Here is a 57,671-nt window from a genome sequence, read left to right as displayed (position 1 = left end):
TTGTTAAATAATAACTTTAATTAAATAAACAATCAATTATTAATTTTAATTAATGTGATGTTTATTATCAAAATTACATAATAAAATATTATTCTAGAAAAAATAGGTACCATATTGATTTTAACTTAATCTTCTGGGAAGAAATTATTAATTAGCATTTCTGTCTCACGTTTCATCTCAGCTATACCCTCCCTAAAATCATAGCGGCTATCTTCTTTTATTTCATTAATATTAAATAACATCTGAAAAATCATTTGAATACATTGACGTGTTTTAGTTGAATCTTCTAACATTTGTTTTTTATAGAGATCTTCCCATGTCATTCCGTCATCATCTGTTTCATCCGCCTTCTTTTTTAAATTCATCGTGACACGAACGCCAATATCCAGCATTTCAGAACAGACGCTCGACATATTTGCATCAGCATGACTTGCACCATCCGCTCGCCGTTCATCAACAATCTCTCTAATTGCATCATAAACTTTTTGTGACATATATACGTTTTGTCTTGCCATTTATTTAACCTATTTATTTGAGTGCTAATTGAGTGTCTATTAAAATCGATAGTATCATATTCTTAGTGCTTTAGAAGTGCTAATCTTAACTTTTTTAAGCACTCTATTAGTGCTAAAATCTAGGCACTAATAGAGCACTGCAATTTTCAATTTATTGTTTTAACTTAATTAGCCACAAGATAGCCACAAAACAGCACTAACTTAGCCACATCTCAGCACTCTTTTAGCACTTAACACAAAGATTTTTAAAATTTTTACCCATTTATTTTTAATTAACACCCTGATTTAATGATAAATTCATGCAAAATGAAATTTTGCGTAGTGTGTGAGTTCTTTCTTTCAGAGGAGCATATTTATTGCTCCTCCTTTCTTTTGGCTTGCATTTAAATAGTGCTTTATTTTTTATTAAAATGGGCGATTCTGAGCTAAGAGAACTTATTATTAAATGGAGTTTTATATGCGAATGATCTGTATTCTCATTGCGTTATTTTTTTCGCCTTTTTCATTTTCGTTTGATTGCTATGATAAAGCAGGAAATGATTATCAAATTGACCCTGATTTATTACGCGCAGTTGCCTTTCGTGAAAGCTCATTCCAACCAAATGCGATTAACCAAGCTTCACCGACGCGATACGCTATTGGCTTAATGCAAATTCATTCGCAAAACTTTAACGAATTAGCACAGCATGGCATTACCGAAAATCAATTAAGGTTAGATCCGTGTATGAATATTTATACGGGCGCGTTTTATCTCGCTAAATTTATTCGTATACAAGGGGATATCTGGAAAGGCGTAGGGGCTTATAATGCAGGGTTGAAAAAATCCGAGGCTCAAGAACAAAAAAGAAATCAATATGCGCTTGAGGTCTATCATATTTATCTTAACATTAAAAAAAATAACTAAACTTACTCCTTTTACTTTCTATTTTTAACGCTATAATCACGTTTAATATTAAGTAATGCATGTGGCTTAGTATTAAAACGAGAAACGCGCCTTTATGGCGCGTTTTCTTTAATAACTGGTTTTTCTTAATTCTCGACCAATTTCCCCACCTATCCCATCATTTCCAATAATTTGTTCTCGTCCAATTTTGTATAACTTACCTTGATGATAATTTTCAACGCTCATTAACGTCGTATCAAACTCATAAGACTCGCCATATTTATCAATAAGTGATTTGATTGCCAACGCGATTATTTCATCACTGTAATGACGATTTGTAAAAACATAATCAGCACCACCATAAACCATATTAAATGGTGAGCTTTCATTGTAAGAGTAATCAGTATAGCAATCGAAGCGTGACGTTTTATATTTTTTGACAATCGAGTCGACTTCATCCACTGTCGGGCCATCTGTCCATGATACATAATAAGAACTGTAATATTGTTTACGAACTGAAAATTTAGTTTTTGGAAAATGTTTTTTTAACTCTGCACGAATATTTTTACCCACTATTTTTACTTTATTGTCTGAATTAGCGGTTATCTGGGTTAAGTGTGAATATTGATTATTATTTTTTTGAAATTCGACACCTTGATTAAATTCGATTTGTTTTTTTTCTTCCTCAGATTTTTCCGTTTGTTCGAATTCTTCTGATTGTTTAATTAATGATTCAATTGTTTCATTATCAACAATTTCATTTTTAACTTCCCACTGAATCCCCCCCCTTAAAACAGATTCTGGTAAGCGATTTGATTTATCACCATTGTAAAATACAATATCAAATTCTGCGTTGCCTCCACTTACAATGACATTACATAGATTCGTCACTGTATCTGGTTTTTGTTCTCCATGGATTTGAGTGATCACTCCCAAGCCATGATTATATAAATTTGTATAAACAACCTGACCAACCGATAATAATGTTTGCTGTTCCATAATTTTTTCTCTCTTTAATTAATGAAGTTTGATTAAGCGCAAGCCCGAGACTTGCGCAGGATTTAATTAATCAATGGCATTCAATATCTTTGTTTGTGATTCAGGGGGTAATGTGAAAATAAAATCCCGTAGTTGATGAAAATAAGCAGAAATACGCTCACATTCTTCTGTGTGCCCTTTTTCATCAGTGACGAATGAGAAATGACTTAACATCATTAAGGTCACAATGATCCCCGCTTCTTGGGCGCTAACATCGTCCATAAAGCCGTTTGGTGAGGTGAGCATATAGCCTTTTGTCGGTTGCAAATAAAAACCGTTATTCGACAACGTATAAAAATCCCAATACCCGCCGTTATAGGCTACAGCATTCCGAGTCATCCAGTTATAGATTGCATTTTCAAATGCAATGCAATACCGCCCTAATTTTGAAGGTAAAAATTTTAAACGGGCTCGCTCGTTCTTCACCTCAATAGCAGTGATTACAGTTTCGTCTTTTCCATTTCTTTCGTTAGATTCTTGAGCTGCAAGGCTTTGTTGTTGAGTCATTTTAGTGTCTCCTTTGGGTTAATGATTTCTTTCGTTGAGTTCCTTCGCTGCAAAGGGCGTACATAGACGAAATGAGGAAGGAAGCAAGGGCGGAGGCAAAATTGTTGGAAAGCGCAGCGACAAGAATTTTGCTGGAGTGCACTTTACGCTTGCTGGATGACGAATTGAGTCTATGTTTAAGCCCGAGCGGAGGGGCTTGGCGAAAGATTAACAACACAGTGGCTGAAAATGACGCAACCCGACTTGCGGCGAGAGAATCGAACCGCAAGGCGTCCTTTGAGCTTAACAACGTTAAGCGGTTTATCAGGGGCGGCTCCCTTAGGGAGCTTGCACCCCTGTCCTTTGCGCCACGCGTCAGCGTTAAAAGGCGCAGGGGTTGTCTTTGTCGGATTGAGCCTGGCTCGATGCCAGGATTAAGCCGATGCGCAAATAGGGGAATAAATCCCCTTGAAAATAACGTGAATTAGGCTGTAAGAAAGGATTTAAAGCGGAATGAGTTTAACATTAACATCGGGGTATACAGTGTTTGGCGAACTTCCAAGGTCAAGCTGTTGCCGATATTCACAATCGCAGGTATCCCCAATAATGCCAGTTGGACGTAACACATTCGGGCGGCAACTTCATCAATATCCGTACACACCGCAATCATTTGCGTTTGTGAGTTATAGCCTTGTTGTAAAACAGAATTTGCACAGGCAATCACCATTCCGCCCGCCCCGCACGTAGGCTCGCACACACTGATATAGCCATTTTTTTCAATTATCTTGCTGCAATCACCAATGATAAAATTTGCCATTAGCTGGCTGATATGAAATGGGGTGAAAAACTGCCCCCATGCCCCTTCGCCAAGTTCTAATGACATAAAGAGTTCCCCTAAAAAATCAGTCGCTTGACTGTCTAAGGCATTAACACAAATTGCCATTAATTTGGCGAATACATCTAAATCGGCTCTTTCATAACGCGCAATCACGTTAAAGTAAGTTTGTTCCAACTCAGGACACTGTTTTACGCTGTTTTCTAATGAAATCGCGGCAACATGAATAAAATCTCGAAATACGTCTAAGCGACTGTGATAACGTGCCGTTTGATTAAATAATTGAATAAATTCCTTGTGAAAATCGCGCTTTGATTTGGCGTTAACCGTGGTTAGGTTTGCTTTCTCGACTATTTTGTCTGTCTTTGTGTCTATCTTACTGGGCAAACCTGAGATAATAGGGCTGGCTCCTTTCGCGGGTTGGCTTAAATCCACATCAAAAAAACTCAATTGTGACATATCGACGCTCCAGAACTGCCCCTGAAACAAAAACAGGGGCAGTGATTTAACTTAAATCCACGATTTACGCAGTTCTAAACAACGCAAAAGTTGCCCCAAACACTGGTTATTCATTGCAGGGATGCGAACGGGCTGTTTTCGTTTAAGTTGTTTGTCGATATGCCGCGCCATTGACCGATAACACGGCTCAATTTTACTTATTGTCATATCGTGACGCACGACCCGACGTTTTGACAGGGCGGGCATTTGGGGCTTTACAGGGTTGGCAGCGTATGCCATGATTGTTGAGTTCATAGGAGCTACTCCTTTGAGTGAGTTGATGCCTTGAGTTCCTCGCTAAAGTCATTCAAGGCACGGATTAAGCAGGCGCAAGCCTGCTTTTTTCATTGTTGTGCCAGCAATCCAGCACAACGCACACGCGAAATAATTTGCGCATGAGATAACGTTAATACATCCCGAAACGTAAAATAACGTTCGTCCACTTTGACAAAAATGTCAGTCACGTTCCCTAAAACCATCTCTTGCAATTTAAAGGACTCCGTATTGTTATTGCCTTGCCAATCCAGCGGGGGCATAACGGATAACGCATCCATAAATTGCATTAAGGTAATCTCTGTCGGGGCAGTTTTAGCCGCTTGTTCACGTCCTATCCAATACATCAATTCCGCGCTTTGGGTTTCTGAGTAACTGTCTGTTTCGTACTGCTCTAATGCGTGATACATACTCTTTCTCCTTTTATGATTTAGTGGTGGGTCAATATCGAACTGGCTCGATATTGAATAGCGCGTTACGATTTCGCGCTATTCAATAGGTCGCTTTAACGGTATTGGCGAACCTGTTTTTTAAACGGTTTAAGGTGGTTGGCGTTTTCAATTTCGCAGTAAGTTAAATCGGTGTTTTTTGTTCCATCGGTTAAGGCATATTGGTAATTCATGTTCATTTTTTCCGCGAATTTCGTTTTTTTCAGAAAAGTGAAGAATTCCGCAATGGAATTGAAGTGATAAACGTCATCCGTTTGCCCTGTCACATTTTTCTTATGGGTTTCCGCAATAAAAATTTGATAATTCATGTTGATACTCCTTGTTTTTGGCTTTTAACTCATCTTTCTGGAGGTTTTGGCGTGGCGGTGTTGACGTTCACCGATGGCCTCGTAGTTCTCTTTGAAAGTGTTAATTCATCTTACTGTCAGTTCAGTCGCGGCAAGGGCGTGCATAGCTGAGACGAGGAAGGAAGCAAGGGCGGAAGCAAAATTGTTGGAAAGCGCAGCGACAAGAATTTTGCTGGAGTGCACTTTACGCTTGCTGGATGACGAGTTGAGGCTATGTTTAAGCCCTAGCGAATGGGCTGATAGTAAGAAAATAACCGTCGGGTGAGGAGGCAATCGGCCGACACGCAACGCGTGGCGTCTTTAACGGCCGTGCGAAGCACGAAATGCCGTGCAGTTAGGTTTCGCTTGCTATCCGAAGGACAGAGACGCTTGCGGCTCTGCGGAAACCCATTCCTAAAACGAATGGAGTTGGAGTGTAGGCGACAGCTCGATAACGTCGAGCTGCCGTAGGAACCCATAAGGGGTTATTTTATGTTTATGATAAAAATTTCTTAACTCATTGTTATTAAAATTAAAGCTGTAACTTACTTAATCACTCGCTCAGTAAAACTCAATCTCTTTTTAACCGTATAGACTGGTTTTACACCGAAATACTGACTTTCTTTTGCTAACCAGATCTTAAGCTCAACAAGAAAATGTTCGGGTGTATACCGAACATTTTCTTGCAATGCGCGGTATAATTCGACATTCATTGGGGTATATTGATGTAATAAATGCATTAAGTTTCCATTCACTATTTAAAATGAGAAATAACTTTAATTTAATGAAAAGAGTGATACTCAAGCACCAATAGACCAGTACTACGGGAACAACTAAGCCCACAATCGGTAAATTCGCCAAGATCAGCCATACAGACCCGACAGTTAACGTCAAAAACCAAACGAAAAGTCCCATTTTTTCAGCGAAATAGCGTGTTCTTACGCCGTGTTTTATTTTGCATAAATCCTGATAGGCAAACTCAAACCGCTGCTGTTCGGTGATTTCAGTAACATCATTTTCGATATTTTTCACTTATCTCATCCTTAAAATAGCACAAGACTGGTTGCCAAAAATGCGCCTTTAACGTCCTGACTCGAGGGGTAATAATAGGTCACATGCCCTTCTCTAGGCACTGCCTTGTAATAACCCACATTGATATCTTCACAGGCTAACCACGTTTCTCGATCACTCTGTGAAATTTCATTCGCGGCAATTGCTGAGTTAATGACCGTTTCTTTTGTGTGCTCACCGCGCATCATTAGCACCAAACTGTCTTCAGTTTCGAGTAAAACCACATTCCATTCATTCATGGTCAACGCCCTTTTTACCGATTAATTTATTAGGAATGGTATAATTATCCAGTAATTGCTCACCGTATGATCGGGTATCGATATCCTCATTGAAATCCAAGAGAGCCGACCACAACGGGGCAAAATCAAGGTATTTTCGCAAGTTTAAATTGTTAAATCGCGTCGTCCAGTTTACAAGCAATTCAATCAAATCATACTCTTCAATCCCATCATGATTAAACCGGTTGTACCACGATTTAAACTCACTGGGGGTAATAAAGGCTAACTCAATTTCGGCTTGGGCTAATCGATTTTGATACTGTTGCTGCGCTTTAATTTGGGCTTTTTGTCGGGCACGGCTCACTACCTGTACTTGAGAATGAATTTTTCGCCCCTGCCGTTCACGGTCGCGGTAATCCAGCTCAGGAAAAAAATCACGCACATGATGATCGCATAACGGCAATGGACAAATATAACCACGGGACTGAATAAACGTATCTAGAGCCGAAAGATAGCGATTTTTTGACGGCATTTCACGTTTATCATCAAAAGATAACACCAACGTAGAGTGCAAATCTTTTGCGGTTATTGCCCCTTTATTCCCTGTAAAAAATCGAATTAACGCACTCGCATAGGGATAGCTTTTTTGGTATTGCCCTTTTTGCATTTTATCTTCGACAAAAAGGATGGCTTTTGCTGCGGCATATTGACGGTCATTAAACGGCACAAGGGCTAAATGGTTTGGAATCGTTGTCATGATTATTCACACTGCCCTTTCGGGCAGTGTCTCCAGTCTGATTATTGCGCGTTATCGGTGTGGTGAGTGTCAGCGTTTACATTCAGAAAACAGCTCGGCAACCAATGGGTATCTTTGAGGGTATTTTCAGCCAACTCCGCAGCATCCCCTTTCTTCATTTTGACAGCTTCAAGGGCTTTATCTGCTGCCCCTGCATCCACTAAACAATCGCTGATTTGGTCTTTACTGATACGCCCAAAGAAATTGGCTTTTGTTGGCTGCCACCACTGACGAAAATCAAAGGCAATTGCCTGTTCAATTGGGCGCAGGGCTTCGGCTAACGTGTTATCGTGCGGAGCATAATGATTGACTTCACTCAACGTTTGCGCAGAGCAAAACGCCAGTAACGCGACTAAATCCGCTTGCTCCCATGACAACAACCAAGAAAAATCGGCTTGCCATGCGTCAGGGAGACGCGCTGACCACGACTCAAATTGCGTATTGAGTAATTGCAATGCTTCACTGTCTTGGGCGGTCGGGGCATTTTTGAGTAACTCTTCCTGAGAAAGCGAAAACTTAATGTTAAATGCAGTTTTGGCATACGGTGAACCAAACACTTGAATGCATGCATCATGAACCAAAATCGCCAGTGCCACGTTTGGATGTTGTGTTAATGCCGCTTGAACCGCTAATGTGCGCTCCGAAGAAAGACTTTTGCACAAGGCTGCGCTGTAGGTAGAAACCGTCTCAACTTGAGTCGTTGATTGCTCACTTTCACTACTTTCCGTTTCGCTTTCCGCTTCACTGCACGGTGACTCTTGCTGTGCTAAGTCAATGACGCCACGGATGACACACGGTTCTCCATCACGGTCAAGGTAGACAACAACGCCTTTTGTGGCTTTTCCATCGGCTGTCCACGCTTGATTTTTAGTCCGACTTTCAATGCCCTCGATTTGATTTTCGCAATCATTCACGGCTTGCCAAAGGTCGATTTGTTCATGATATTCCTCTGCATTTAATGCTTGTTCCCGTAAATCCGCTTCACGAGCACGCAATTCAGCCAGTAAATCCGCAAATTCAGGGGGAATGACCGCCTCGGGCGCATGACTGAGAGACAAGGTTTCCCCACCATTACCGTAAAAGCTCGGACGCTCTAAACGGGCAGTACCGAACTGCCAACCCTCAATATCCGCTAACAGTTCCGCACACGCACTGAGTTTATCTAGTGCCATTTTTTCTAATAGCGGGGCGTTTTCAATAAATCCTGCTTCGGTAAATAGGTCAATTTCAAGGGTTCCCCCTGCTTGCTCGTAGGCATCCAACCCCACAAACTTCACCAGTCGATTATTTTCGACGGGGGTTTTGGTTTCTTCAATCGCTTCACGTAAGTAAGGTGGCTCTTTTTTCCAACCCATTGCATTGTTCCACACCATCACTTGACGCTCATGGTCAGGGGTTCCGGCTAACGCTTGCAGTTGGTCTAGGGTAATATTATCCGCATCCAATTCGGCTAACAGCTCAGGCGCCATGTTTGCTAAACGCAGACATTTTTTAACGTGATGAGTGCTGAACCCTAATAAGTCACCGATTTCAGCCGCATTTTTGCCTGTTTTTTGTAGCTCGATAAAAGCATGAAGTTGGTCGGCTGGGTGCATAGCTTCACGTTGGCTATTTTCCGTCAGGGAAATAATCAGCGCATCGGACTCTGAAACCACTTTGACAGGCACAGGGAAACTCGACGCTAAATGCCCTTTTGTCACCAATTGTTGTAACGCCAGTAAACGACGTTGACCCGCAGCAACCCCGTAGACGTCATTGTCCATCGGGTAAACCACCAAGTTTTGTAATACCCCGACCGCTTGAATACTGTCTGCCAGTTCGGACAAGACTTTTTCGTCGATTGGACGTTTACGGACATTGAATTCACTCTGTACCAATGCCGATAACGGCAATACATGCGCTTCCATACTGTCCAATGCCTGATAAATCGCGTCGGTTTGTGCGGATTTTGTGCCTTTTTTTGCTTTACGTTGTTTTGGGTTAATGATAGTTTCTAATGTAGACATAATTGATACCTCTATTGTTTTTAATGTGTCTTTGCTAAGAGAGTGACAAGGCTCTCTTAGCACCTAAGATGCCTGAATCAGTTCAGGACGCAGATAGAACATGTTGTTTAAATTGTCACTAAAGCCAATCGGATAACCGTCTTTCATAAAAATACTGTTGGAATCGTATGCATCACTGTGCAGCGTGATTTCTTCGTCGTACAACTCAGGTGAGATATCCCCCTCGAATAAATCCAATAACCGTGTTAATGGCGCAATGTAATGCAATAAATCGGCTTTCTGACTATCCGTCAGTGGGTTTTTAACCCTTCTTTCGTTAGATTCTGGAGCTGCAAGGTTTTGATGTGATGACATTTTTGAATCCTCCACCGTGTTAATGATTTCTTTCGTTGAGTTCCTCCGCTGCAAAGGCCGTACATAGCCGAGACGAGGAAAGAAGCAAGGGCGGAGACAAAATTGTTGGAAAGCGCAGCGACAAGAATTTTGGTGGAGTGCACTTTACGCTTGCTGTATGACGAGATGAGGCAATGTTTTAGGCCAAGCGGAGGTGCTCGATGAAAGATTAATCACACAGGTGATGAAAATGACAGCACCCGACTTGCAGCGAGAGAAGCGAACGGTAAGTCGCCATTAACGCTTAGCGTAGCTAAGCAGTGAACCAGGGGCGGTCCCGCAGGGAGCTGCACCCCTGCCCTTTACGCCACGTTGAAAACGGAAAAAGGCGCAGCGGTTGACCTTTCAAGCCGGTTGTCCCCATTTTCCACATTTGGCGAGCCAGTGAACGCGCCCCAAACAGGCGCGTGAACGGAAGTGTACGGGGAATCTGCGCCAACTGTGTGTAAATGGGGTCAATCCGGCGTTCGGCTTAAGCCTGGCTCAATGCCAGCATGAAGCCGTTGCCCCGAAACGCAAAAAAAGCGTATCCACAAAATCAGTGGATAACTTGAAATAGCCCTGTTAATAAAAAGGTTAATAGCCTGATTAATGAATGAACATCAACACTGCTCAAAAAATCACCGCCCAATGATTAGCATTTTACGATAGGAATATCCGAGAATTGCGTTGTCCAGCGAGGCGAGAGAAATTGCTGCTTCATTTTCCATAAAGCTGATTGCGATTGAACACCCTGACCTGCAAACCAGATAGCCCCTTTTCCGCGATTAATCTGGTCAATCGTCTGCATCAGTTCACCACTTTTGCGAAAAGCATGGCCACTTTCAAACAAATTCAGCTGCACTTGCCCTGAAGGGGAAAATTCACTGAGTAATATGCCACTTTTGCTGTATTTCACATTCGGAAGCCAAAGTCTGTCAAATAACCCCACGGCTGCCTGAATAATCTCGCGTGTATCTTGGGTCGGATAAATGAGCGCTTGGGTTTCTTGTCGATAATAGTGCGGCTCATGATGAGAAAAATGGCTACTCTGCACCCACAATGTGACTAATCGACAATACTGTTTTTCTTCACGCAATTTTTCTGCTGCACGTTCAGCAAAGGCACACACCGATTGGCGAACTAACTCATAATCCATCACTTTATGGCCGAATGAACGGGAGCAAATAATTTGCTGCTTAGCGGGCGCAATTTCTTCCAGCTGAAGACACGATTCACCGTTCAGTTCGCGCACGGTTCGCTCTAATACCACTGAGTACATTTGGCGTGCCTGGGTCGTTGACAACCGACTTAAATCCAAGGCAGTTTCAATTCCGCTTTGATTCAGGCGTTTTGCCAGTTTACGCCCTATTCCCCAAATGTCCCCAACCGGGACGAGTGCCATGAGTTTTTTCTGACGATTGGGTGAACTTAAATCGACGACACCACCTGTTTTCTTCCACGTTTTGGCGGCGTGGTTCGCTAGCTTAGCTAACGTTTTGGTACTGGAAATTCCCACGCCGACAGGCAAATGTGCACACCGGAATACATCCTCTTTTAATTTATGGCCAAGTTCATGCCATGAATACAATGTATTCATGCCCGTCAGGTTACAAAAGCTCTCGTCAATACTGTAAACCTCAATTTGAGGCACGATTTGAGCAACCACCGCCATAAATCGATTACTGAAATCGGCATACAATGGATAATTTGAAGAAAATACAGCCACTTGCCTTTGTTTGATTATCTGCTTAATTTCAAAATAAGGGGCTCCCATACGGATATAGGGCTTCGCCTCCGCCGAACGCGCAATCACACAGCCATCATTATTCGAAAGGCAAATAATCGGCTTTCCTTTTAAATCGGGGCGGAAAACGGATTCACAGGAGGTATACATAGAATTGACATCGATGAGCGCAAACATGTTATTTACCGACAGGTATGCACGGCATAACGAACAACGCCGAAAATTTTCACGTCCGTATCGTCATTGATGGGGATAGCGGGAAATTGACTGTTAGCAGGAATAAGCGCTTTAGTCGGTGTGATTTGCAGGTACTTGCAGGTGAATTCGCCATCGTATTCAGCAACCACTATTTCCCCATGACGGGCAGTCAGGTGACTTTCAACGACTAATAAGTCACCGTCAAAAATCCCCGCATCCTTCATCGAATCGCCAGAGGCGCGAAGAAAATAGGTACTTTCAGGATAACGAATAAGTTCGGCATCAAGCGATAAACGACGCTCAACGTGGTCTTGAGCTGGACTGGGAAAACCACAGGCAATTAGACTTTCGAAAATGGGAATTTGCATAGCGCACCAATACTGTATAAATACACAGCATAAGTATACTTTACTCCATTTTAAAAAACAAACATGTGAATTTATAACTCACATCTACTATTTCGCATGCGAAATGGTTTTCTAATTCCTTCTATACAAACGTAATACATCAGATGTTAATTTATAATGTTGCTTACCCCACCGTCCAAAAATGTTCTCCTCAATATAATCTCGATTATTTTTGTCACCTTGATCTCTATAGTAGTATATTAAAATGATTCCTTTATCTTTTAGATAGTTTGCAACTTGAGTTATATTTGTCCTTACATAACCAGTATTTGATTGGAACAAATCCAGATCAATACCATCTAATCCGTTATCAAAAGCATCAAGTAAATATGCTAGCAAGGATGATGATATTGAACGACGTCCTGAAGATGTAATTATTTTTTCTAGTCCCGAAAAAGTCATTTTCTTTTTTTATGCCTTCTAAAATTTGCATCTTCCTCTATGGCTGCAGTAACCCAGCCTGCTGCAATATCTTGATTTATATGTTTAGGTAGATAACTTAACATCTCAGCTATACTATTTTTCTTATATAACCGTTGCAATAGCGATGCCATTCCGCACCATTCTACATGTGTGCTTGGTTTCCATTCATTAGCAAATAATAATAGAAGAGCGCTTTGTGCAGCCCAAAGTGGCGTGTTTGTCGGTGTTGTTTTTGTCCATTGGATTAATGCAGAACCTGGAATTGATTTAGACCTTTCAGTAAGACCGAGCTCAATTGCTGTTTGACATAATATTTTTGATTTTTCTGTTGCTGTACCAGATATTTGCAATAACCATGTTTTAATAATCTGGCCACGAAACTCTGTGGCCATAGTTGAAAATGGCGTACCTATCATTTGATCTGTACTAACCCTTTTACTATTAATTTATCAACATTGACAGAGTTGATGCTATTTTCAAGCTTTACCCATACAACCCCGTCACTTTCAGGCTTTTTATCCGTGAGAATAATACCTATCTTGTTATCAAACTCCACCTGAACATGCCACACATCATTTGTATTAACTTGAGATTTTGAATGAGAAACTTGTTTTGATTTCGCATGCGAAATTTTTTCTTTATCTCTATTTTTTATTTTACTTAATTCATCTTTTGCTTCATTACGAGAAACACCATTTTTTCTTGCTTTTTCAACAAGTTTTTCAGCAATTTTGGGGTTAATTTCATTTATCTGAGTAAGTGTATATGCTAAGTCTACATCTAAAGTTACTTTATCTTTTAGTAATGTGGTAACACTTTCAGGAGCACTTATTAATTTTAAATGTTTACTCACAAATGATGTAGGTTTACCTACAGTTTTTGCTATTTCTTCTCCAGTCATTCCATGAACTGTTTTAAGCTCATTAAATGCTATTGCTGTTGCTAAAGGTTTAAGGCCGGATTGTTGTAGGTTTTCTATCAACTGACCAATAATTCGAAATTTATCGTTTTTGGGTGGAGAACCGACATAAATATCAATAAAGGTATCTCCTCTTTTTTTTGCTGTTCGCCAACGAGTTTCACCCATCCAAATTCTATAACCAGTCCTATCTTTTGGATAACAACGCGGTGGTGTTAATATCCCTACAGTGTTAAACGTATCAGCCATTCCCTCTATTATGGAGTCATCAAAATCTTCCTCTGGACGAACTTGACTCTCTGCATAAACTTCATCTATTGAAACTCTAATTATTTGCCCTTCCGTTTCTAATTCAGGGCGGGCAATATCAGTCATAATTTGGTGAGCAGCAATATCTCTGATTTCCTCATTAGGTGACTTAGTTTCAATAACTTTGTTAATTGCTTCGGTTGCCGATTTACGATTTTGATCACGTAGTCGACTCAAAAATTGTTTTTTAGCCATTTAATTTATCCTACCTGTTTCACAATTCGTTTTGCTAATTCTTCATATTGAATTGCTGGTTTAGATTTAGGCTCATATTCTTTAAATGTCATACCTAATTCTATAGCTTCTTTTGCTGTTGCTTGAGCAAACGAAATATAAGCTAAGATATAATCTTGGGTATAACCTTTATCTTCAAGTATTTCGACTAGCATATTAAGGTTATGAGTATCCACAGCCCCCAAATAACCATCAAAAAGTGGTTTTGAATAGTTCGCAACTGTAGCTTGAGTCACATAGGTTCCCAAAAATTGTAACGATGGATTATAGTTTTTCTTTATTTTTTGCATGTAAGTTAATTGTTTAGCTACAGCATTCCTTGATTGTTTTTCTAGTAAGGTTGGAATTAATAAATAATCAGCAGCCATATGACTTGCTACCATTACATTAGAATATGAAGGGGCTGAGTCTATAAAAATAAAATCATATTTTTCCTTCAATTCTAATATACGATCTCGGAAATCAAACATACAATCAGAGTGTCTATAGTTAACCTCATTAAGTTCACTCGTTGTGCCTATGAAGTCACGTCCATCATCTAGAGTTATCGGTTTAATGTCAGTATTAGAAAAAAACAATTGATAGGTATTAGCCTCACCAGGGGTGAACTCATGCTTTAATGGTTCTTTTTCAATTTCCAATGGAAGTTCATTCGGAAAGGTGCGTTCTGTTAACCCTGTAGTCCAATCCGCATCAATTTCTAGAACTGAATACCCCATTTTTTGCAAGTTGAAAGATATTTCATTAGTAGATTGAGACTTAACTACACCACCTTTCTGGCTGCACACTACTATTAGCTTGCCAAGTTTTTTTCCTGTTTTGAGTTCCATATTAGAATCCTTAGTATTTCGCATGCGAAATGTTGAGAAAGGTGTGGTGTGACAAGAATATACTTATATTAATATCAATTTTCATATCCACTCCTATGAGTCAGGCGTTTCGCCTAAAAAGACACAACTTCATGTATCTTTGAAAGCTATGAATCTAAATTCATATCTTGAGGGGATTATATCATAAATTCATTGCATATCAATATTGATATGCAATGAATTTCGCATGCGAAATTTTCTAAAAGATTATCTTATTCTTACATTAAGAACCTTCAACATACCATTTAAGTATAACTATATAATAAGTATATTTTAGTTATCAATTTTCATATCATTGGAGTTATATTTTTGATTTAAACGATACACTGTCATTTAAATCACAATGGAAGGTTCTTGAATGGAGTGGCGAATGGAGTTTGGCGCGATTAAATATTTATCTCGTAGATTATAATCAACACTGATAGTCAGCTTTGAGCAAAAAGATGAAGCAAAGCATAGATCGCACAATAATGATCAGCAATATTCTGAAAAAGATACAGTTTAAACCTTAAAATGAATTAACATTGATGAAAACTTAAGCTTAATTTAGTCAAAAATGCAAAGGGATATTTATGATTCCAACGTTCACTAAAGCAAAATTTTGGAAATGTGCACTTCAAGTTAATCCCTCGAACTACATTAGTTATAGAGGGAAACAACAAGGGTTGACTGGGGATGAATACAACCAAAAACTTCTAGAAGTTTGCCTTGAAGAAAACATCAAAGTTGTTGGCCTTGCAGACCACGGAAATGTTGGCTAAGTAAACAAAATTCGAGCCTTAATGTCCAAGCATGGCATTGTTGTTTTTCCAGGGTTTGAAATTGCGTCGAGTGAAAAGGTGCATTTAGTTTGTCTTTTTCATGAAGACGAAACAGTTAAAAATCTTGAGCACTATCTTTACGAACTAAATATTGATCCTAACCAAGGCACATTGCCTTCACCACATAGTGCAGACTATATTTTAAATAAAGTGCGTGATAAAGGAGGATTCATATATGCAGCCCATTGCACAGACGACAATGGGGTACTCAAACAAAAACTGAACAATATTTGGAAAAATGAGTTATTAGTTGCAGCTCAAATCCCGACAACACTTCAAGCAATAAAAGAACAAGGTGACCAAGCAAACTTTCAAATTCTGACAAACAAAGACATGGCGTATCATCGAAATGTTCCTATGGCGTTAATTAACGCAAAGGATATTGAAGAGCCTGAAACTTTAAGGAAAGACAACGCGTCGTGTTTAATCAAAATGACAATACCCAGTTTTTCAGCATTTAAGCAAGCATTTAATGATCCAGAATCAAGGGTCAGATTAAACTCAGACATCAGCGAACAGTATTACTCTAGGTTGGAGTCTGTTGTTTTTATTGGCGGGTACTTAGGCGGCGTCGAAATAGACTTTTCCGAACACCTAAATACCGTTATTGGAGGTAGAGGTACGGGTTTGAATGTATTCGTTACGCGCTCGATATTACTCCAATCGGCAAGCAAGCCAGTGAACAACACGAGAAAATAGTCAAATCGAACTTAAGCACTGGACAAATCAAACTTTCGATAAAGTCGACAACTAAGCATGGTAATAACTATCAGATTACAAGGAGGTATGGACAATCTCCTATTATTACAGAAATGTCAGGGCAAATATCAAGCTTCGTACCTAGTGATTTATTGCCAGAAATCGAAATATTTGGACAGAATGAAATTCATGAAATTGATAAAGATTCTAGTGAACAGTTAAAAGTCGTCGATAGATTCTTGAACAGGGGCAAGATTGAGCAAGAGTTTGGCGTTGTCAAAATTGTAGACGATTTAGCTCAGGTCAGGCAGAAAATAGTAGATTTAACAGTCCAGTCATCAGATCTTGAGTCCGATGTTAAACGGCTTGAACAACTGGAAGAGGATGCTAAACGCTTTTAGGAATTGGGAATTGATGAACAACTAAAAATTTTGCCGTTGCTCGCATCAGAGAAAACGCTATTTAGAACCGTAAGTGAAATGCTTTTTGATTTTTCCACCGCATTAGGTGAGATGGTAGAAGGTATTCCCTCAACAGACTACATTTTGGAAGAAGATATCAAGGATTTTCCCGATATATTAATCTTTAGAGAACTTAGAAACATCATCACAAATTTGAACAAAGATTTAGGTACTATGCTAGGGCAAGCAATGACTAGACTTGCTAGCGACAATATCGCGATAGTTGAACTAGAAAAGCGCCTTGATACAAGTATTCAAGCCAATGAGGCTACAATAGAAAAAGAGTTTAAGAAGATTAGCCCTATAGCTGGAAAAACAGGCTCTCAGATTGGTGATGAATATAACCAGTTAGTGAAAGACATTGCGCTGTTGAAATCGAGCAAAACAAAATTAATCGAGTCAAAAACTAAACTCGCTCAAATGGTAGCTATGAGGAAAATATTACTGTCTTCGCTCTCGAACAAAATGTCTCAGCGAAGTAGTCAATTTGAACAAGGTGTGAAAAAACTAAATCGAAAGCTGAAAGGCAACATAAAAGTAAACTATACTCCAGAGGGGAATCGCAATTCTTTAATTGACAAACTCGTATCCTTCAGAATGCCAAACGTTGCTAACAAAAAGCTTCAGTGGATTAGTACCGCAGAGCATTTCTCTCCAATGCTATTAGCAGAAAAAATTATTGAAGGTAAAGACGCAATCCTCACACAAAATTGGGGCTGTACAGAATCTGTTGCGGAGCAGCTAACTAAAATTTCAGAATCTCAAATCATGGAGATTGAAGAATTTATCGTTGAAGACTTAGTAAGTATTGAACTCAATGTTTCCAGCAGCGAGACACCTACACCTATTTATAAAGTTCTCAACTCATTATCAACGGGTCAACAATGTACAGCCTTACTACATTTGTTGCTTCTAGATAACAAAGATCCTCTGTTACTAGACCAACCCGAAGATAACCTAGACAACGCATTTATTGCCGACAGAATAGTGTCTCAGGTGAGAAGTGCCAAATTAACACGACAATTCATTTTCGCTACACATAATGCAAATATTCCAGTATTTGGTGATGCTGAATGGATTGGTGTTCTTGAAGCAACAGCAGACAGCGCGGCACTACCAAAAAATAATCAAGGCTCGATAGATCAAAAATCAATACAGTCATTAGCCGCAAAAATACTCGAAGGCGGTAAAGACGCATTCAATCGTCGAAGAGAAAAATATGGATTTAATTAACATAGTCAAATTCTAATCATTTAAAGAAACTTTAATATCTGCTTCTTTCATAATAGATATCAAAGCACAATGATTAATCGGTTCACCTTGAGTATACCCGATTGCTATAGGTAAGCCGGTTCAAAAAACAGGCTTACCGTACAATAATTTTCGATATCCAAACTGCCCCTAGGAGGGTGTTTTTATAAACTCAATCCTATCCGCTTACCATTAGGTAGCGTGACATCTATAGAAAGTTCACCACCTAAAGCTTTAATATAGCGCTTTAGAGTTGAAAGCTTAGGATCGTTATCAACCTTCTCAAGCTTAGCAATAGAAGGTTGTGAAACGCCCAGTGATTGAGCCAGCTCCGTTTGAGAAAGATTAAGTTCCTCACGAATTTTTGCCAGCGTTATTTCACGCCGAATTTCTTCAGCTCTTGCTTCGATTTGTGCCCGTGCTTCAGGGGATTGTTTTGCAAGTAGTTTATCTAAAGTGGACATGTTATTTCTCCTGCTCTAATAGATGCGCTGCATATTCAGCATCAGCCATCTTGATCAATTTCTTATAGAAACGGGTTTCGTCTTTTCCTTTTTTATCACCCGCGCATAACACAATACCACGGCGTATAGGGTCAAATGCAAAACACGCTCTAATTGGATGACCGCCAACCTGGATTCGCAGTTCCTTCATGTTGGGAAACTGTGAGCCTTTCAGTGTATCGACTTGGGGCCGGCCAAGGTTTGGACCATCCTCGCGCAAAATCATTAACACCGCCAACACTTCAATCTGAGTTTCCTCGTTTTGTTCTTCAAACCAAGAATCAAAGAGATCTCTCGTTAATATTTCCCACATAAACAAATATAACCTCCTAATTATAATGAATGATATAACCTATAGGTTATATTGTCAATATAAGCAGTGTCTTATATGTTATGATTTATCAGACAAAAAATCCTTAACGTATGAAACCGTTCCATTGAGCGTCAAACCCCTGATACCGCCCCTACAGCGACAAGTAGGCTCTGTCACCGTCTCATCGTACGATATCAGATGCCTATGAAAGTCTGGACTTCGGTTGACAATTAGTTTTTTCTAATTGTAGCCGGAGGTCAGATATGATGAACATTAAAGCTAAACGAGATATTGCACATAAAACAAAAATCTTAAATCATGCCCGTGAGAGCAAAAATATTGCTAAAACTTGTCGTCATTTTGGGATCAGTAGAGAAACTTTTTATACTTGGAAAAGAGCTTATGAACGAGATGGCGAGAAAGGATTAATCAACAATAAACCCTGCCCTGAAAATCCAACCAGAAGAGTTGCAAAACACATCGAAGAGCTGGTTATTTATCTGCGTACGACTTACCATTTTGGTCCCCAACGTATCGCTTGGTATCTTCTACGGTTTCATAACATCAAAATATCACGCTCTGGCTGCTATTATGTATTGCTCAGAAACAAATTAAACCAACTTCCCCAAAATCAGCGAAGTCGCTCTAAACCACTATTTAAACGTTATCAGAAACAAGTGCCAGGGCACCATGTTCAGGTCGATGTGAAGTTTTTATTTTTTAATACGCCTGATGGACAACGAATTAAACGTTTTCAATATACAGCAATTGATGATGCGACACGGATCAGAGCACTTAAAATTTATGAAAGGCACAATCAGGCTAATGCTATTGATTTTATTAATTATGTTGTAAATAAATTTCCCTTTAGAATCAAAACGATTAGAACGGATAATGGGCACGAATTCCAGTCTAAATTTAATTGGCATATTCATGATCTAGGGATGGAGCATGTCTATATTAAGCCAGCTACCCCCAGATTGAATGGGAAAGTAGAGCGTTCTCATTTAACAGATAAACAGGAATTTTATCAATTAATCGATTATAAGGATGATGTCGATTTACATGAAAAATTAGCTGAATGGGAGGCATTTTATAATTGTCATCGCCCCCACTCAGCTCATGCTGGTAAAACACCGTATGAAGTGTTAAAAAATAAGCTTGGTCTTTAAGACCAAACGTCAGCCGAGGTTCTGAGTGACACAAGTTCATTAAACTATTTATCCAGCTTCCTAGCCATGGACTGTGTCCACATTACGCGGGTAGGATCAGTTCGCTTAGGCAGTTTTTTCAAAAAGCCCGTAGTAAATAGTAATTCGAACTAAATTAAGTCAAATAATGAATAATTAAATATTAACAAACACTATTAATATCAATATTCAATCAGGATAATTTCATTATTTTTTCTATGTTGAATGCTATAATATGCAAACTCTTTACCCTCAATTAAATTAAATAATTAACAATAATCTATACACCTTATCTTTTATTATTATAACACCTGCATGACCACTATTAACTTTTTTGATTTAAGGAAAGTACAGTATGAAGGTAAAAACTATTCGTGATGTCACTTTTAATTTACTACGCAAACTTGAATTAACTACTTTATTTGGTAATCCAGGCTCAACTGAGGAAACTTTTTTAAAGGATTTTCCTGAAGATTTCCGTTACGTGCAAACATTACACGAATCATCCGCAGTTGGTGCTGCTGATGGCTATGCACAAGCAACTCGTAAACCCGCGATTGTTAACGTCCATACTTCTGCAGGTTTAAGTAACTCAATGAGTAACATCATGACAGCGGCACAAAATAAAACACCATTAATTATTACCGCTGGAAACCAAACGCGAGAAATGTTACTTATGGAACCATGGTTAACTAACGTTTCACCTACAGAATTGCCTAAACCCTGGATAAAATGGAGCTATGAACCAGTCAGAGCTGAAGATGTACCTGCTGCATTTATGCGAGCTTACGCGATGGCATTACAGCCACCTGCTGGTCCTGTCTTTTTATCTATTCCATTAGATGATTGGGATAAACCTGCGCTAGGAGATGCCGTTGTGCGGAGCGTAGCATCACGATATGCTCCAGATCCTATTCTCATTTCTCAATTTGCTGATCTTCTTTCAACAGCTAAAAATCCGGCTCTTATTTATGGCGCTGGGATTGCTCGTGGACAAGGTTGGGATATCGGTATTCAATTAGCCGAGAAATTGAATTGCCATGTATTCAGCGCACCGGCTTCTGAAGTGCCATCATTCCCTGAAACTCATCCACTGTATGCAGGTGGCTTGCCTTTTGCTATTGAGCCATTATCAAAACAATTAGCAGGTTATGATGTTGCTATTGTCATTGGAGCACCAATATTCCGTTATTATCCCTATGTAGCGGGTGAGTACATTCCAGAAGGATTGCAGTTATTGCATATTACAGATGATCCTAATGAATCAGGAAAAGCACCTGTTGGTGACAGCCTATTATCTAGCCCAGTATTAGCACTAGAAGCATTACTCAACCGAGTACAAAAACGTACAGCAACACCTCCTAAAATACCACAACAATCACACAGAATGTCTCCCCACCCTGCGGCAGAACAGCAAGAAGGTGAACAACTTTGGGCATTAGAACTCTTTAAAGGTTTGCGTGAGTTTACACCTGAAAATACAATATTAGTTGAAGAATCACCCTCTAACCTTGGCGAGTTACATACCGCATGGTCAATTGATAAACCCGATTCTTTTTATACTTTTGCCAGTGGAAGCCTTGGCTGGAATTTACCCGCGAGTATTGGTATTGCATTAGCTGAAAGAGATAGCGGTAAAAATCGTCCGGTTCTTGCCATTATTGGTGATGGTTCTTTGCAATATTCAATTCAAGGTTTATGGACAGCTGCTCAGCTTAAATTACCAATATTGTTTGTTGTGCCACGTAATGGTGAATATGCAATTTTGAAATCTTTTGCAAAATTAGAAAATTCACCTGGCGTTCCGGGTCTAGATTTACCTGATTTAGATATTGTTTCTTTGGCAAAAGGTTACGGCTGTGTTGGTGTACGAGCTGAAACATTAGATGAAATCAACCAAATCTGTAAGGAAGCATTTTCTCGTTCAGTTCCTACTGTCATTGAAGTTCCTATTATTCCAACAACCCCGCCTTTGTTGTAATTAAATAAACTAAAAGGTGCAATAAATATTATTGCGCCCTATTGTTTCGAATAGTAAGAGGCTATCTGATGTTAGATACAATTATTACAGCATTATTACCGATCGTGGTAACGCTTTTACTTGGATATTTTGCAGGGTGTAGGCATGATTTCAATAAAGATCAAGCTACTGTATTAAATAAAATGGTGATGTTATATGCATTACCACTATTACTATTTGCGGGAATTCTGAGTACTCCACTCACTGAAATAATCAGTAATGTTGATGTTTTCTTGTGGATCTTCGTTGGTATGGTTGTGGGATTTATTACTGTTTTTCTTATCTCCCGTTTTATTTTCAAATCTAGTGCGCGTTTAGCTGCATTGCGCGCTATTGCCATTGCCGGTCCCGCTGTACCTTTTGTTGGAACTCCCGTATTAGGTGTGTTATTTCCTATTGATGCAGACATTGCAATTGCCGTTGGCAGCTTATTAATGAATTTAATTCAGGTTCCATTAGCCTTAATCTTTTTAGTGGGGGCCGATACCAATGATACTTCAACAAGTAAGCAAGGTGCTTTTTCAGTTATTGCTAGCAGTATAAAAAATGCAATTATACAACCTGTTGTATGGGCACCAATCCTTGCTTTTATTTTGTTATTAATTGGCTTAGATATGCCGAAGTTCTTAAAAGGCTCATTTATTTTATTAGGTCAAGCAACAGGCGGGGTTGCATTATTTGCCGTCGGAGCTGTTCTTTACGCACAAAAAGTCAGTTTTTCTATTCCAGTAATCATAAACGTACTTAGCAAGAATATTTTATTGCCATTAATTATTCTAGTGATAATGATCGCCTTATCTATACCTCATGTTGAACGTGGTTTAGTTTCGGTTACCTTAGCTATTCCTACAGCATCCATTGCTGTTATTTTTGCGGTGGAATATAAAACAGGTGAACAAGAAATGGCATCAACCCTATTTTGGAGTACGATTTTGTCTGTAATAACAATGGGAGGCTTTATTTGGTTTACAGGAAGTTAGCCAAATATTTCAATTATTATGCTCGAGCAAAAAACACACTAATTCATTATTTGCATCACCCCCAATAATAGAGTGATAATTTGTCACTCTATTATTATTTCTTCGATTTTTATATTACAAACCCCCATGTCATTTAGGTATACTCAAATATCCCATCAAAGTCTTTAGCCACTAGATTGGAAAGTTTATACATTATGAGCATTCTTCACTTTTTTAGCGATATCATGGAGTGTTAACGACGACTCACCACTTTGTTCACCTGCATCAATTAAAATTTTCAATGCTGCCGTTTGTTTTTCTTGAACCTCAAGTAGACGTAGAGCAGAGCGAACAACTTCACTTGTTGAACCATATCTTCCAGACGATATGAGTTGATTTACAAACTCATCCAATTGAGCCCCGATAGTTACACTTGTTGTACGAGCTATAGGATCACCTTGTGTGTTAATTATTAACACAGTAATTTTAGTTAGCCTATTTGGTCATAAGCGATTCATAAAGGCAGAGCGCTCCCGTACACGAAACTCGGGTTCATCACGACGTAGCCATTCATCAAATTGACCCTTATTCAGTTTTCGCAAAGTTTCAACGCCTTGGATTGTCGCCCGTCGCCCAGGCCCGCTTAGAGATTGTGCCCCTGACGTTGGCATAACTGAGTGGTGTTGAGCCATACCAACGTAAACACCAAAGGATAATCGTGGGGGCAAAATGTTTCCATTTAAACTCATTCGATGGCATGGCCTATTCCTAATAAGACATAATCAATATCGTGAGTGTTTCTCATTTAGGTAATTTTTGCAACAAGCCCCTTTATAGCGCTTCAAGAATTAAAATTCCGTTACTCGTTGTTATGCCTGAAGTAGAAGCTGAACCCGATAATGTTGCATTTACTTGAATTTCGCGACTAACTAATCCATTTAAATTAATTCCATCACCATTAGCATTAATATGTATACCATCGAGTGATATTTGAGCATAAACTCCATTTTTGAAATCCAATTTCCCATTTGTGACATTTGTTCCCGTTAACCTTAATTTATAATCCCTAGCATTACCTGCAGTGCAGGTAATAGTTAAATTTGTATTTTTACTCAAACCTGCAACCATGAGGCTTTTTGATGAAAAATCAAGCAATAAGTTTTGACTATTTAAATTACAAACACTTAAAGATTCAGGCCCCCCAATTATATTGCTCGGTGGATGTGAGTTATAAAGAATAAAATTTTTATTTTGTTTATCATAACACGTTACGGAAGCTGCGGTTGAAACCCACGGTTCCCATGAACCCGATTGTCGATAAAAATATAGTCTTTTTTGTACGAGTAATATATCGCGGGAGAAAATCATAGCTGCATCTCTATTTGTAAAAGCACCATTACAATTAATGGGGATTTTATAGATTGTAAATTCTCCACCCTCAGATGACATTTGAATAGTAAGTAAATTATCGCCATTCATAATGCCATCGGCGCAAATGATTTTCGCACAATTTGCCCATGTAGCGTCATCATTTTTATCTAATGGCCCCTGTGCCAATATGGAATTTATTGGTATTGTGTTACTCTCCGTTGTTATAGTGAGTGTAGCTGAAGAGTAAAAAGAAATAAAAATTAATAATACAGAATAAATTTTCATCTACGTCCTTTTTTAAAATCATTATGACCGGTTATTTAAATAATATATAATAGGTGATGATGAGTTAATTTCATTATTTCATATCACTATCTTCACTATATATAAAAATGATTAAAATAATCATACAAAAATACACAACCTATTTTTGTATGAAATCTATTTTAACCACAATACTAATATTTCATATATTTTTCCTAATGGTACCCCAATCACTCTTACTCCAACATAAAAGCTGTCGTCGCCTCAAATGCTCCCAACCCAAATCTGATATAATTTCGCCACTTCCCTGTGCGTTGTATCCTATTCCTATCATCTTTCCTATACCACAATTACTGACAACTGCGTTCATGTAAGGCCTATGACCAAAACCTACAGTTGAATTAGCTGAATTATTAAAACTGATGATTAATGGAAATACTATATAAGATTGTCTTCATTCTATATTTTGACATATATAACTCCTGTTATATTTATGTGGTATTGTGATTTTGAATAATTAACAAAAATTAGTCATTTCTTTAGAGTTATTCATATTCAAGAATAAAAGTGGTAGTAGCCTCGAAAGTTCCGCGTGTAATTGATTTATCGCGAAGGGCGATAGGTTCGCCTCGAACATAAGCTTTCAAATTGATGTTATTGGTGCCACTGGCTTGGAGCTGTTGAGTGTAGTCTTTTGATCTATTTAACGAGATAGGTTCACCACTTTGAGTTTCAAAACCAATAGCGATCCCATTTGCTTTGCTCCCTGCATTAAGTGCTAATAATCCGGGTAATGCTGCACTTTCAGTTCCCATAAAGGTTACTTGAACTTCTTTACCCAACACTAAATCACAATTAATTAACCTAATTGTAAATAGCTGGCTGTGTGTTCGTGTATTCAAATACAAATATTTGTCTACAATAGTGCCAAAATCCAATTCGATATTTTCATCGCCAGGATATATTTCGCAGGCGTCCTCAACCAATGTTCCATCAAATTGTACGGTTTCCGACCGCGCACAAAGCGGGCCTCCAACTAAACTTAGTGACAAGACTAAAGGCCATAATTGACGTAATGGTATTTGCATTTTTCTCATTTCCTTTTATCGTGTCATTGAAAATCGATGGTCAATGTCCCTGTCGCAGAAAAATTATCACCAACCAGTTCCGATCCTGCACGCTTAATCGGAACCGCCGATAATTTTGGTAGATTTGAACTATTAATTGCAAACGCCTTGTTCAGTTCTAACGGTATCCCGTCCTTTTGAATTTGAATGCCTAATTTTCCGTTATTCATAGGGCTGCTTGTTTGTAATGTCGCATTATCAAATCCCGTACCCGCGAGTGTTCCACTGAACGTCAATGTCACATTCCACGGTTGATTTAAGTCACCTTGGCAATTCAATTGATACGGTATGTCTTGTTTAAATAAATTCCCATCCACTTTACGCACCCCCACCTTTCCAAAAGAAACGCGTATAGGATTTTTTTGTCCTAATTCACAGGCGGGGGGCAGTATTAGCGTACCATCAAAAAACCAATTGGCTTCCACTGCAGAGGACATCATCATGAAGAGCCCTCCTAAACTGCATAAATAACAATAACGTTGACTTGTGCTTATCAGTAATTTTATCATTGGTAGTTCACCTTTAATGTTGCCAAAGCAGTAAAACTACCACCATCTGTATCATTAAAGCTTGCAGTCATATTTTTAATCGGCGCAGCTTTTAAAGAAGGCAAAGAAGTATAATTAATATTCACCGGCTGGTTAATTGCTTGCCTGATATTGTTAACATAAAAAATAACGCCTAATTTATCATTGCTTGTTTTTAATGCGCCATTGCTATTAAACAATGTAGGGTCGCCTTCTAAGATCAATGTCAGATTATTTTTTGCTAATCCTGTACACGATAGACTCAATGGCAATGTTTGTAAGTAGTTATTACCGTCAATGCGCGTTAATAAAATATCACCAAAATGAATCTCCGCTTGATTATTGTTATTTAGAATACATTCAGGTGGCGTCACGATTAAATTACCGTAAAGATTTGCCCCTAACCCCAATGCAAATGGAGAGCTTATTACACAAAAAAAGCAGAGAGCTACTTGTTGTCGGTGAATAAATTTCATCTTGTTCTCCTTAACGGTAATCCACCACAAAAGTTAATGTCCCATTAAAATTTCCGCCATCAGTTAATACCGTTCCCGAGGGTTTTACTGGTACTGCATAAAGTGCAGGTTGATTGCTACCATAAGTGAAATTCACAACATCACCATTACTTAATCGAGTCGAATTCTGATAAACCGCTATCCCGAGATTCGTCCGACCAGTACGAATAACATTTTGCCCATTGAGCGTAATCGGGTTCCAGCTGACCGTCATCTTTAATGCATTGCTATAGACATTCGTACAATTTAACGTGTAATCAATACGTGTGCGTTTATAACTGCTATTGTCAATCAGTGTTTCATGGATATCGCCAAAATTGACATCTGCCACAGTACCACTATTCACGGTACATTCTGGCGGCGTGACAACCAATGTTCCTGTAAAATAGACATCCAATGCTCGTGATAATATCGGACTTAATAAACAAAGCAGGCCGATAAAACACCGAACAAAGAGAGTATTATTCATGAGATAGTCCCACATTTATTGATAATTTAACGTCACTGTCATTGTGCCAGTAAAAGATCCCGCATCACTAAGCATCATACCGCTAGGTTTTATCGGTACTGCGTACAAGTTCGGAGGATTACCGTAAGTAAAGTTAATTGATGCGCCGTTACTTAAGCGAGTCGAATCCCGATAAATGGCAATACCCAAATTTGTTCGGCTTGTACTGATAGCAGAAACGCCATTAAAGGTTACCGGATCCCATGACAACGCCATATTCAACGCATTTTTTTCTAATGCACGGCAAGATAATCCGGTATCAATAGGGGTTCGCTTATAACTCACTCCATCAATTAATCCTTGTTGTACCTCTTCAAAACGTACAATTTGTATTGAACTACCACCACCAAACGTACACTGTGGAGGCATCGTAATGGTCAACGTTAAATTCAGATTTGCAGTGTCCGCACGTACGACATGAAATAGACTTTCAAATAATAGCGAGCTAAAAAAAAGAAAGCTGAGCGTAATAAAGCCTTTAATCCCTATGGTCGCATGCTGTATCAATAACATCGTTAACTCCTAATCATAACTGACCTGAAAGCGAATAATTGCCTGATAAGCTCCCGAACTTAATCCTGCTGTAGTACGGATCGGGGTAATATAATAGGTCAATTGATTCTGCCCTGGAGAAACTAGCTCAGGAGTACTGTATTCCCCTATTGCAATAGGATGATAAGAAGCATTACTCAATTGTAATGCGATTCCTTGCGCCCCCGTAACGGCAGCTAATTGTGGGCTTTGATTGTCCGCCTCTGCCAAAAAACGAATTTTCATTGCAGGCATATCAGGACTCCACAATAAGTTTCCGAGTTTATTACGATTACGACTTTCACCACTTAAACAATCTTCTAAACGCAGTTGTACCGCGATAGGGGTACCTGTTTGACCAACTTTCTGTAATTGCCCTGTGCCTAATATCCCCAGTTCAACTGTTTGATATGCTGACGACATCGCTAATCGACAAGCACTTTCCGTTAAAGCTCCGTGTACATATAATGTGCCATTAGCACCATCGACATCCCAGTTATCCACTTTATCGAGTTCAGTACTGAGTGCTGTGCAACTGAGTAAGGACAATCCTAAACCGCACGCCATCATACAATGAGGGATCTTATTTGCTTCTTTCATGAGGCTCTCCTGCGTTGAAATCTGCTTTAACGTCATCTTGTTCTAAGCTACTGTTTATCTGATACCACATGACAGCGATTATCTTGACAAGTAAACATCAACGTTGGTCGCCCACCATAATCATTGATATAAGTGAGTACAGGCTTACTTCCTAAGGCTTTAGTACTCCCCCCCATAAGCAAACTGCTTTTAGGTGCAACCATCAACGGTTCAAACCCCGCGACTGTTTTTCCATCTTTCACTGAAGCAGCATCAACAAGCGTTACAAAATACGGCGTTGGATTCTCCACACTGTATTGGTCACCTTGACGAATGAGGGTGATTTTTTCTTGCCATGGATTCTCCATTTGTTGGCGAGTTGGAATAATCGCCTTTGGGCGATAAAACAACTTAATTCGCGTTTGTAATGCCAGCTGAAGTGTGTTCGGTTTATCACTTTTAGGTGGGATTTCACGTAAATTGAAATAATAAACGGATTCCCTGTCTTGCGGCAGTGACGCAACACTCGGTAGTGCTTGAATTTTTACTTGGCTTTTAGCACCAGGTTCAACACGCTGAACGGGAGGTAATACTGTAAAAGGTTCCGTGATTTTTTCACCTTGGGCATTTTCAATCCAGCCTTGCGCTAAATAAGGTAATTGTTTATTTTCATTACTGATATTTAAGCTAATAGATTTATCTTCACCCGTCATAATTGCACGTGTGCGATCTAAAGCGATTGCAGCTTGCGCGGAAGACAGTGTCGCGGATATCAACACTGCTCCAACCAAAAAAATGGCAATTAGATGATGATTTTTTTTATTGGTTTTATTACTCTGTAACATATTTTTTACCTTAGTATGAAGGAGGGATAACCTTCTTCAATCATGTTATTTTTTATTTTCTTAACCAGCTCGCTGAGCTGGCCAAACCCGGTTTATCTGATGCCTCAGAAATTAATGAATGAGGCGACGGTAAACTGGCTGTATTCGATTCAACAACTATCTGTGTCTGCTCTATGGGTAAGATGCCAGTCGCATCGCACGGTAATAACCAATTCGTTAACAACGTGTCGCTCTTCGGTAATATTTTAGGTAAGGTGATTTCACATTGTGCTTTGTCATCCCAACGAACTTGTAATTTATCGTTAGGGTTGAGCCCCGTTAAATACGTACTCCCATCATCCCCCACCATTCCCACTTGTTGGCCTTTTATATTGAAAACTTGTGCTCCAAATGGGGGGAACCTATTATCAGATAAACGCAATAAGGCCATTGCACTGTGTCCAGCGACAACATCAAACTGGCGGTAACCAATAGCACCTTCTGTTAAGGTACCTTGCTTAATCGATTGTGATACCTGAGCATCTTCAGGTAATGTATTTAAATCGACACTGACCTGATTACGGTAATAACTGTTCACATCTGTTAATACAGCCTGACCAAAATAGTTTGTTCGAATAGTTGAGCCATAACCTCGTAATGGGATATTCGGAACACCATCCGTATCAACAAAAATTCGAGTCCCCCCAAGCTGATTACCACGATGCATCACCACACCTTGCTTAATCGCCGTAAAACCACCTTGAAGTGATAAGCCAGCAGAACGATATCTATCTTGCTGATAAGTGGCATTTGCATTGATTTGAGCCAAATCAGCTTGATGTGTGTAATAACCACTCACTAACCCACCAGAACGAGACCATCCGGTACTTAATTGGTAATTAGTACGTTCATCTAATCGATCGTAATAACTGACTCGTTGAGAATTATCACTCTCATCCCAACTGCTGTTCATGCTAAGCGAGCCACTCTCCCCCCAAGGCAATGAAAAGGAAAGGTAGGCCCCATCATCATTAGTCTGCCGATAACGATTTCGATAAGCCGTCAAGTTAACACTTAAATTTTTCCATTTCCCGATATCAAAATAACGTGCTAAAGACAGACTATAACGGTCATTATCAGGCTGATCCCAGTAGGTTTGATGGTAATAATTTATATAAGCACTGAGCCCCAACTCCGGAAATTGTTGGTTATAGGAAACCGTATACATTTCCTTACTGCTATACTGGCGGACACCCGTAGACTGGGCATTTAAGTACTCAGACATACTCATAAAACCTTGCTCAGCAAAACGATATCCCGCAAATGTCACTTGGCTATTGTAGGCATCAAATCGTTTTGAATAGCTCAAACGATATGAATTACCGTGATACGTTTTATCGCCGACTTCAGTTAACCCTTTTAACCGTGAACGCGCATGGGTGATATCAAAAGACAGCGCGCCAAACGTCATCAGATCTCGACCGATACCAACCGCAACGGAAGTGTAATTCTCCGCTGCAACGCCGCCACCATATAATGACCAACCGTTATTTACTCCCCACGAAAACTCGCTGCTGGCAAACGTTTCACCGCTCACGTGGTGGCGCCAATCAGTTGGACGTCCAGCGGCAAGCTTATAACGTACTTGGCCTGGGCGAGTGAGATAAGGAACACTGGCTGTATTCACCGTAAACGTTTGAATTGAGCCATCTTGTTCTTTAACTTCAACATTAATCTCACCGGATAGTGCATCATTTAAGTCTTGAATACGAAAAGGGCCAGCGGCAACTTGTGTTTGATAAATAATACGGCCTTGCTGACTCACAATAACGGTAGCATTACTTTTAGCTACACCTGTTATTTCGGGGGCATATCCCCGTAAATTAGGTGGTAACATATTGATGTCGGTGATCAGACTGAGTCCCGTAAATCGAAAACTGTCAAAAATATCTGAGGCTAAATAATCTTCACCTAAAGTGAGTTTTGCCCCGAGAGATTTAATTGCACGATAGACATAGTATCGAGTCCAATCTAATGAACTAGAAGTATCTTGTCCTTGCTGTTTGTCTAAACGCATTTGCCAATCAGCACGCATACGCCATACACCTAAGTTAACACCCGCAACACCATTACCGCTGGTACTGACATTTGTTCGTTGTCCGCCTCGAGTTTGCTGACCAACCTGTGCATTGAGGTTATAATCAAAAAGAGCGCCAGGTAATCCATCTTCCCAACGAGCAGGTGGATCCCAGTTTTCGGCTGTATATTCCAAATATGCTTGTGGTAAACTGACATATAAAGCGGAAGCAGCTAAATCCCCTTTAACTTCAGTGCCCGGTAAGCTTTCTAGTGATAAACACTGCCCATCATGCCACCATTTTAGGGTTGGCAATAAATAAGGTTTAAGCGCGAGTTGCTCAACTAATGTAGGGCTTAAACAGGCCACGCTCTCATCTGGCTGACCATCGGGTACATAATAAAATACGGTTTGTTCAGGTAGTTGATGCTTATTTATAAAAATAGAAAAACGATATTCTCCTGGCATTAAAAAGCCTGGACGTGAAAACTGAGCTAAATTAATATTTGCGCGGTCATTGACATCTAAAATATCCGTATTAAATTCAATCTGCTCAGCGTAGCTATTACAACTTAGGGATAAAGCAATAAGTAGTCCCATCAACCGAGGACGGCTTACCCGTAACAACGGCATATGAATAAAACCTAGGGCCATCATCTCGACCTTCTTATTTCTTTTTTATTAATAAAACCATTTAGCTTTTTTATTCAAAATCAATACTTGGTTTTGACATATAAAATTAATAATTGAATTATTCATAATCCAATTTAAAGCTTAATTGGCTGTAGTACTGCCCTGATACTAATGGAGTATGATTAGCTACCAACCTTAATTCGTAAGCTAAATCACGGGAGCCTTGCGTCAAAGTTTGAGCAGATAGAGCTTGTCCTGGAACAATAATTTCTCTGCCATCATTACGTTGAATTTGTAGTCCAACACCTTTGGCTTGACCATTCACACTAAATAATCCGTGTTGATGTGCACCATCAAAGGTGACTCGAAAGTATTGCCAATTAGGTTTATTCGGGTTTTGACGTTCAAGAACACAATTAACTAACTTAATAACAAACGGATGTACTGGGCCTTGACCATCTCGACGGATATCACTCAGAGAGAGGCTTCCCATATTAATAGTTTGATCACGGCTACCAACATCAATAGCACAGGCTGTTTCAATGATACTGCCACTCATCTTTACCAAACCTAGCGCATTGGCAGGGGAAATATTTATGAGAGAATACATACTAAGACTCAACGAAAGCAGTTTACTGATCATTAAATATTTCATTGCTTCCTCTCCGACGCTGGCTTCCATTTGAAATAAGCCAGCAAAATATCCTTTTTTGCTAGCTACTAAATATTGATTATTCGTATGACAGCGTAAAGTCAGCTACGGAGCTAAATTCACCGGCAGTAATAGTTTTAATATCACCACCATTACCCATTAAATACGCCGAGAAACGCAGGGTATTATTCCCATCTTGAATATTTTGGAATGGTATTGGTGTACCTAACGTAATTACATTCCCGCCACCATTTGTAATTTGTATGCCTGCTCCTGCACCAGTACCAACGATACCTAACGTTTTGTTTGAATTATCAAATGAAGCCGCTGCACCACTAAATGTTAATTGAACACCTTTCTCTACGTCAGTTAAATCACAATTTTCTAAAGAGATGTCAAAATTACGTGGAGTAGATTTACCACCATTAACTAAAGCCATATTTGATATTTGTCCAAGCTCAACAGTTTGATCAATTGAATTTGGTGAAATAGAACATGGTGCATCAATAATAGAGCCTTTAAAATTCACTTTTCCATGGCCCATATCTGCAGCAAGTACAGAAGTGCTCATAGCACTAGAAACTAGTGCTAATAATAATATTTTCTTCATATATTCCTCAATGATTTATAAACAAACAACTTGATTTACTTCTATTACTACTATTACTAAAAAATATTTATTTAACTATGATTAATAAAAGTGGACGGTATTAGAAGCTATTAATAATTTTTTCAATATTAACTCGTCATCACAATTTGATTTTTCCATTTCAAGTAAAGCATTTTTAATTACTTTTTCACATGGGACATTCAATGCCATTGATAAATTAAATAACATATCTATTGAAATCTTATTAATACCTCGTTCATACCGAGACATCTGTTGCTGTGAAACATTTAATTTTCTTGCCAGTTCAGTGCCAGTCATCCCACACTCTTTTCTGATCTTTTTAATAACAGCTCCACAGTAAATTGAAAATAGATTATCGCACTGACTATTAATGCTATTCTTTTCAAATTTCATATTAGTAATCTTTCCAGTAATTGAAAACAATTACTAATTTAAAATTAGTAATTAAATAAATATAAAATTCATAACGGGTTTAAGCAAGCGGGTACAATTATAAGGTGTAAAACTTAAAGATCAAACCGTCTCCTATCGAACTTTTACTTAATTACTCTCATGTTACAATTTTTAATACCCTTTAATTTTACCTACATATCATTAGGTAAGTTAGGTTAGTTAATTTTTTTAAATTTTAATTAGTCAAAAATTGACAAGCCAAACGCAGAATAATAAATCATAAACAATTAAAAAACAAAACATTAATCTAGGATAAACACATATTTATAATTTGTATTATTTTGTAATATACGCACAAATAAAAACAAGTAAATACGCTTATTTTGGGTTATTTGGCCATGCTCCTATTTGTTCTCAAGTACCCTATTAGGCCTTACTGTGACTGCTTTTATAATGAAAAGCTAATTTTATAAAAACACCATGAAATATTATAATAAATTGATTTATATATTAACTCGCCTAGCGTTTGAAAATAAGGGTCATGTATTCAATCTGGGGGCTTGTTGCAAAAATTACCTAATTGATAAACACTCATACTGTCGATGCTCTCTTTAGGAAAAGCCATGTCAGCGAATGAGTTCAAATGGAAACATTTTGCCTCCACGATTATCCTTTGGTGTTTACGTTAGTATGGCTCAACACCACTCAGTTATGCCAACGTCAGTGATATGCTGGCTGAACGAGGGGTTCAAAATCTCTAAGCGGGCCTGGGCAACAATCCAAGGCATTGAAACTTTGCGGAAACTGAATAAGGGTCAATTTGATGAATGGCTACGTCGTGATGAACCCGAGTTTCGTGTACGGGAGCGCTCTGCCTTTATGAATCGCTTATTCAATGTGGAGACGGTTTTAGCGTGAAACATGCCATTGGGCATGGGGCATGGGGCATGGGGCATGGGGCATGGGGCATGGGCAAAAAATACGCTAATTTATTATTTGCAACAAGCCCATTAATACCATGTTGATTGATTTGATGACGGCCATGTCACACAAAGATTGGATCAGTCGCCTTGAACGACAAAAACAAGGTATCGAACGTGCCCAAAATTTAGGTAAATACAAAGGAAAGCAGGCAGATAAAGAGCGCCATGAGAAAGTGATTTATTACCGAAAAGACAAAGAGCTGAGTATTCGTGAAACCGCCGATGCCACAGGCTATAGTTGTTCACAAGTCTGTCGAATTCAGCTGCGTTATCAGAAAAAATAACCTATTTTCTATTTATAAAGGAGGATAAATATATGGCGGTATCAACAGAACAGCTGCTCATCCTATTACGCCGAGCGTACACAATCACTACATTTTATCGTTTATCCACGAAATCTGTGTTTCAATCCTCTGTTCGCATACCTGAAGGTTATCTTCTGATCTCACCAAAAGGAGAAGAGGAATGCGTTTTAAGCGCTATCGAATTTCAATCGGTTAAACACTTACTCATCGAACATGGTATATGGGAAGAAATCGTTGGCTCTACATTGTATGGTGGAAGTTGTTGGTCTTTAAAAACCAAATAAAATTAATGTGTTATTGAGAAATGAAGTTTATCATCATTAACATATATGGGAACCGACCGCGGTTTATGAGTACAGAAAAAGGGGGCGTGTATTCAATATAGAGATCATCATAATAATAGATAGTATTCACGCTCTATGAATGTGCCGATGATTTTGTCATGCATTTCTGGTGACTTTGAGTAACCTAAAGTCTTACGGTTAAGTCGCTTTAAACGGTTTCTCAAGTTCAAATTCTCTCTTTCTATTCGTTGTGTATAAAACTTACTTACCACATATTTTTGTTTGGACAATATCTCATAAGCACTGAACTTATCCGCGCACCAAAAAGCCACATTAAACCTCGATAGTAAAGCCAGTAACTGACGAAGGGGGCTCTTGTTTCGACGACCAAATATATGAGCAATAATCCGTTTTAGACGGGGCTCCCAAGCATATAAGAGCCAGCGTTGTTGCCTCTTATTAGCGACAAAAGACTACTATTCATCAACCTTGCAAAGGAGTTCAATGTGCAAATTATCAAGGGGTAAAGAAGTTACCTGATTAGGCGAGAGTTTTTAAAGTACGAACAACAGCATTAATGCTGATATGAAGAGCCCTGACAGTATCACGAATACCTGCATTATTCATCGTTAGGTCGATAATTTTATCTTGAGTTCCGGGTTGGCAGGCTCGATATTCATAATCGAGTTGGAAGCTTCGGCTGCAGTCTTGGCAACGATAATGTTGGTTGCCAGTACTCCCTAATCCATGTTTTTTCACTGAGGAAGTTTGTAGACAAAATGCGCACCTTACATCGACTTTAGTCATGACTATTTTCCGGTAAATTACCTATATTACAGGATACACACCGGATTGAATACATGACCCGTTAAACAATTCATCCATTTACCTAACCATTAACGCGCCAATAGAGTTTGAAGGTAATTATTTGAAAAACAATGATTATTATTATTTTATTAAGCTTTTTTTATTAAATAAAAAACCCAGTAAATGCGTATTGTGTTTCTTTTTTGTTTTTTTTGCAAATATTTAAGTCAAATTATTAATTTTCGTAAATTTCAACTTTAAATATCTATTTTTAGTTTATTTTTAGATTAAAATATTGATTTTTTTTTATCCATTTTCGAGTGGATAAAAAACAATTAAACTGATGTTTTTTTATAATTCATTGATATTTAAAGTCTTATCACTATTTAGTAAAAGTTGTAACAATTTGATACTAAATATACGGTTCAATTAAAGGAGTTTTACTTTTAATTATTTACTTTTTATAATTGTGTTAATTAAAAAAACAGCCAATCATTTATGGACAATTAATAATAGGTAATCATTTTTATTTTTTTGGAAGTAATAATAAACATGCAAATTAAAAAAAATATAATTATTAGTCACGAAAATGAAATTTCCACTTATTGCGGAAAAATTATTAAGAGAATTAGAAGAGAACGTGGAATGACAGGAGATGAACTGGCAAGAAAATTAAATATATCACAACAACAGATGTCTCGATATGAACGTGGAGTTAATAAAATTTCTTTGAGTACGTTATTTAATTTATCAATTATTTTAAATGTTCCACTTGAAAAAATAATTAAATATATTTTAGTTGAAATGGAGGGTGGGAATTCTGATAACCCAATATTATTGAAAGCAATAATTGCATCTTCCGATACTACCTACTTTTATTAACCATCGTAATTTAAACATTTTCACAAAAATAAAAACTTTTGAAAATTTTGTAAATAATCTAGGAATATATGAATAAATCTTTTTATTAGCACTAGTTTCTAGTGCTATGAGCACCTCTATTTTTGCAGCAGATATGGGCCATGGAAAAGTGAATTTTAAAGGCTCTATTATTGATGTACCATGTTCTATTGCACCAAATTCAATTGATCAAACTGTTGAGCTTGGACAAATATCAAATATGGCTTTAGTTAATGGTGGTAAATCTACTCCACGTACTTTTGACATCTCTTTAGAAAATTGTGATGTAACTGACGTAAAGAAAGGCGTTCAATTAACATTTAGTGGTGCAGCAGCTTCATTTGATAATTCAAATAAAACATTAGGTATTGTTGGTACTGGCGCGGAGTAGGCGTGCAAATTACAAATGGTGGCGGGAATGTAATTACGTTAGCTACACTAACTCCATTCCAAAATATTCAGGATGGTAATAATACCCTGCGTTTCTCGGCGTATTTAATGGGTAGTGGTGGTGATATTAAAACTATCACTGCCGGTGAAATTAGCTCCGTAGCTGGCTTTACGCTGTCGTACGAATAATTAATGCTTAATAGCCAGAAAAAAAAATATTTATTAGAGGTTTTTATATATGATTAAAATTTTGATCTTTTCTGTGTTGGGATTTTATACTTCTATTTGTTTTGCGGGTTTTAATGTTGATTTATCTTCGGATGGAAAGAGTGGTTCTGCTATATATGTAGGGGATCCAAGTAACGTTTTTTTATTATAAAGGAGATTGGCCTGGAGATAAGTGCGGTGGGTGCCATAGAAAAGATTCGGTTTATATTTCCATTTTATACTCCAATGGAGAATATGTGAGATATTTTACTATAGATCAGATAGATTGTAGTAATTTATTAGACAATGAATCTACTGCTCGACGTTATATCGAAAATGTTGTCAAGGATAGGCGCTCTATTATGACTACAGTGTATATCCCAAATGCCTCAGCGAAATCAGCAACATCAGGAACTTTTGATTGTAAAAAGTATGGCATGACAGGAAATAATTCATCGATTGTTTACGTATGGAAAGAACATAAGCACGCCTACGGCGTGAGCATCGCGGCAGAGCCGCACTATTTCTAGGCAACTCCCTTCTCGTCTTTTATACTCAGCTCTATGTATATTCCTAGACCTGCTAAACGGCTATTTCAATACGATGACGGATGGAATCGCTTCATCGAAAATAATCACGTCGATGAATGGCAATTCCTCTGTGTTGAAAAGATGTTCGCCTGTAGCACCTGTGCGATGGGCGTTCGTCGTTATTGCTGCTCTTCTCCTGATTGCACCCATTATCGCTTCTTTTGCCAAACCTGTAAATCTAAATCCTGCAGTGCCTGTGGTCTCAAAGGTACCGAACAGTGGATTGCACAACAACGGCATATCTAACCGGATTGCGAATGGCAACACATCACTCTCACGATGCCTCACCTGCGTTGGCCTTACTTCAACAATAATTGGCCCTTGCTCAACCAACTCTTTCGCTGTGCAACGCGTGCTATGCTCAAACACGCCAGACGGCTTGGGCTCGAAATCGGTATCTTTTGCACCCTCCACACCTACGGTCGCCAACTCAATCAACATTCGCATATTCATTTGTCAGTGACCCGAGGCGGTCTCACCAAATACGACACCTGGAAGCCCATTTTCTTTAAAAAGAAAGACGTCGAAAAAGTCTGGCGTAGTGCCGTTATTCGGCTCCTGCGTGACAGCTATTATTCAGTTACTACCGAATAAATTGCCTGGTTTCGGGCATATCGCGATTCCCCAACGTGGTGTCGTTACCTCAATGCCCAGTTTCAACGTTATTGGAAATTCCATTTTGCTAAAAAGACCCGATGGGCCTGGCACAATGTAAAATATCTGGGCCGTTATCTAAAGCGGCCCCCTATCTCAGCGTCTCAATTGAAGCACTACAGTGGCGGCACCGTGCTCCATCATTATTATGACCACCATAGCCAGCAATACCGACGACAGACCCTATTCCAAGAAGAAATGATACATCCTAACGCCCCTGAAAAACTGGGCTTCGCAGCGCTAGCCAAAGGATTTTTAAACACGGATCCGTACCAATGCATTTTATGTGGTAACCGACTGCGGTTTATGAGTGCGGAAAAAGGCCTACACGCGGTCACTTTACTGTCAGAAAGGCGGGATAAATGGCTAAAAAACGATGGCTACAAACCGTAGCCTAGGAGCAGTGTGCCTAAAATTTCAGTTTTTGGTTAAAAAAAGTGCGATTACACGCTAGCATGGTTAGGTTTAAATACGATAGAGACCCTTTAGCAGACTTTAATAGCGAAACATGTCGTTATTAACTCATTAAACTATTAATCGAATTTCCTAACCATGGACGTTCATTACATCACCTCCGTTTACGCTGGGTATTGACCATCACCTGTTTACCACGACGCTGAATAACAGGCTCTGCACTTTCGGCGACATTTTCCGCTTCATTCTAACTTCACACCAAAATCGCGTTTATCGTCAATGCATTAATAGCAGATTATCATGAAATTTAACCGAAATCACTCGCCCGGAGGGCGGTAGACGGCAAAAAGGATTATAGAGGGGCAATGAAGGTGAGGGCCGTCGAGACCCGCGTGAGCGGTTACGTGCTGTTTAATACCCCAATTTCCCCCCTGTCCTGGTAGAGCCAAAGATATTAACACCATTATTTAGGTTATTTGCACCTTTGAAAAACGCAGTGAGACGGGCGAGAGGCAGTGCCTCGATGAACGGCTGTATCTGCGCGTTAAGGTGGCCAGAGGCCAGCTTTACGGGGGCAATGGCACAATATTGACACTATAATCTGAGCGACAGCCATTTATGGCTTGTAAGCGAAGGCTTTATTGGGTTTATCTCTTTAGAGTGTGCGGCTTGAAAAAACAGAGCCGCAACTCCTTTTATTTAAAAGGACGTTTAGTTCAGAAACTAAAAACGAATTTAACCATAAAACACGAATGCTATTCGAAGTTAATTGCAGAGAATAAACGCATTCGAAGTTAATGGGGTAAATATCCAGCGAAAATGTTCCCACAGTCATCATCGAGATGAATGGTGAGATTGAGATACCGATTTTACTGTTCAAAAAACACGCTATTCAGATTTAGGGCGAAAAAAACCACCGCCAGTCAAGGCGGTTAATTTAGGGTGGATGAATTAGGAGTCGGGTAAGTGTTCTAGGTAATGCAGGTAAATAGCCTGCCCTTGAACACTCGGATACAAGGCTTTCATTTTGCGCTCAAAAGCCATGACCGCCGCAATGGGCTGTGTCACCTTCCACGATTCAAAACGACGCCAGGCGGCATGTTCTGCGCTTTCTGGTGATTCCAAACTTTTGGCTAACGCTTTCTTTTCCTTCAAGGCCTTCGCTAAATGTTTTTTCTCTTGTTTGAGCGCTTCATCTTTCCCAACCACGAGGGTTTTAAGCTTGTTAAGCAGGTTGCGGAGTTTGTGCTTAGTCTCCAGTGACGCCACGTTCGCGCGCGCTAGTCGCAACACATGTTGGGCGTAGCGTTTTTGGTAGCTCTCTTTTAATCCCTTTTTTTCCATCCAACGGCTAAAACTGGCCACCACATCACGTAATTCCAGTTTCGAAAAACCGAGGCCGTGAAAAAACTCTGGGCGTATCCAAATCCGCATGGCTTTGTATTGTTTGGCCTCGATATCAAAATCACGGTCAATGACAATCAGGTTGGCTTGTTCCCAGTCGCGCAGCGCATGCAATATCGGGTCATAACTTTTACGACCACTGTCATAACGATACAGCTGGCCACACAATTCTGCCAACTTCTCCACTGAGCACATCACTTCGAACAACGCATCACTTTCGGGGTTGTAATCCGCATAGGCAATCATAGCCATTGCGAGCGCATCAAAGGTTTCGCGACGCTCTGAGCGCACGGATATCCGCTGCTTTCGACTATAACGCAGTTGGTAAATATGGGGATTGCGGTTCCAATCATGACGTTTTAAGGCCGCCGCAAAGCGACGTACAGGCACTAATTTCGGTAATTGCCCTAAAAATTTTGGCTCGTAATGTCGATGAATTTTACCAATAGAACTGGTCATCACCGTCCTTTTTATATTATCCATCCTTTTTTGCGCTTATGTAGCACATAAGGAGTTGAATTTTGTTTTGCATAATTCTATACTCCCTATCAGGAAGCTAACCTTTTCCTGACAGAATTACGTTGAGCCCTCAAAATCTTTCCTCAGTCCGCCAAGATAGAGAAGATTTTGGGGGTTTTACTTTCTAGAGATAAAACTCTCCAATAACCACCTTATAGCGTGGCAACTCCACTTTTTTACATATCTTCTTACATTGCCTTCATTGTTGAAAATATGCATTAATAATAGATTGAATAGATTGGTCTAATTCATCTTGTATCTGTTTGGGAATACGATTAAATTCGTAGCTGAACCCGCGGTCTTTTACTCGTTTCCTCGCATAGGTATTCTTATCCTCAAATTCCCAAAGAGGTTTTACCGTCGTTTCCTTTTTTTTACTCTTAGATACAAGTTGCTCTGTAATATTTTTTAATGTTGTTAATATGACTTTTTTTAGTTCATCTGACGCGATTTTCTTGTTATCGATTAATCGCGCAATCTTCTCATTAACTTCATCAATAATATCCCGTTTTACGAGTTCTTTTGATTCTATAAGCTGCTCAATTGTCAGTAATAATTTGTAGTCGCCGTAGGCGAGTTCAGATTGAACAGGGAATAGTGCAATAATATCATCGGGTACTGAAGCAGCTTGAATCGCCCGAGTCACTTTTGCTGCAGACATGTTTTCAAAAAGAGCAATTTCTTTTTGTGACATACCATTTTCTCGTAATTCTAATAAACGTAACCCAATCTCTCTTAAGTTATGCTCTTTAGCCGTTTGTATATCTATCGCCAATTGTCTTGCATCATCACTGCTGATTTCAATATCAGTAACTAAGACCGAAAGTCCAACATTACACAGCAATGCTGCAGCTCTTCGTCTTGAACCATCCAAAATTTCAATTTTTCCATCTATTCGATGCCCAATCGCGGGGAAAAATTGTTGCAGACGAATTGTACGCGTAATATCAACAAGTGACTCTGGCGTTAACGCATTTTGGTCACGCCCATTCATTTGAAATCGAACAAACGTTTTATCCGCTAATTCATCAGCTGGAATATCCGTCAAATAAAAAATGGCTGACTTGCCTGATTTAAGTACAAAGCGTTGTGAATGTTTTTGGTCTGTTGTTAAATGCGTTAATGTTGATGCACTTAACGTTCTTCCGATAGTTTTTCTTTTAGTTTGCATAGTAACCTCTATCCACACGTAGAAATTCTACTCGGTCAAAAACAGCTTTAGAAAAATCTTCTGCTGCAATCTTTGCACTCTTTAACGCTTCTGAACTTCCTATATACGTTGCAGGATTGGCAGAAATAACGGTATCAAAGGACTCACCACAGCGTTCAAAACCATCAAGTCGAGGTAAAGCAACATCGAGCATATCCCCCCCAAAAATTTCTTTAGCTAAACTATGACACAGTTTATGATCCGTCTTATTCACCAATTTAGACATGAAACCGATGTTGCTGATCAAGTTAACATTAGCTCCCGTAGATTCTATCAATTCAATTAACTCTGGTAGCCGTGTTAAATATTTTAGTGTTGAATGAAAATCCACTTGAGCAGGCGGAACTGGCGTCATTAAAATATCTGCCGCAGCAATTGCATTTGATAAAAATGCATCAAGGTGAGGCCCACTATCAATAAAGATAAAATCATAATCTTTTTTAACTTTATTGATAATATTCTCTCGCAGAACAGTATAGATATTATGACCTGGTAAATGCTCTGCACACAATAATTCCCATTGAGAGGCAATAAATGCATCTTCAATAGATGCAGGGATCACATCAACGCCTTGAATCACTGAAGGTAAAACAAATTCATTTAGCAATTCTTCTCGAGTCACATTCTGTAGCATAGCTTGAGCTGCAGTAGTATCAACCACGCCGATTGATTGCATATGATCTAAAAACATAGTAGCTGATGATTGAGGGTCAAGATCTATTACTAAAATCCTAAGATCTTCAAATATGAGATGAGGATGCGTACGCAATGCATGAGCCAACGATACTGTACTGACCGTTTTTGAGACCCCCCCTTTCAAATTTCCAACAAAAAAAGTGAATGCATCAGGGTAACGATCACGGTACTTAGGGACACCACGATGATGATAAATATCGACAATATTTTGGATTGTCATCGCGTACTTTAATGCAGTTCCTGCTTGCCTTTTCTCAAATACGTATCCCGCATTTTCCATTTCATTAACAGCATAATCGACGCTAGCGCGAGTCAGCTTAGGCAATTTAGCGACGGCTGCTTTAGAGTAAACTTGGTAATAAACGGTTTCATTCAGTTCCTCTTTTTGAGATTGAACTTGTTCAGTCAACGATTGCAATAATCTGACAGAGCGACTCGCAATTTTGTTGAACTGATTATTTGCTATAACCATACCAGTTTATCTCCTTATGCAGCATTCTTAATTAGGATGCATAATCCTACATAAACTTAGTATTGTAAACAATCTTTTGCTAATTATTTTTCACCACAGCTTTAAAATAGCATAACCACATGATATTAAAGAATATTAAATAAAATAAAAATAAGATTTCAATCTGAAATCACCAATTTAAATTCTAAACCCCAAATAAAATTAAAAATGTGAGAATTAAATTTTATTAAATATACTAATGACACAGCCCTATCCTTAATTAGTATTTTTACTCATCTTGTACTAAAAACAGCATTAATGAATATCATTATCAAATAGAAAAAGACGAATAAAATTGCAATTTATTCAATTTCGAAAATAATTAACGCTTTTATCTGTAAATTTCCTGCTATTTTTCAATAAATATAGGGGGAAGAAATATAATTCAGGTAGAGTAATGGGAACACTTAATCCCATTAGCGAAATGAAATATCAAAATGTAACATGGCATCAAGCGTAAAAATTTTTGTATAAACGTCGGTTGAACTTGATTTTTTGTGTCCTAGATACGCTTGGATCACTTTCATGGGCACCCCATTAAAAATAAGGTGCATCGCAAAGCTGTGTCGGAAGGTTTTACAGGTGATCGGGTTAACAACATAGGAAACACCATTCGCTTCCGCTTGTTCAACCGCAGAGCGTAACCAATTTCTAACCGTATTATCACTTTGGATTGGCCAAATCTGGCTTTGATTCTTCAGCCGCATCGTCGCAAAGTAACTTTTCATCAATTGCACATACTGGGGATCGAAGAGTGCAACAATCCGTTTAGGACGCGCCTTGACTCTAATTTCCTTCGACTTTGTCTGTATTTCTCGTTGCTTAAGTGTTCGCAACACCACAAATGGGGTTTCTTCATCGAGATGAAAATCCCCTTTGGTTAATGCCAACGCTTCATGAATACGGGCTCCCGTATTCCATAACGTATCAATCAGCGTTCGCTGATGCAGATCCGGAATAAATTGCAAAAGCTGGTTTACTTCTGGTGCCAGTAAATATTTTGGGCAATCTAATTCAGCCGCTATCGCCAAATTTCGTAATTGTCGTGCACGCTCTAAATGACCATTTTGTAAGAGAGCTTGAGATTGTCGCTGTAAAATTGATTTACCACTTTCAGGATTGACAGGAAAAAAAGTAGACATAATACATCACCTTAATAATCACCATACTAATAGTTACCTTTAAATATTATCATCGACTAAAACTAAATATGACGCGGTAACAGAAAATCGCGCACTCGCGCATGACGATCATCGGATCCTTTCACCTTTTAGAGCCGATTTTTACCTCTGCTGAATTTAGGTATTATTGCGTTTTTTTCCCTTAAACCGCAATAAGTTACATGATACGGATAACATCATTCATTCAAAAAAACAAGATATAGTAAAGATCCTTACAGCAATCACACTAAATAAGGGAAAATAAGCGAAATGCCTCATTTGCGGAGAATGACGGTAAAGCGCAATAATGATAAAAAAAAGAATTGATCAAAAAATAGGCTGTGCAGAATTGATTTAGAGTGACTTTATTAGGGTATGCAATGTGATTGGATGAATATATAAAAAAGATGCTTAAAATCGATTGTATGCCGATTTAGGCATATAGATTATTCTGACTAAAATAGGACGGTAGCCACAGCCAATTAAGATTTAACTAAATGAACAATCTTTTAAGGCGTCCGGATATGAGAACATACGTAACAAAAGCAAAAAATTGCTGTCAATATCTAGGCTGTATCCTTTATTTATCCTCTAGCAATTCAACTTTCATACCAAGCTCAGTGCTTTTTAGAACATTAACGAGCAGTCGTATTTTAGGCAACTTGAGAGCATAAAAGTGGCTTCTTACAAAATTTGTTGGGGTTGTTTGCCGTAGTAGGACACTACTTTAAAAGCCCTCTCAATATTCCCGTCTTATCGAACTTTTTCGTACTTATGTAAGTAATTCATTCGTAATGAGGTAATAAATTTACGCTGATAATGTAAAATTATGCAATTGCGGTCTTGGTTATCATTTTATAATGTCATTATACCAATGCCTGTCTATTTACCACACCAGAACTAGTCACTATCATTATTGAATGATTTGTATATTTTGGGGGCGATAATTATTTAGATAGATTAATCACTAATTGATATACCACCCTAATTCAAATCGATGACATATCAACAGTGCTTAAGTAGACAGAAGCACGAAAAAAAACATAAATTTTTCTTATTGATTAGTGTGCTTAGTGTGCTTAGTGTGCTTAGTGTGCTTAGTGTGCTTAGTGTGCTAGCAATATATTAAAATGAATACAGAATTTATAACTCAATCACTTAACAGTTGTTTGATTACTCGATTTTCATGAGCTTCAAAATAATTAATTATCAATTAAATCAATTAATTTCACTTAAATTAATTTGGTGAACTTTATACGTTCAGCCGGTTTTTTATTGAATGTACATGGTAGAGTTAAACAATACTGATGTAATTATTGCCAATAAATAATTTATGATTAATATGTTAAAATAGACAAAAAGTAACAAAATGTAACTATTTTTTATTTCTTTTCCAAAACTGGACTTTATATCTTTAATTTAATCATTATTTGTTTCTTATTAGATTTAATCGCCATCTTAATTTAATTATCCGATAGTGATTTTTATGTGCAATTATTTGTTTATTAAAAAAAATTTTTAATTATTATCTAAATGTAACTAGATAAGAGAAAAATGATTGGAATTCATATTATATTTGACGCTTACAAATATATTTAGTTAGAATGTACTCATATTTTGCGTCATTTGTTTTCTGAATGTTTACATTTTACATATACTAATCTAGTAATGAATGAAATTATTTTTAGATTAAAATTAAATAATCAATAGTTTTAAACGAGTTGCATCTAATGTTTATATAATATATAACAAGTACTGTTATGATTGAAGTTGATTTTATGGGTGAATTTGATTTATTTCATAATTTACATTGATTTACAACATTAAAGCTCAGATATCGACGATCATTAACTGATGATTGATCGAGATAACCTATCACAATAGGCTATCTCGATCAGAACTAACAGTTTTACTTAAATCAAATCCTTAATTATTATCACCATAATATTTATCTTTTTGATGCAATCGGAATTAGAGGTTATTATTTTGATTAATTATTTATTGATGAATGAAAATAATAACTTTCAATCTTCATTTTATATATTAAATATAATATCTATTTGTTTGTAATAAAAATTAGTCACGATAATCAAGGGCGCGCGGATCAGCAATTAGGGATTACTGGGCGATTACTTGATAATGCTTTGACCTACCAATTAACGGCGAGTGGGGATAATCAGGCTCAACAGCACGCTAAATCTGGGTTATCAAGGTGACAATGTGTATTTGGGGGGGCGGCTACAGTTATGGTAGTGAAAGTCAATCTTTGAACCTCAACGCGAATGGGGGACTCATTGCTCATGCCCACGGGGTGACATTTAGCCGCTTTATGGGGACCTCAATGGCAGTAGTTGAAGCACCTGATACTGTAGGAAGCACATTAAACGGAGGAATAGCGACGGTTGACTCTGGTGGGTATACGGTGGTGCCTTATTTGATTGATTACAGTAAGAATACCGTGAATTTAGACGTGAATACGCTTCTTGAAAATATCACAACGGAAGAGACTTCCATCAATCTTTACCCCACTAAAGGAGCAATTGTGAAAGCCCATTTTCAAACGAAAAATGGGTATTAAGCCTTAATGACATTAAAAATGTGAGGCCATGATACCGTTGGGAGCGACAGTGGTTGTCCATAGTGACAACGACTCTGCTGAACAAAACACCAGTATTGTTGGGGATGGTGGTCAGGTGTACTTATCCGGTCTATCTGAGATAGGGTACCTTGATGTAAAATGGGGAAATACTGATGTTCAGCGTTGTCGGGCTGAATTTAATTTGGCAGAAGCTGCAGAGAACCCGTATTCGTCACTCCGTCAATTGAGCATTCCTGGCTCCACTTATTCCAATTCATTACGTTAAGGTGTTATTCCATGAAATTACTATTGCAGTTGATATTTTGTTTTCACCACTATATCAAAATATGCTGGGCTGGATTAATTTTAATGGGCTATTTGCCTTATGCATACAGTTATGATTCTTTTGTAGTGCAAAATGGCCGAGGCTTAGTGGGAGTGATGAGGGAATCATTTTCAGTCAGACTCTATGGAAATACGCTTAATGAGGTTAGTTTTCTTCCTAGTGCCTACGTACAATTGACTTTTTATGGAGGTAATACTGCTTGCAGACTCGGTGAGTCAGATTTAATGGAAATTGATGGAGTTATGGGGGTACCGCTCAATTCTCAAAAAACACTGATGTTAGTCCCTGAGGTTATATATACGGATAATCGCAGTTGGAATATAAGGGGTAATAGCTTCCAAGATACGGTGACCGCGATATTTAATGGCTATGGGTCTACAACCAGCCAACACTTAGGAAATCCGAATGGATGTATCTGGCTTCCCAATCAATCTACTCCGAATAATGGGAAAGATGGTTTTTCAGTCTATCATAATGTCAGTGCTACAGGGCGTGTCTTAATATATGGGACAGGCGAGCAACGGTCAGGTTGGATAAATTTACCAAATCCTTTGCAACTATTGCTTCGAGATCCTCGTAGTCCAGGTCCCTTCCCAACAGGAGTGGTAATGCCAGCGGGGCGCTATAATGTTGATGTTAGTGATTTGGGGTGCACATTGATGGTTCCTACGTCGATTGACTTTGGCCCACAACCCGCAAATTCAAGTGCAGGTCAATTATTAGCGACGAAATCAGGTGGCAACTTATTAGTAAATTGTCAACAAAAAACGGTGCCTATATCGGCAACCTTATCATTATCTGCCGGTATTAACGTCCTTTATTATTCCGGCAATGAATATGAAGTCAATTTACTCAACAGTGAAAATAAAGCGGGAGCTTATGTCACGATGTCCATTGATATTGATGGTAGGCCAACAAATATTCCGTTTAATCGAGAATTTATTAATATCGGCAATATTAATGCAAACCAATCAAATACGAATTTTAGCTATCCGATTACATATAATCTCTATTCACGAGGAACGGATATCACCGGTAAAATTAAAGGAAGTGCTGAGCTATCTATTGTATTGAGATGATTGTTATTCAATATTAACAATTCGTAGTGTTATTTTTAAGTATTATCACACCAATAAAGAGTGAAATATAATATTATGATGAAGAATAAAGGCTATCCGGTGAGTATATTAATTGGAAAAAAAATACATTGTATTCGGAAGGAAAAAGGCATCACAGGTGAGAAACTAGCGAGAATGTTAAACATTAGCCAACAACAAGTGTCTCGTTATGAGCGAGGGGTCAACAAAATTACAGTTGATTTTTTATTTGAAATCAGTGAAATTTTAGGTGTTACACTGTTTGATTTATTGGTTATAGATAAGGAAGAACTGCCTTTTGAATATTTATGTCACCATGTAAGTTCATCGATAATAAAAAAATCATAGTCATGATATGCCTATGTGTAAAATACGAGTGATTTACAAAATATAATTGATTTTTCATTATGGCTATACGATATGTATCATAATTTAAATCAAATAGATGAATGATGAATTAATAATTCAATATAACTCTATTTATTGTTTAAAGTAGATTAATTAAAAACAATAATAACTATTTTACATGATTGGTTTAAAGAATGTTTTGATTTACTGTTATTTGTGCTTAAGTTGAACCTGCAGATAATTTAGTGTAAGTTTCTCATGTATTATTTACAGGTGATTCTTGTTATGAACATTGACATGGGGCATAGAGAGCTCATTGCTGAACACAGCCCTGTAAATAATTCTTTGCATTTATCTTTCATTTAAAGGTGACCGTCTAGGCGGTCACCAAACGTTATAATAAAACGACTGATTGCCTATTTCCAGTTTTGTATTGACATACTCCATTTTTCAGACACCGATTCAATCTCTAAATAAATTACTATCTGCACAAATCCTCGTTGAGGAATACCTTACTTTTTTCAATTAAATAACGAATGACTCTGTTGAGCGATTCAATAGTATTAGTTCTATAAATAGCTTTGCAGATATCATTAGGATAAGCAAAAAATGTATTTAAGTTCCCCCAATGCGCGAACCAGCTTTAGGTAATTTGTGGGGCTTATCGCCAAAAATTACCTAAATGATAAGGTTATTAATTGCCTCATTAGGATAAATTCATGTCACTAAACGAGTTCAATTGTAAACATTTTATACCCACTATCATCACTCAGTTTTTGCGTAGACATGGATTTACATGTATTTGACCCTATATTTCCAGACACTTTATATCACTTATTTCATTATGAATTCGACACCGCAGATATTCTCGCGGAGAACGATAACTCAGTGCACTGTGAGGATGCGATTCATTATAATTCTCGAAGGCTGCCGCAAGATTCTTTACTGCCGTTAATCCGTTAGGTTTTGACATGAGGCTTATGTAATCACGCTTCATGATTTTTACAAAGCTTTCTGCTATTCCATTACTTTGTGAACTCCGCACCGCCGTATGTCTAGAGGGGATAAACCAACTTGTTTAGCGAACCACCTTGTTTCATGGGCTCGATACGCTGAGCCATTGTCTGTCAACCACTCAACTGACTTTGAAGGCAACCCGTTACCGAAACGATGCTCCACTGCACCTAACATGTCATTTTGCACGGTTTCACTGTCGAAGCCTCCCGTGCTGGCTGCCCAATGAAGGGCTTCGCGATCAAAACAGTCTAAAGCGAACGTAACGCGCAGTTTCTCTGCCATTATCACATCGGAACTCAAAACCATCTGAACACCAACGTTGGTTGCTTTCACTCACCGACACTTTTCCTGTATGAGCTCGCGTTGAGACTGGGATTTCAGGTTTACGTTCCAATAATAATGCGGATTGCTTCATAATTCGGTAAACGCGTTTGGCATTTATAATCGCGATACCTTCATTTTCAGATTGCCGACGAAGTATTGCCCAGACACGGCGATAGCCATACGTTGGCAGCTTATCAATCACATTGTGTATACGTGCAAGGGCATCATTATCACCTTGAGGGTACCGTCCTCGTCCATCTTTACAATCGCTTTTTCGTTTTACTAGAACGTATAACTGCGCTCGTGACACTCGTAGCGTTCGGCTCACTAAACTTATTTTCCATCCTTGGGTAATAAGGGCGCGAGCGCAGTCCGCTTTTTTTGCGGTCATACTCGACAGCTTCTTTAAGAAGTTCATTTTCCATTGTTTTTTGGCCGAGTAAACGCTGTAGCTCTTTAATTTGCTTTATTGCGGAGGCTAGCTCAGAGGCAGAAACAACTTGTTCACCTGCGGTCACTGTGTGTCACCTCAGTCAGGCTTACTTCTTGATACTGCTTACGCCAAAGGAAAAGCTGGCTTGCAGCAACACCATGTTGGCGAGCAACCATGGAAACACTCATACCCGACTCAAAGCTTTGCTGAAAAATGCGATTTTTTCTTGTGGGGAACGTCGTTTTCTGCCTTCAGGACCTAATATATCGATCATGTTATCTCCAAGAACTAGTCTAAAAACTAGTATTAAGATTATCACTAATTTAAGTGACTCCAACTATCTGGAGATCTAAGGTGCCAGTCTACTACACCGTTAAGCTATACAACATCAGTGATTGTTCTACGCAACAAAATGAGGTCATGCATTCAATATGGAGATCACTTCAATAAACGCTCTATGAAGGTGCAAATTATCAAGCGGCAAAGATGTTATCCGCCTCGGCAAGAGTATTTTAACAGACGAACAAGCAAATTGATGCTGATATGAAGGGCTCTATCAGTATCACAAATACTGGCATTATTCTTCGTAAGATAAATAATTTTATCTTTAGTACCGGGAGTTGGCCGGTTCGATATTCATAATCCGCTTGGAAGCTTCAGCATCAATTTTAGCAGCAATAACGTTGATGTCGTGTTCTCCCTACACCATATTTTTTCACTGAAGGAGTTCGTTGACAAAATGGGCACCTTACATAGACCTAGGTTATAAATACTCACCATAAATTACCGTATATTACAGATTCCACACCAGATTGAATACATAACCGGATATTTTCTGTTTTCTAAGTAGCTCTCAGGAATATACAATTATAGAACATACATTTTACGAAAAACAGGAAGTATATTATTCTATAATTAATAGAATAATAAATTTATTAACATTAACTTACAAGTGCAAATGGTTTTTAATTATATTTTATCCGCAAATACACTTATAATAAGTATAAATCAATTACCTTGGACACAAATATGAAAAAATTATTACCGCTCCTTATTTCTTCTACAATGGCTTTATCATTTACAGCTTCAGCCATAAATGTTGGCTCTATTGATATTAGCGTAACAGGTCGAATTGACCCCGCAGCTTGTGAATTAGATATTGCGGGTGGTGGGAATATCGATTATGGCCTAATCGATCCTGACACATTATCATTTGAAGACGGCGCTTTTGGCGGGAAATTTGCTGCATTACCAATACAAGAAGCTAGTTTTACAATTCGCTGCTCAGCTAATGCACCCGTTAAATTATCAGCCGTGAGTAAACGTTTAGGTACCGTTGCTGGTTCAACTGAAAATTCTCGAGGATTTGCAGCTCTTCCTATTAAATTATTAGGAATTGGCGCAGGAAATGCTTCAAATGGCGTGGCTGGATTAGGTAAAACCTCAACAGGCATAAATATTGGTGGATATATTGTCCGTTACAAAGCTAATAGCTTGAACATTAGTTCCTTGGGCGAAAATAATACGCTAACCACGCTTTCAGGCAATAAAGTTCAGAATATTTATTATAATACAATAAGCAATATGTGGTTGCTTTCAGGTGGGAACCTATTTTCAAACAGTATGGATTTAGAAACGTCTTTTGCAAAAGCAAATGAAACAACTCCTATTGAAGCCAGCATTTATGACGGAATTTTACAAGTTCAAGCGTATGTAAGTCAAGAAGCTGCAGAGTTTGGTAAAAATAAACCAGTATTACTCAATGGCTTATCAACAATTGAATTAAATTATATCTAAATTTTAGAGGTAACTAAGTTAAATTAATTTAGTTACCTTATTTAAATGATACCGCTAAAATGAAAATAAAAACATACTTATTACTAATAGGCTCATTATTAACCCCTCTTCTATCATTCGCTTCAGGTATACTGCCTGCAACATCCGTTGCTATTGTTAATGAAAAAAGTCAAGATGGTGAGATAGTAGTGACTAATACAGATAACTATCCTGTCCTATTAACAACAGAATTAGTAAATGTCGATCCTGAATATCAAGATCTAATTATTGCGACCCCGCAACTTATCCGGGTTGAGCCTAAAGCTAAACAATTAATCCGCTTTATGCTCACTAGTAATTCAGAGTTAAAACATGAAGTATTGATGAGAGTTATTTTTGAAGGGATTCCACCTCAAGCAAATCCCGATGCCGATCAGGTTAAGTTTACTATTCGCCAAAACCTTCCTCTTATTATAAAACCTAAAAATCTACCAGAAAATGATACGCCTTGGGAGTTGTTAAAGTGGAAGTATGAAAAAAACGTATTAATCGCAACCAACCCTAGTCCTTATATCGTCAGGTTAAGCAATAGTGTTGTGAGTTTGCCTGGAAATATTCAGTGGATCTTGCCATCCAATTATATTTTGCCTAATCAATCTATAGAGTTAACGACAACTCAACACCTTCCCACACTAATCGATGAAGTCACGATACAACCGTTTACTCAGTGGGGATATTCAACCACTCAAAAATACACTATAAAGATAAATAACCAGCAAAATGATTAGAAAAAAGAAGCTTAAAATTGTTACAATTTTACTATTTCTAGCGACTTATTCATACGCAGAAGAAGTCATTTTCGATCAAGATGTTCTAAAACATAAAGGTATACCAACTGATGTTGCGAAGTTGTACAGTGAAAAGGCGCATTTTCCTCAAGGTGAAAGTATTGTTAGTGTTTTCTTGAATGATAATTATATTGGTCAAAGCTCTTTTTTATTTAATGTTAAAGGAGAGCTTTGTCTTAATACTCAGTTTATTGACACTACAGATATTGCTCTATCCAAAAGTAAATCAACGTGTCCAACAATAAAAGAGTACAATAACTTAGAGATAGAACTCATACCGGGTGATTTACGGGTCAATATATATGCATCACCATCACTGTTAAGAAATAAAAAAAATGATAATTGGATCCATACAGGAAAATCCGGTGTTCTCAATTATGATATAAAATATTTTTCTTCTAAAAGTGATTTTCATTCTCAATCATTCTTGAATTCAAATTTCACAGTAGGGTTCAATATATATAATTGGATTGTACGAAGCGATCAAACATATACCCATTTTAATGGTAAAACAAGTTTCGATCATCAAACCTTATATGCAGAAAAAACACTAGAATCCTTGAAAAAAAACTTGCAGATAGGTCAGATTAGTTTACCTAATTCATTTTTTAGCTCTGGGCAAGTTATTGGTTTTCAGTTATCTCCTGAATTGGCATTAGATAACTCATCTCAAGACGGTGGAATTGTCAGTGGCATCGCATATGAACGCTCTATTATTGAAGTCAGGCAGGCGGGGATTTTAATATATACAACAACGGTACCGGAAGGACCTTATACATTGGAAAACCTACCGCTATTAAATAATAGATTAGATTTATCTGTAACAGTAATAAATCAAAGTAATAAAAAAAATACATTTATTGTCCCTGTCAGCTCATTTATATTAGCCACAAATAATATGAATAAAGATATAAATTTTGGTTTTGGTAAGGTTAATCAAAATAATGTAGATAAAAAACCCTATGTTATGAATATAAGCAAAGGATTTAATTTACGTCCTGATATGCTGATTTTTGTCGGAGGACTTGCATCAAAAGATTATCAAGGACTAGGGTTAAGTAATACTTATTCGTTTCCGAATTTATCCTTAGCGACGATAACAACTAACATATCTAAAGATAGAGATAAAAAATATGGTGAATATTATACATTAAGCTATAATTACCCTATCGCTGCTAACGCTAATTTAGTGGCGAATTCGTTATATCGGAGCAAAGAATATAAAGACTTTAATGAAACATTAAATAATTATGATACAAATATTTATTCAAATAATGTAAAAAGTAGTGAAACTCAATATGGTATTGGTGCAAACTCACACGTCAATAATCTAGGGTCGTTTTCGTTAAATTGGAACCGTTCTATTGGTGATAGAACAATAAATTATTATAGTGCAACTTGGAATAATTTATTTTCAGATAAATACAACGTTTATTTAGGCTATGAGCGAAGGTTATATAACAACACAAATGATAATACTATTTATTTGAATGTAGATATTTCGTTAGGAAATAGGCAAAACGTATCAAGTTGGATGAATCATTACGGCGATAATAAAAGTTACGGAACAAGATATAGTAATCATAATAATGATTACTTAAGTTATTCTGTTAGTACAATTAAAAATACTTATCCTAGCAATCAAAGCGCCTCATTAAATGTTAATTATACGACCCCAGTGACTTTACTTTCGGGCAATGTTAGTAAAGGTAATAATACCAACAGTTACTATGGGGCACTATCAGGCGGGATGGTTTATTTTGACAATGAACTCATTTTTTCATCAAAACGAATATCGAACACGTTTGCTATAGCAAAAACGGAAAATCAGGAAAATATTCCAATACAATCGTCATCAGGAACCGTGATGACGAATAGTAAAGGTTACGCGGTAATCCCTAGCATAGATAGTTATAGAACTAATTATGCCAAGATAGACTATCAAAAATTACCTAAAAATATGAATGCGCCTTATGGGATCATAGAATTTCAACCTGCCAGTGGAAGTGTTCCCTTAGTTAATTTCTACGTTAATAAAGTTAACCGCGCTATTTTGATCCCATCTTTTAATGGGAAAAAACTCTCAAAAAATTTAAGAGTATATGATAAAATGGGTAATTTACTGACAATAACTGACAATGCTGGACGAATTATTATTGATAATTTATCCCTACCGACTAATTACTTTGTTGAAATAGATGATAATAAAAAATGTACTATTGATCTTAGCGAAGATATTAGCATTTCAAAAACTGAGCTATTTACAATAATAAATCCCATTTGTTTTGTGACTGACCAAAGGATTTAGAATGATAAAATTAATTGCAGGACTACTTACTTTCCTATCTTTTAGTGCATTCGCATCGGATAGCCACGGAACATGTAACATCCGCTTGGGAGCTAATGAGATTAACTATGATACCTTGGCTGATTTTAATACAAAAAAACAAGATGGCGCAGTATATGCAGGAACCCGAATTGTTCCAGTAGTAATAGAATGTAGTGAAGAAATTATTCCATACCTTGAGTTTTCTAAAAGTAGTAATACATTTTCAAATAATACATCTGAAGCTATTTTAAATATAAATAATGCAATGCTCGATGGGAAACCTATTTTATTAGATGCTATTGAATTAAATAGTTCAAATAGAATCAACTCATCACAAAGTGATATTAAAGTTCACCCCAACATACGTATTCAACCCGCTCAGGATAAAAAAGGAAAAGTATTTTCCTTCAATTTAGTTGTTGATTTAAAAATTAATTCATTGAGTAAAAAAGGTGTTATTGTTAGAAGCCAAATACCTTTACAAACGCTAGGTGGAACTACAAGTTTAGCTATTAGCTATTCAGAAATGACCACCGCATGTAATCTTATTGTTGATTCGACCTCCATTGATTATGGTGTTATAAATAGATATGAGCTAAATGACTATTCTTATACAATATTACCTGAAAAAAACATTAACTTTACTGTACAATGTGATTCAGGAAAAACGGCCATAGCTATCCAAGTTTCTAATCAAATGAAACCGTCACTAGCTCCAAATAAACAAGAAGGCATTAACGGTTATGGCCTCCCTCCTGTTCAGTTATTGAGCCACTCTATGATGGCCGGGGGGCTAGGTAATACTCAAGAAGGTATTCCTATTGGTGGTTATGCCGTAGCGTTAGACTTAAATTCTTTATATATCGATAATAATAAGGCTGAAAAAGTACAGCCAATCTCAGGTAATTCTTCTTGTGGAGATCCTTATGTAGTTTGGCAACATACAAATGGGGATCTATTACCAAATAATTCCTCCAATAAAATTACATCTTGGGCTAAATTAGGGAGCTTACAACCTGTTCTTTTTTCCAATATAAAAGGTATAATAAAAGTCCAAGCCTTTATTAATAAAGCCTATTTGCTCAATGTTAATAAAGGAATTAAATTCAAGGGACGCTCTATCATTGAATTATGTTATTTATAAAGACACTATGAAAGTCTGGACTTCGGTTGACAATTAGTTTTTCCTAATTGTCGCCGGAGGTCAGATATAATGAACATTAAAGCTAAACGAGATATTGCACATAAAACAAAAATCTTAAATCATGCCCGTGAGAGCAAAAATATTGCTAAAACTTGTCGTCATTTTGGGAGCAGTAGAGAAACTTTTTATACTTGGAAAAGAGCTTATGAACGAGATGGCGAGAAAGGATTAATCAACAATAAACCCTGCCCTGAAAATCCAACCAAAAGAGTTGCAAAATACATCGAAGAGCCGGTTATTTATCTGCGTACGACTTGCCATTTTGGTCCTCAAGGTGTGAAAATAATTTCATTATCAATAACCTTAGTAAAATAAAACCCGACATCTAATTTAAAGATGTCAGGTTTTATTTTATTAATGCTACTTAGTCTTTTTTAAGTAACATTGAGGAAACCTTAGAGTATCAATATGATTATTTAAATAATTAAATAGCTTCTACCGGTAAGTATACTGGCCACCATGCTGCAGTTCTAACAACTTCCACTTCTGAAAGCGTTGGCTCCACTTTTGCCACGCCTTGAGATTTTGCCATTCTCATCACTTCTAATGCCACGATACTGGATGTAATACGCAAATCTTCGTTAGATGGCAATAATGATGCGCCTTGCGCTCCTAG

57 protein-coding genes and 11 pseudogenes are annotated in these 57,671 nt (G+C 38.0%); 24 read left to right on the top strand and 44 right to left on the bottom strand.

Annotated features, from left to right (window positions below; translation table 11 throughout):
• Nucleotides 1-125: 125 nt before the first annotated feature.
• Nucleotides 126-515, bottom strand: a complete 390-nt coding sequence (locus ACPEH5_RS21140; protein WP_423727163.1) for a relaxosome protein TraM — start codon at nt 513-515, stop codon at nt 126-128.
• A 457-nt stretch (nt 516-972) separates the two neighbouring features.
• Here ACPEH5_RS21140 and ACPEH5_RS21135 point away from each other — a divergent pair, with 457 nt between their 5' ends.
• On the top strand, nt 973-1,419 hold the full coding sequence (locus ACPEH5_RS21135; protein ID WP_249890925.1) for a transglycosylase SLT domain-containing protein: 447 nt from the start codon (nt 973-975) through the stop codon (nt 1,417-1,419).
• A 108-nt stretch (nt 1,420-1,527) separates the two neighbouring features.
• Here ACPEH5_RS21135 and ACPEH5_RS21130 read toward each other — a convergent pair whose 3' ends face one another.
• The 17 genes from ACPEH5_RS21130 to ACPEH5_RS21050 form a co-directional block, all read right to left on the bottom strand.
• Nucleotides 1,528-2,397 (bottom strand): LPD29 domain-containing protein, encoded by an 870-nt coding sequence (locus tag ACPEH5_RS21130; RefSeq protein WP_423727162.1) that lies wholly within the window; start codon nt 2,395-2,397, stop codon nt 1,528-1,530.
• A 66-nt stretch (nt 2,398-2,463) separates the two neighbouring features.
• Nucleotides 2,464-2,943: an antirestriction protein gene (locus ACPEH5_RS21125; RefSeq protein WP_249890923.1), complete on the bottom strand. Its 480-nt coding sequence runs from the start codon at nt 2,941-2,943 to the stop codon at nt 2,464-2,466.
• A gap of 463 nt (nt 2,944-3,406) precedes the next feature.
• Nucleotides 3,407-4,216, bottom strand: a complete 810-nt coding sequence (locus ACPEH5_RS21120; RefSeq protein ID WP_249890922.1) for an N-6 DNA methylase — start codon at nt 4,214-4,216, stop codon at nt 3,407-3,409.
• 51 nt (nt 4,217-4,267) lie between these two features.
• On the bottom strand, nt 4,268-4,510 hold the full coding sequence (locus ACPEH5_RS21115) for a hypothetical protein (RefSeq protein ID WP_423727161.1): 243 nt from the start codon (nt 4,508-4,510) through the stop codon (nt 4,268-4,270).
• A gap of 89 nt (nt 4,511-4,599) precedes the next feature.
• The gene (locus tag ACPEH5_RS21110) at nt 4,600-4,938 is read right to left on the bottom strand and encodes a hypothetical protein (protein ID WP_423727160.1); all 339 of its coding nucleotides are present in this window, start codon (nt 4,936-4,938) and stop codon (nt 4,600-4,602) included.
• A gap of 95 nt (nt 4,939-5,033) precedes the next feature.
• Entirely contained in the window at nt 5,034-5,285 is a 252-nt protein-coding gene (locus ACPEH5_RS21105; protein ID WP_249890919.1) for a hypothetical protein, read from the bottom strand.
• Nucleotides 5,286-5,948: 663 nt separating this feature from the next.
• Nucleotides 5,949-6,335, bottom strand: a complete 387-nt coding sequence (locus tag ACPEH5_RS21100) for a hypothetical protein (RefSeq protein ID WP_249890918.1) — start codon at nt 6,333-6,335, stop codon at nt 5,949-5,951.
• Between the two features lie 11 nt (nt 6,336-6,346).
• Entirely contained in the window at nt 6,347-6,613 is a 267-nt protein-coding gene (locus tag ACPEH5_RS21095; RefSeq protein WP_249890917.1) for a hypothetical protein, read from the bottom strand.
• Complete coding sequence (locus ACPEH5_RS21090) at nt 6,606-7,349, bottom strand: plasmid SOS inhibition protein A (RefSeq protein ID WP_423727159.1); 744 nt, start codon at nt 7,347-7,349, stop codon at nt 6,606-6,608. The genes ACPEH5_RS21095 and ACPEH5_RS21090 overlap by 8 nt, the downstream gene beginning before the upstream one ends.
• Before the next feature lie 41 nt (nt 7,350-7,390).
• Nucleotides 7,391-9,394, bottom strand: coding sequence for a ParB/RepB/Spo0J family partition protein (locus ACPEH5_RS21085; protein WP_423727158.1), 2,004 nt, complete (start codon nt 9,392-9,394; stop codon nt 7,391-7,393).
• 63 nt (nt 9,395-9,457) lie between these two features.
• Nucleotides 9,458-9,748 (bottom strand): hypothetical protein, encoded by a 291-nt coding sequence (locus ACPEH5_RS21080; RefSeq protein ID WP_249890914.1) that lies wholly within the window; start codon nt 9,746-9,748, stop codon nt 9,458-9,460.
• A gap of 673 nt (nt 9,749-10,421) precedes the next feature.
• Nucleotides 10,422-11,690, bottom strand: coding sequence for a translesion error-prone DNA polymerase V subunit UmuC (umuC, locus tag ACPEH5_RS21075; RefSeq protein WP_423727157.1), 1,269 nt, complete (start codon nt 11,688-11,690; stop codon nt 10,422-10,424).
• Between the two features lie 5 nt (nt 11,691-11,695).
• Nucleotides 11,696-12,079 carry a translesion error-prone DNA polymerase V autoproteolytic subunit gene (gene umuD / locus ACPEH5_RS21070; RefSeq protein ID WP_249890912.1) on the bottom strand — a complete coding sequence of 128 codons (384 nt, stop codon included), beginning with the start codon at nt 12,077-12,079 and terminating at the stop codon, nt 11,696-11,698.
• A gap of 111 nt (nt 12,080-12,190) precedes the next feature.
• Nucleotides 12,191-12,520, bottom strand: coding sequence for a hypothetical protein (locus ACPEH5_RS21065; protein WP_423727156.1), 330 nt, complete (start codon nt 12,518-12,520; stop codon nt 12,191-12,193).
• Nucleotides 12,517-12,957: a hypothetical protein gene (locus ACPEH5_RS21060; protein ID WP_423727155.1), complete on the bottom strand. Its 441-nt coding sequence runs from the start codon at nt 12,955-12,957 to the stop codon at nt 12,517-12,519. Before ACPEH5_RS21060 ends, ACPEH5_RS21065 begins: the two co-directional genes overlap by 4 nt.
• A complete protein-coding gene (locus tag ACPEH5_RS21055) occupies nt 12,954-13,964 on the bottom strand; it encodes a ParB/RepB/Spo0J family partition protein (protein WP_249890909.1) in 1,011 nt (336 codons plus the stop codon). The genes ACPEH5_RS21060 and ACPEH5_RS21055 overlap by 4 nt, the downstream gene beginning before the upstream one ends.
• A 5-nt stretch (nt 13,965-13,969) precedes the next feature.
• A complete protein-coding gene (locus tag ACPEH5_RS21050) occupies nt 13,970-14,833 on the bottom strand; it encodes a ParA family protein (RefSeq protein ID WP_071548932.1) in 864 nt (287 codons plus the stop codon).
• A gap of 611 nt (nt 14,834-15,444) precedes the next feature.
• Between ACPEH5_RS21050 and ACPEH5_RS21045 the strand changes: the two genes are divergently transcribed.
• The 4 genes from ACPEH5_RS21045 (at nt 15,445) to ACPEH5_RS21030 (ending at nt 18,086) form a co-directional block, all read left to right on the top strand.
• Nucleotides 15,445-15,633 (top strand): hypothetical protein, encoded by a 189-nt coding sequence (locus ACPEH5_RS21045; protein ID WP_249890908.1) that lies wholly within the window; start codon nt 15,445-15,447, stop codon nt 15,631-15,633.
• A gap of 21 nt (nt 15,634-15,654) precedes the next feature.
• Entirely contained in the window at nt 15,655-16,392 is a 738-nt protein-coding gene (locus tag ACPEH5_RS21040; protein ID WP_249890907.1) for a hypothetical protein, read from the top strand.
• A 152-nt stretch (nt 16,393-16,544) separates the two neighbouring features.
• Nucleotides 16,545-16,793, top strand: coding sequence for a hypothetical protein (locus ACPEH5_RS21035; RefSeq protein ID WP_249890906.1), 249 nt, complete (start codon nt 16,545-16,547; stop codon nt 16,791-16,793).
• A 3-nt stretch (nt 16,794-16,796) separates the two neighbouring features.
• Complete coding sequence (locus tag ACPEH5_RS21030; protein ID WP_283126732.1) at nt 16,797-18,086, top strand: hypothetical protein; 1,290 nt, start codon at nt 16,797-16,799, stop codon at nt 18,084-18,086.
• A gap of 182 nt (nt 18,087-18,268) precedes the next feature.
• Here ACPEH5_RS21030 and ACPEH5_RS21025 read toward each other — a convergent pair whose 3' ends face one another.
• Entirely contained in the window at nt 18,269-18,568 is a 300-nt protein-coding gene (locus tag ACPEH5_RS21025) for a helix-turn-helix domain-containing protein (RefSeq protein ID WP_249890904.1), read from the bottom strand.
• 1 nt (nt 18,569) lies between these two features.
• On the bottom strand, nt 18,570-18,920 hold the full coding sequence (locus tag ACPEH5_RS21020; protein WP_042847389.1) for a type II toxin-antitoxin system RelE/ParE family toxin: 351 nt from the start codon (nt 18,918-18,920) through the stop codon (nt 18,570-18,572).
• A gap of 263 nt (nt 18,921-19,183) precedes the next feature.
• Here ACPEH5_RS21020 and ACPEH5_RS21015 point away from each other — a divergent pair, with 263 nt between their 5' ends.
• The 3 genes from ACPEH5_RS21015 (at nt 19,184) to ACPEH5_RS21005 (ending at nt 23,110) form a co-directional block, all read left to right on the top strand.
• Nucleotides 19,184-20,092: an IS481 family transposase gene (locus tag ACPEH5_RS21015; RefSeq protein WP_394350850.1), complete on the top strand. Its 909-nt coding sequence runs from the start codon at nt 19,184-19,186 to the stop codon at nt 20,090-20,092.
• 373 nt (nt 20,093-20,465) lie between these two features.
• A complete protein-coding gene (mdlC, locus tag ACPEH5_RS21010) occupies nt 20,466-22,091 on the top strand; it encodes a benzoylformate decarboxylase (protein ID WP_423727154.1) in 1,626 nt (541 codons plus the stop codon).
• 68 nt (nt 22,092-22,159) lie between these two features.
• Nucleotides 22,160-23,110: an AEC family transporter gene (locus ACPEH5_RS21005; RefSeq protein ID WP_249890902.1), complete on the top strand. Its 951-nt coding sequence runs from the start codon at nt 22,160-22,162 to the stop codon at nt 23,108-23,110.
• 185 nt (nt 23,111-23,295) lie between these two features.
• On the opposite strand, the gene ACPEH5_RS21000 is transcribed toward ACPEH5_RS21005, so the two are convergent.
• The 15 genes and pseudogenes from ACPEH5_RS21000 to ACPEH5_RS20930 form a co-directional block, all read right to left on the bottom strand.
• Complete coding sequence (locus tag ACPEH5_RS21000; RefSeq protein ID WP_249890956.1) at nt 23,296-23,538, bottom strand: type II toxin-antitoxin system ParD family antitoxin; 243 nt, start codon at nt 23,536-23,538, stop codon at nt 23,296-23,298.
• A gap of 54 nt (nt 23,539-23,592) precedes the next feature.
• A pseudogene (locus tag ACPEH5_RS20995) lies at nt 23,593-23,715 on the bottom strand (IS6 family transposase); the annotation flags it as partial.
• Nucleotides 23,716-23,728: 13 nt separating this feature from the next.
• Nucleotides 23,729-23,848, bottom strand: a pseudogene (locus ACPEH5_RS20990) (IS6 family transposase); the annotation flags it as partial.
• A gap of 72 nt (nt 23,849-23,920) precedes the next feature.
• Nucleotides 23,921-24,745: a hypothetical protein gene (locus ACPEH5_RS20985; protein ID WP_423727153.1), complete on the bottom strand. Its 825-nt coding sequence runs from the start codon at nt 24,743-24,745 to the stop codon at nt 23,921-23,923.
• A 524-nt stretch (nt 24,746-25,269) separates the two neighbouring features.
• On the bottom strand, nt 25,270-25,812 hold the full coding sequence (locus tag ACPEH5_RS20980) for a fimbrial protein (RefSeq protein ID WP_249890900.1): 543 nt from the start codon (nt 25,810-25,812) through the stop codon (nt 25,270-25,272).
• Nucleotides 25,813-25,835: 23 nt separating this feature from the next.
• Nucleotides 25,836-26,294, bottom strand: a complete 459-nt coding sequence (locus ACPEH5_RS20975) for a fimbrial protein (protein WP_348638191.1) — start codon at nt 26,292-26,294, stop codon at nt 25,836-25,838.
• Nucleotides 26,295-26,356: 62 nt separating this feature from the next.
• Nucleotides 26,357-26,854 carry a fimbrial protein gene (locus tag ACPEH5_RS20970; RefSeq protein ID WP_335674337.1) on the bottom strand — a complete coding sequence of 166 codons (498 nt, stop codon included), beginning with the start codon at nt 26,852-26,854 and terminating at the stop codon, nt 26,357-26,359.
• A gap of 10 nt (nt 26,855-26,864) precedes the next feature.
• A complete protein-coding gene (locus tag ACPEH5_RS20965) occupies nt 26,865-27,362 on the bottom strand; it encodes a fimbrial protein (RefSeq protein ID WP_249890897.1) in 498 nt (165 codons plus the stop codon).
• 15 nt (nt 27,363-27,377) lie between these two features.
• On the bottom strand, nt 27,378-27,914 hold the full coding sequence (locus tag ACPEH5_RS20960) for a fimbrial protein (RefSeq protein WP_249890896.1): 537 nt from the start codon (nt 27,912-27,914) through the stop codon (nt 27,378-27,380).
• Between the two features lie 9 nt (nt 27,915-27,923).
• Nucleotides 27,924-28,532 carry a fimbrial protein gene (locus ACPEH5_RS20955; protein WP_423727152.1) on the bottom strand — a complete coding sequence of 203 codons (609 nt, stop codon included), beginning with the start codon at nt 28,530-28,532 and terminating at the stop codon, nt 27,924-27,926.
• A gap of 47 nt (nt 28,533-28,579) precedes the next feature.
• Nucleotides 28,580-29,356: a fimbria/pilus periplasmic chaperone gene (locus ACPEH5_RS20950; RefSeq protein ID WP_423727151.1), complete on the bottom strand. Its 777-nt coding sequence runs from the start codon at nt 29,354-29,356 to the stop codon at nt 28,580-28,582.
• 52 nt (nt 29,357-29,408) lie between these two features.
• Nucleotides 29,409-32,069 (bottom strand): outer membrane usher protein, encoded by a 2,661-nt coding sequence (locus ACPEH5_RS20945; RefSeq protein WP_283126838.1) that lies wholly within the window; start codon nt 32,067-32,069, stop codon nt 29,409-29,411.
• Nucleotides 32,070-32,163: 94 nt separating this feature from the next.
• Complete coding sequence (locus tag ACPEH5_RS20940) at nt 32,164-32,700, bottom strand: fimbrial protein (RefSeq protein ID WP_249890892.1); 537 nt, start codon at nt 32,698-32,700, stop codon at nt 32,164-32,166.
• A gap of 76 nt (nt 32,701-32,776) precedes the next feature.
• Nucleotides 32,777-33,307 (bottom strand): fimbrial protein, encoded by a 531-nt coding sequence (locus tag ACPEH5_RS20935; protein ID WP_249890891.1) that lies wholly within the window; start codon nt 33,305-33,307, stop codon nt 32,777-32,779.
• An 81-nt stretch (nt 33,308-33,388) separates the two neighbouring features.
• Entirely contained in the window at nt 33,389-33,721 is a 333-nt protein-coding gene (locus tag ACPEH5_RS20930; protein WP_249890890.1) for a helix-turn-helix domain-containing protein, read from the bottom strand.
• Nucleotides 33,722-34,344: 623 nt separating this feature from the next.
• On the opposite strand from ACPEH5_RS20930, the pseudogene ACPEH5_RS20925 reads away from it, so the two are divergent.
• The 3 genes and pseudogenes from ACPEH5_RS20925 to ACPEH5_RS20915 all read left to right on the top strand — a co-directional run bounded on the left by ACPEH5_RS20925 (nt 34,345) and on the right by ACPEH5_RS20915 (nt 35,293).
• Nucleotides 34,345-34,639, top strand: a pseudogene (locus tag ACPEH5_RS20925) (hypothetical protein).
• Between the two features lie 91 nt (nt 34,640-34,730).
• Nucleotides 34,731-34,988: pseudogene (locus ACPEH5_RS20920) on the top strand (hypothetical protein); the annotation flags it as partial.
• Between the two features lie 32 nt (nt 34,989-35,020).
• The gene (locus ACPEH5_RS20915) at nt 35,021-35,293 is read left to right on the top strand and encodes a cytoplasmic protein (protein WP_249890889.1); all 273 of its coding nucleotides are present in this window, start codon (nt 35,021-35,023) and stop codon (nt 35,291-35,293) included.
• 107 nt (nt 35,294-35,400) lie between these two features.
• On the opposite strand, the pseudogene ACPEH5_RS20910 reads toward ACPEH5_RS20915, so the two are convergent.
• A pseudogene (locus tag ACPEH5_RS20910) lies at nt 35,401-36,100 on the bottom strand (IS1 family transposase).
• A 552-nt stretch (nt 36,101-36,652) separates the two neighbouring features.
• Here ACPEH5_RS20910 and ACPEH5_RS20905 point away from each other — a divergent pair.
• The 4 genes and pseudogenes from ACPEH5_RS20905 to ACPEH5_RS20890 all read left to right on the top strand — a co-directional run bounded on the left by ACPEH5_RS20905 (nt 36,653) and on the right by ACPEH5_RS20890 (nt 39,239).
• Nucleotides 36,653-36,982 carry a helix-turn-helix domain-containing protein gene (locus tag ACPEH5_RS20905; protein WP_249890888.1) on the top strand — a complete coding sequence of 110 codons (330 nt, stop codon included), beginning with the start codon at nt 36,653-36,655 and terminating at the stop codon, nt 36,980-36,982.
• A 106-nt stretch (nt 36,983-37,088) separates the two neighbouring features.
• Nucleotides 37,089-37,579 (top strand): annotated as a pseudogene (locus ACPEH5_RS20900) (fimbrial protein).
• A gap of 380 nt (nt 37,580-37,959) precedes the next feature.
• Nucleotides 37,960-38,127 (top strand): hypothetical protein, encoded by a 168-nt coding sequence (locus tag ACPEH5_RS20895; protein WP_283126837.1) that lies wholly within the window; start codon nt 37,960-37,962, stop codon nt 38,125-38,127.
• Nucleotides 38,128-38,160: 33 nt separating this feature from the next.
• A pseudogene (locus tag ACPEH5_RS20890) lies at nt 38,161-39,239 on the top strand (IS91 family transposase).
• Between the two features lie 967 nt (nt 39,240-40,206).
• Here the strand turns inward: ACPEH5_RS20890 and ACPEH5_RS20885 are convergent.
• The 4 genes from ACPEH5_RS20885 to ACPEH5_RS20870 all read right to left on the bottom strand — a co-directional run bounded on the left by ACPEH5_RS20885 (nt 40,207) and on the right by ACPEH5_RS20870 (nt 44,737).
• Nucleotides 40,207-41,118: a RepA family replication protein gene (locus ACPEH5_RS20885; protein WP_421668045.1), complete on the bottom strand. Its 912-nt coding sequence runs from the start codon at nt 41,116-41,118 to the stop codon at nt 40,207-40,209.
• A gap of 259 nt (nt 41,119-41,377) precedes the next feature.
• The gene (locus ACPEH5_RS20880; protein ID WP_423727150.1) at nt 41,378-42,349 is read right to left on the bottom strand and encodes a ParB family protein; all 972 of its coding nucleotides are present in this window, start codon (nt 42,347-42,349) and stop codon (nt 41,378-41,380) included.
• Entirely contained in the window at nt 42,339-43,556 is a 1,218-nt protein-coding gene (locus tag ACPEH5_RS20875; RefSeq protein WP_283126834.1) for an AAA family ATPase, read from the bottom strand. The genes ACPEH5_RS20880 and ACPEH5_RS20875 overlap by 11 nt, the downstream gene beginning before the upstream one ends.
• A 455-nt stretch (nt 43,557-44,011) precedes the next feature.
• Complete coding sequence (locus ACPEH5_RS20870) at nt 44,012-44,737, bottom strand: tyrosine-type recombinase/integrase (RefSeq protein ID WP_283126833.1); 726 nt, start codon at nt 44,735-44,737, stop codon at nt 44,012-44,014.
• A gap of 2,236 nt (nt 44,738-46,973) precedes the next feature.
• Here ACPEH5_RS20870 and ACPEH5_RS20865 point away from each other — a divergent pair.
• The 4 genes from ACPEH5_RS20865 (at nt 46,974) to ACPEH5_RS20850 (ending at nt 49,124) form a co-directional block, all read left to right on the top strand.
• Nucleotides 46,974-47,333: a fimbria/pilus outer membrane usher protein gene (locus ACPEH5_RS20865; RefSeq protein WP_249890880.1), complete on the top strand. Its 360-nt coding sequence runs from the start codon at nt 46,974-46,976 to the stop codon at nt 47,331-47,333.
• 28 nt (nt 47,334-47,361) lie between these two features.
• A complete protein-coding gene (locus tag ACPEH5_RS20860; RefSeq protein ID WP_249890879.1) occupies nt 47,362-47,619 on the top strand; it encodes a FimD/PapC C-terminal domain-containing protein in 258 nt (85 codons plus the stop codon).
• An 11-nt stretch (nt 47,620-47,630) separates the two neighbouring features.
• Complete coding sequence (locus ACPEH5_RS20855; RefSeq protein WP_281111442.1) at nt 47,631-48,758, top strand: hypothetical protein; 1,128 nt, start codon at nt 47,631-47,633, stop codon at nt 48,756-48,758.
• Between the two features lie 75 nt (nt 48,759-48,833).
• Nucleotides 48,834-49,124: a helix-turn-helix domain-containing protein gene (locus tag ACPEH5_RS20850; protein WP_249890877.1), complete on the top strand. Its 291-nt coding sequence runs from the start codon at nt 48,834-48,836 to the stop codon at nt 49,122-49,124.
• A gap of 362 nt (nt 49,125-49,486) precedes the next feature.
• On the opposite strand, the pseudogene ACPEH5_RS20845 reads toward ACPEH5_RS20850, so the two are convergent.
• The 3 genes and pseudogenes from ACPEH5_RS20845 to ACPEH5_RS20835 form a co-directional block, all read right to left on the bottom strand.
• Nucleotides 49,487-49,707: pseudogene (locus ACPEH5_RS20845) on the bottom strand (hypothetical protein); the annotation flags it as partial.
• 225 nt (nt 49,708-49,932) lie between these two features.
• A pseudogene (locus tag ACPEH5_RS20840) lies at nt 49,933-51,172 on the bottom strand (IS3 family transposase).
• Between the two features lie 215 nt (nt 51,173-51,387).
• Nucleotides 51,388-51,468, bottom strand: coding sequence for a hypothetical protein (locus ACPEH5_RS20835; RefSeq protein WP_423727167.1), 81 nt, complete (start codon nt 51,466-51,468; stop codon nt 51,388-51,390).
• Between the two features lie 459 nt (nt 51,469-51,927).
• On the opposite strand from ACPEH5_RS20835, the gene ACPEH5_RS20830 reads away from it, so the two are divergent.
• The 5 genes and pseudogenes from ACPEH5_RS20830 to ACPEH5_RS20810 all read left to right on the top strand — a co-directional run.
• Nucleotides 51,928-52,695 (top strand): DUF1120 domain-containing protein, encoded by a 768-nt coding sequence (locus ACPEH5_RS20830; protein WP_249890955.1) that lies wholly within the window; start codon nt 51,928-51,930, stop codon nt 52,693-52,695.
• A gap of 59 nt (nt 52,696-52,754) precedes the next feature.
• Nucleotides 52,755-53,462 carry a fimbria/pilus chaperone family protein gene (locus ACPEH5_RS20825; RefSeq protein WP_249890954.1) on the top strand — a complete coding sequence of 236 codons (708 nt, stop codon included), beginning with the start codon at nt 52,755-52,757 and terminating at the stop codon, nt 53,460-53,462.
• Nucleotides 53,455-55,830: a fimbria/pilus outer membrane usher protein gene (locus ACPEH5_RS20820; RefSeq protein WP_249890953.1), complete on the top strand. Its 2,376-nt coding sequence runs from the start codon at nt 53,455-53,457 to the stop codon at nt 55,828-55,830. The genes ACPEH5_RS20825 and ACPEH5_RS20820 overlap by 8 nt, the downstream gene beginning before the upstream one ends.
• 1 nt (nt 55,831) lies before the next feature.
• Nucleotides 55,832-56,995, top strand: coding sequence for a DUF1120 domain-containing protein (locus ACPEH5_RS20815; RefSeq protein ID WP_281111441.1), 1,164 nt, complete (start codon nt 55,832-55,834; stop codon nt 56,993-56,995).
• A 66-nt stretch (nt 56,996-57,061) separates the two neighbouring features.
• Nucleotides 57,062-57,334 (top strand): annotated as a pseudogene (locus ACPEH5_RS20810) (helix-turn-helix domain-containing protein); the annotation flags it as partial.
• Nucleotides 57,335-57,479: 145 nt separating this feature from the next.
• Here ACPEH5_RS20810 and ACPEH5_RS20805 read toward each other — a convergent pair.
• A pseudogene (locus tag ACPEH5_RS20805) lies at nt 57,480-57,671 on the bottom strand (NAD-dependent malic enzyme); the annotation flags it as partial.

The organism is Providencia sp. NPDC089933, from assembly GCF_049545585.1.
Lineage (GTDB): Bacteria > Pseudomonadota > Gammaproteobacteria > Enterobacterales > Enterobacteriaceae > Providencia > Providencia huashanensis.
Note: the sequence above shows the minus strand (reverse complement) of the source record. Positions and strands in the feature narration are given on the sequence as shown.

Coding starts and splice junctions, on each gene's coding strand:
- ACPEH5_RS20970 (WP_335674337.1), bottom strand. CDS start 26,854: ATGAAATTTATTCACCGACAACAAGTAGCTCTCTGCTTTTTTTGTGTA.
- mdlC (WP_423727154.1), top strand. CDS start 20,466: ATGAAGGTAAAAACTATTCGTGATGTCACTTTTAATTTACTACGCAAA.
- ACPEH5_RS20955 (WP_423727152.1), bottom strand. CDS start 28,532: ATGAAAGAAGCAAATAAGATCCCTCATTGTATGATGGCGTGCGGTTTA.
- ACPEH5_RS21055 (WP_249890909.1), bottom strand. CDS start 13,964: ATGGCTAAAAAACAATTTTTGAGTCGACTACGTGATCAAAATCGTAAA.
- ACPEH5_RS20815 (WP_281111441.1), top strand. CDS start 55,832: ATGATAAAATTAATTGCAGGACTACTTACTTTCCTATCTTTTAGTGCA.
- ACPEH5_RS20930 (WP_249890890.1), bottom strand. CDS start 33,721: ATGAAATTTGAAAAGAATAGCATTAATAGTCAGTGCGATAATCTATTT.
- ACPEH5_RS20885 (WP_421668045.1), bottom strand. CDS start 41,118: ATGACCAGTTCTATTGGTAAAATTCATCGACATTACGAGCCAAAATTT.
- ACPEH5_RS21120 (WP_249890922.1), bottom strand. CDS start 4,216: ATGTCACAATTGAGTTTTTTTGATGTGGATTTAAGCCAACCCGCGAAA.
- ACPEH5_RS20825 (WP_249890954.1), top strand. CDS start 52,755: ATGAAAATAAAAACATACTTATTACTAATAGGCTCATTATTAACCCCT.
- ACPEH5_RS20960 (WP_249890896.1), bottom strand. CDS start 27,914: ATGTTATTGATACAGCATGCGACCATAGGGATTAAAGGCTTTATTACG.
- ACPEH5_RS21115 (WP_423727161.1), bottom strand. CDS start 4,510: ATGAACTCAACAATCATGGCATACGCTGCCAACCCTGTAAAGCCCCAA.
- ACPEH5_RS20880 (WP_423727150.1), bottom strand. CDS start 42,349: ATGCAAACTAAAAGAAAAACTATCGGAAGAACGTTAAGTGCATCAACA.
- ACPEH5_RS21135 (WP_249890925.1), top strand. CDS start 973: ATGCGAATGATCTGTATTCTCATTGCGTTATTTTTTTCGCCTTTTTCA.
- ACPEH5_RS20860 (WP_249890879.1), top strand. CDS start 47,362: ATGATACCGTTGGGAGCGACAGTGGTTGTCCATAGTGACAACGACTCT.
- ACPEH5_RS21060 (WP_423727155.1), bottom strand. CDS start 12,957: ATGATAGGTACGCCATTTTCAACTATGGCCACAGAGTTTCGTGGCCAG.
- ACPEH5_RS20870 (WP_283126833.1), bottom strand. CDS start 44,737: ATGTCTACTTTTTTTCCTGTCAATCCTGAAAGTGGTAAATCAATTTTA.
- ACPEH5_RS20985 (WP_423727153.1), bottom strand. CDS start 24,745: ATGAAAATTTATTCTGTATTATTAATTTTTATTTCTTTTTACTCTTCA.
- umuC (WP_423727157.1), bottom strand. CDS start 11,690: ATGTTTGCGCTCATCGATGTCAATTCTATGTATACCTCCTGTGAATCC.
- ACPEH5_RS20950 (WP_423727151.1), bottom strand. CDS start 29,356: ATGTTACAGAGTAATAAAACCAATAAAAAAAATCATCATCTAATTGCC.
- ACPEH5_RS20855 (WP_281111442.1), top strand. CDS start 47,631: ATGAAATTACTATTGCAGTTGATATTTTGTTTTCACCACTATATCAAA.
- ACPEH5_RS21015 (WP_394350850.1), top strand. CDS start 19,184: ATGATGAACATTAAAGCTAAACGAGATATTGCACATAAAACAAAAATC.
- ACPEH5_RS21045 (WP_249890908.1), top strand. CDS start 15,445: ATGATTCCAACGTTCACTAAAGCAAAATTTTGGAAATGTGCACTTCAA.
- ACPEH5_RS20850 (WP_249890877.1), top strand. CDS start 48,834: ATGATGAAGAATAAAGGCTATCCGGTGAGTATATTAATTGGAAAAAAA.
- ACPEH5_RS20935 (WP_249890891.1), bottom strand. CDS start 33,307: ATGAAGAAAATATTATTATTAGCACTAGTTTCTAGTGCTATGAGCACT.
- ACPEH5_RS21065 (WP_423727156.1), bottom strand. CDS start 12,520: ATGACTTTTTCGGGACTAGAAAAAATAATTACATCTTCAGGACGTCGT.
- ACPEH5_RS21125 (WP_249890923.1), bottom strand. CDS start 2,943: ATGACTCAACAACAAAGCCTTGCAGCTCAAGAATCTAACGAAAGAAAT.
- ACPEH5_RS21025 (WP_249890904.1), bottom strand. CDS start 18,568: ATGTCCACTTTAGATAAACTACTTGCAAAACAATCCCCTGAAGCACGG.
- ACPEH5_RS20915 (WP_249890889.1), top strand. CDS start 35,021: ATGGCGGTATCAACAGAACAGCTGCTCATCCTATTACGCCGAGCGTAC.
- ACPEH5_RS21105 (WP_249890919.1), bottom strand. CDS start 5,285: ATGAATTATCAAATTTTTATTGCGGAAACCCATAAGAAAAATGTGACA.
- ACPEH5_RS21005 (WP_249890902.1), top strand. CDS start 22,160: ATGTTAGATACAATTATTACAGCATTATTACCGATCGTGGTAACGCTT.
- umuD (WP_249890912.1), bottom strand. CDS start 12,079: ATGCAAATTCCCATTTTCGAAAGTCTAATTGCCTGTGGTTTTCCCAGT.
- ACPEH5_RS21090 (WP_423727159.1), bottom strand. CDS start 7,349: ATGACAACGATTCCAAACCATTTAGCCCTTGTGCCGTTTAATGACCGT.
- ACPEH5_RS21140 (WP_423727163.1), bottom strand. CDS start 515: ATGGCAAGACAAAACGTATATATGTCACAAAAAGTTTATGATGCAATT.
- ACPEH5_RS20905 (WP_249890888.1), top strand. CDS start 36,653: ATGCAAATTAAAAAAAATATAATTATTAGTCACGAAAATGAAATTTCC.
- ACPEH5_RS20820 (WP_249890953.1), top strand. CDS start 53,455: ATGATTAGAAAAAAGAAGCTTAAAATTGTTACAATTTTACTATTTCTA.
- ACPEH5_RS21110 (WP_423727160.1), bottom strand. CDS start 4,938: ATGTATCACGCATTAGAGCAGTACGAAACAGACAGTTACTCAGAAACC.
- ACPEH5_RS21095 (WP_249890917.1), bottom strand. CDS start 6,613: ATGAATGAATGGAATGTGGTTTTACTCGAAACTGAAGACAGTTTGGTG.
- ACPEH5_RS20895 (WP_283126837.1), top strand. CDS start 37,960: ATGACTACAGTGTATATCCCAAATGCCTCAGCGAAATCAGCAACATCA.
- ACPEH5_RS21040 (WP_249890907.1), top strand. CDS start 15,655: ATGTCCAAGCATGGCATTGTTGTTTTTCCAGGGTTTGAAATTGCGTCG.
- ACPEH5_RS20980 (WP_249890900.1), bottom strand. CDS start 25,812: ATGCAAATACCATTACGTCAATTATGGCCTTTAGTCTTGTCACTAAGT.
- ACPEH5_RS20945 (WP_283126838.1), bottom strand. CDS start 32,069: ATGATGGCCCTAGGTTTTATTCATATGCCGTTGTTACGGGTAAGCCGT.
- ACPEH5_RS20975 (WP_348638191.1), bottom strand. CDS start 26,294: ATGATGATGTCCTCTGCAGTGGAAGCCAATTGGTTTTTTGATGGTACG.
- ACPEH5_RS21080 (WP_249890914.1), bottom strand. CDS start 9,748: ATGTCATCACATCAAAACCTTGCAGCTCCAGAATCTAACGAAAGAAGG.
- ACPEH5_RS20965 (WP_249890897.1), bottom strand. CDS start 27,362: ATGAATAATACTCTCTTTGTTCGGTGTTTTATCGGCCTGCTTTGTTTA.
- ACPEH5_RS20940 (WP_249890892.1), bottom strand. CDS start 32,700: ATGAAATATTTAATGATCAGTAAACTGCTTTCGTTGAGTCTTAGTATG.
- ACPEH5_RS21085 (WP_423727158.1), bottom strand. CDS start 9,394: ATGTCTACATTAGAAACTATCATTAACCCAAAACAACGTAAAGCAAAA.
- ACPEH5_RS20865 (WP_249890880.1), top strand. CDS start 46,974: ATGTGTATTTGGGGGGGCGGCTACAGTTATGGTAGTGAAAGTCAATCT.
- ACPEH5_RS21130 (WP_423727162.1), bottom strand. CDS start 2,397: ATGGAACAGCAAACATTATTATCGGTTGGTCAGGTTGTTTATACAAAT.
- ACPEH5_RS20875 (WP_283126834.1), bottom strand. CDS start 43,556: ATGGTTATAGCAAATAATCAGTTCAACAAAATTGCGAGTCGCTCTGTC.
- ACPEH5_RS21050 (WP_071548932.1), bottom strand. CDS start 14,833: ATGGAACTCAAAACAGGAAAAAAACTTGGCAAGCTAATAGTAGTGTGC.
- ACPEH5_RS20830 (WP_249890955.1), top strand. CDS start 51,928: ATGAAAAAATTATTACCGCTCCTTATTTCTTCTACAATGGCTTTATCA.
- ACPEH5_RS21020 (WP_042847389.1), bottom strand. CDS start 18,920: ATGTGGGAAATATTAACGAGAGATCTCTTTGATTCTTGGTTTGAAGAA.